Source organism: Salinilacihabitans rarus (assembly GCF_024296665.1).
In the GTDB taxonomy this organism is placed as follows: domain Archaea; phylum Halobacteriota; class Halobacteria; order Halobacteriales; family Natrialbaceae; genus Salinilacihabitans; species Salinilacihabitans rarus.
In genome coordinates, this window is the sequence record NZ_CP100762.1 from 1,879,525 (window position 1) to 1,935,403 (window position 55,879).

56 protein-coding genes and 1 tRNA gene (2 of these 57 running past the window's edge) are annotated in these 55,879 nt (G+C 69.8%); 39 read left to right on the forward strand and 18 right to left on the reverse strand.

Annotated features, from left to right (window positions below):
- Positions 1-304, reverse strand: the beginning of a protein-coding gene (locus NKG98_RS09875; RefSeq protein WP_254765755.1) for a glycosyltransferase family 4 protein. The gene continues 758 nt to the left of window position 1, outside the view; the window shows 304 of its 1,062 coding nt (coding positions 1-304); its start codon is at positions 302-304; its stop codon lies off the left edge, out of view.
- Positions 305-429: 125 nt separating this feature from the next.
- Positions 430-1,644 carry a hypothetical protein gene (locus NKG98_RS09880; RefSeq protein WP_254765756.1) on the reverse strand — a complete coding sequence of 405 codons (1,215 nt, stop codon included), beginning with the start codon at positions 1,642-1,644 and terminating at the stop codon, positions 430-432.
- A gap of 272 nt (positions 1,645-1,916) precedes the next feature.
- Between NKG98_RS09880 and NKG98_RS09885 the strand changes: the two genes are divergently transcribed.
- Positions 1,917-3,794 carry a S9 family peptidase gene (locus NKG98_RS09885; RefSeq protein ID WP_254765757.1) on the forward strand — a complete coding sequence of 626 codons (1,878 nt, stop codon included), beginning with the start codon at positions 1,917-1,919 and terminating at the stop codon, positions 3,792-3,794.
- Between the two features lie 22 nt (positions 3,795-3,816).
- On the opposite strand, the gene NKG98_RS09890 is transcribed toward NKG98_RS09885, so the two are convergent.
- Positions 3,817-4,878 carry an NAD(P)-dependent glycerol-1-phosphate dehydrogenase gene (locus tag NKG98_RS09890; protein WP_254765758.1) on the reverse strand — a complete coding sequence of 354 codons (1,062 nt, stop codon included), beginning with the start codon at positions 4,876-4,878 and terminating at the stop codon, positions 3,817-3,819.
- Between the two features lie 131 nt (positions 4,879-5,009).
- Positions 5,010-6,056, reverse strand: coding sequence for an NAD-dependent epimerase/dehydratase family protein (locus NKG98_RS09895; protein ID WP_254765759.1), 1,047 nt, complete (start codon positions 6,054-6,056; stop codon positions 5,010-5,012).
- Positions 6,057-6,164: 108 nt separating this feature from the next.
- Here NKG98_RS09895 and NKG98_RS09900 point away from each other — a divergent pair, with 108 nt between their 5' ends.
- The 3 genes from NKG98_RS09900 (at position 6,165) to NKG98_RS09910 (ending at position 8,867) form a co-directional block, all read left to right on the forward strand.
- Entirely contained in the window at positions 6,165-7,184 is a 1,020-nt protein-coding gene (locus NKG98_RS09900; RefSeq protein ID WP_254765760.1) for an RAD55 family ATPase, read from the forward strand.
- A 115-nt stretch (positions 7,185-7,299) separates the two neighbouring features.
- Positions 7,300-8,376 (forward strand): hypothetical protein, encoded by a 1,077-nt coding sequence (locus tag NKG98_RS09905; protein WP_254765761.1) that lies wholly within the window; start codon positions 7,300-7,302, stop codon positions 8,374-8,376.
- A gap of 56 nt (positions 8,377-8,432) precedes the next feature.
- On the forward strand, positions 8,433-8,867 hold the full coding sequence (locus NKG98_RS09910; protein WP_254765762.1) for a GIY-YIG nuclease family protein: 435 nt from the start codon (positions 8,433-8,435) through the stop codon (positions 8,865-8,867).
- Positions 8,868-8,880: 13 nt separating this feature from the next.
- On the opposite strand, the gene gltB is transcribed toward NKG98_RS09910, so the two are convergent.
- Entirely contained in the window at positions 8,881-13,533 is a 4,653-nt protein-coding gene (gltB, locus tag NKG98_RS09915) for a glutamate synthase large subunit (protein WP_254765763.1), read from the reverse strand.
- Between the two features lie 293 nt (positions 13,534-13,826).
- A complete protein-coding gene (gene proS / locus NKG98_RS09920) occupies positions 13,827-15,311 on the reverse strand; it encodes a proline--tRNA ligase (RefSeq protein WP_254765764.1) in 1,485 nt (494 codons plus the stop codon).
- Positions 15,312-15,532: 221 nt separating this feature from the next.
- On the opposite strand from proS, the gene phnD reads away from it, so the two are divergent.
- From phnD to NKG98_RS09950, 6 genes are all read left to right on the forward strand, one after another.
- Positions 15,533-16,639: a phosphate/phosphite/phosphonate ABC transporter substrate-binding protein gene (gene phnD / locus NKG98_RS09925; RefSeq protein ID WP_254765765.1), complete on the forward strand. Its 1,107-nt coding sequence runs from the start codon at positions 15,533-15,535 to the stop codon at positions 16,637-16,639.
- A 4-nt stretch (positions 16,640-16,643) separates the two neighbouring features.
- A complete protein-coding gene (phnC, locus tag NKG98_RS09930; RefSeq protein WP_254765766.1) occupies positions 16,644-17,471 on the forward strand; it encodes a phosphonate ABC transporter ATP-binding protein in 828 nt (275 codons plus the stop codon).
- Entirely contained in the window at positions 17,468-18,298 is an 831-nt protein-coding gene (gene phnE / locus NKG98_RS09935) for a phosphonate ABC transporter, permease protein PhnE (protein ID WP_254765767.1), read from the forward strand. The genes phnC and phnE (NKG98_RS09935) overlap by 4 nt, the downstream gene beginning before the upstream one ends.
- The gene (gene phnE, locus NKG98_RS09940; RefSeq protein WP_254765768.1) at positions 18,295-19,101 is read left to right on the forward strand and encodes a phosphonate ABC transporter, permease protein PhnE; all 807 of its coding nucleotides are present in this window, start codon (positions 18,295-18,297) and stop codon (positions 19,099-19,101) included. Before phnE (NKG98_RS09935) ends, phnE (NKG98_RS09940) begins: the two co-directional genes overlap by 4 nt.
- A 3-nt stretch (positions 19,102-19,104) precedes the next feature.
- Positions 19,105-19,890, forward strand: a complete 786-nt coding sequence (locus tag NKG98_RS09945; protein WP_254765769.1) for an HAD-IIA family hydrolase — start codon at positions 19,105-19,107, stop codon at positions 19,888-19,890.
- A 76-nt stretch (positions 19,891-19,966) separates the two neighbouring features.
- Positions 19,967-20,938 (forward strand): quinone oxidoreductase family protein, encoded by a 972-nt coding sequence (locus NKG98_RS09950; RefSeq protein WP_254765770.1) that lies wholly within the window; start codon positions 19,967-19,969, stop codon positions 20,936-20,938.
- A gap of 1 nt (position 20,939) precedes the next feature.
- On the opposite strand, the gene NKG98_RS09955 is transcribed toward NKG98_RS09950, so the two are convergent.
- Positions 20,940-21,416, reverse strand: coding sequence for an 8-oxo-dGTP diphosphatase (locus tag NKG98_RS09955; RefSeq protein WP_254765771.1), 477 nt, complete (start codon positions 21,414-21,416; stop codon positions 20,940-20,942).
- Between the two features lie 118 nt (positions 21,417-21,534).
- On the opposite strand from NKG98_RS09955, the gene NKG98_RS09960 reads away from it, so the two are divergent.
- Positions 21,535-21,942 carry a CBS domain-containing protein gene (locus tag NKG98_RS09960; RefSeq protein WP_254765772.1) on the forward strand — a complete coding sequence of 136 codons (408 nt, stop codon included), beginning with the start codon at positions 21,535-21,537 and terminating at the stop codon, positions 21,940-21,942.
- 1 nt (position 21,943) lies between these two features.
- On the opposite strand, the gene NKG98_RS09965 is transcribed toward NKG98_RS09960, so the two are convergent.
- Positions 21,944-23,167 (reverse strand): FAD-dependent oxidoreductase, encoded by a 1,224-nt coding sequence (locus NKG98_RS09965; RefSeq protein ID WP_254765773.1) that lies wholly within the window; start codon positions 23,165-23,167, stop codon positions 21,944-21,946.
- 45 nt (positions 23,168-23,212) lie between these two features.
- Positions 23,213-23,524: a hypothetical protein gene (locus tag NKG98_RS09970; RefSeq protein WP_254765774.1), complete on the reverse strand. Its 312-nt coding sequence runs from the start codon at positions 23,522-23,524 to the stop codon at positions 23,213-23,215.
- A 167-nt stretch (positions 23,525-23,691) separates the two neighbouring features.
- Between NKG98_RS09970 and NKG98_RS19000 the strand changes: the two genes are divergently transcribed.
- The 12 genes from NKG98_RS19000 (at position 23,692) to NKG98_RS10025 (ending at position 32,520) form a co-directional block, all read left to right on the forward strand.
- The gene (locus NKG98_RS19000; protein WP_256558411.1) at positions 23,692-23,814 is read left to right on the forward strand and encodes a hypothetical protein; all 123 of its coding nucleotides are present in this window, start codon (positions 23,692-23,694) and stop codon (positions 23,812-23,814) included.
- A gap of 109 nt (positions 23,815-23,923) precedes the next feature.
- On the forward strand, positions 23,924-24,907 hold the full coding sequence (locus NKG98_RS09975) for an ROK family protein (protein ID WP_254765775.1): 984 nt from the start codon (positions 23,924-23,926) through the stop codon (positions 24,905-24,907).
- A 72-nt stretch (positions 24,908-24,979) separates the two neighbouring features.
- A complete protein-coding gene (locus NKG98_RS09980; RefSeq protein ID WP_254765776.1) occupies positions 24,980-26,479 on the forward strand; it encodes an LVIVD repeat-containing protein in 1,500 nt (499 codons plus the stop codon).
- Between the two features lie 45 nt (positions 26,480-26,524).
- Positions 26,525-26,893, forward strand: a complete 369-nt coding sequence (locus tag NKG98_RS09985) for a NifU family protein (RefSeq protein WP_254765777.1) — start codon at positions 26,525-26,527, stop codon at positions 26,891-26,893.
- Positions 26,894-27,039: 146 nt separating this feature from the next.
- Positions 27,040-27,633, forward strand: coding sequence for an amino acid-binding protein (locus tag NKG98_RS09990; RefSeq protein ID WP_254765778.1), 594 nt, complete (start codon positions 27,040-27,042; stop codon positions 27,631-27,633).
- Positions 27,633-28,571 carry a homoserine dehydrogenase gene (locus tag NKG98_RS09995; RefSeq protein ID WP_254765779.1) on the forward strand — a complete coding sequence of 313 codons (939 nt, stop codon included), beginning with the start codon at positions 27,633-27,635 and terminating at the stop codon, positions 28,569-28,571. The genes NKG98_RS09990 and NKG98_RS09995 overlap by 1 nt, the downstream gene beginning before the upstream one ends.
- 157 nt (positions 28,572-28,728) lie before the next feature.
- Positions 28,729-29,997, forward strand: coding sequence for a translation elongation factor EF-1 subunit alpha (gene tuf, locus NKG98_RS10000; protein ID WP_254765780.1), 1,269 nt, complete (start codon positions 28,729-28,731; stop codon positions 29,995-29,997).
- Between the two features lie 4 nt (positions 29,998-30,001).
- Positions 30,002-30,310 carry a 30S ribosomal protein S10 gene (gene rpsJ, locus NKG98_RS10005; RefSeq protein WP_254765781.1) on the forward strand — a complete coding sequence of 103 codons (309 nt, stop codon included), beginning with the start codon at positions 30,002-30,004 and terminating at the stop codon, positions 30,308-30,310.
- Between the two features lie 100 nt (positions 30,311-30,410).
- A complete protein-coding gene (locus tag NKG98_RS10010; protein WP_254765782.1) occupies positions 30,411-31,043 on the forward strand; it encodes a rhomboid family intramembrane serine protease in 633 nt (210 codons plus the stop codon).
- A gap of 63 nt (positions 31,044-31,106) precedes the next feature.
- Positions 31,107-31,178 (forward strand) — tRNA-Ala (locus tag NKG98_RS10015).
- 537 nt (positions 31,179-31,715) lie between these two features.
- Complete coding sequence (locus tag NKG98_RS10020) at positions 31,716-31,913, forward strand: hypothetical protein (RefSeq protein ID WP_254765783.1); 198 nt, start codon at positions 31,716-31,718, stop codon at positions 31,911-31,913.
- Between the two features lie 166 nt (positions 31,914-32,079).
- A complete protein-coding gene (locus NKG98_RS10025; protein WP_254765784.1) occupies positions 32,080-32,520 on the forward strand; it encodes a hypothetical protein in 441 nt (146 codons plus the stop codon).
- A gap of 21 nt (positions 32,521-32,541) precedes the next feature.
- On the opposite strand, the gene NKG98_RS10030 is transcribed toward NKG98_RS10025, so the two are convergent.
- Together NKG98_RS10030 and NKG98_RS10035 are read right to left on the reverse strand one after the other, a co-directional pair.
- Positions 32,542-32,970: a universal stress protein gene (locus NKG98_RS10030; protein WP_254765785.1), complete on the reverse strand. Its 429-nt coding sequence runs from the start codon at positions 32,968-32,970 to the stop codon at positions 32,542-32,544.
- Between the two features lie 35 nt (positions 32,971-33,005).
- Positions 33,006-34,184, reverse strand: a complete 1,179-nt coding sequence (locus NKG98_RS10035) for an inorganic phosphate transporter (protein ID WP_254765786.1) — start codon at positions 34,182-34,184, stop codon at positions 33,006-33,008.
- Positions 34,185-34,560: 376 nt separating this feature from the next.
- Between NKG98_RS10035 and NKG98_RS10040 the strand changes: the two genes are divergently transcribed.
- The 3 genes from NKG98_RS10040 (at position 34,561) to NKG98_RS10050 (ending at position 38,435) form a co-directional block, all read left to right on the forward strand.
- Entirely contained in the window at positions 34,561-34,932 is a 372-nt protein-coding gene (locus tag NKG98_RS10040) for a hypothetical protein (RefSeq protein WP_254765787.1), read from the forward strand.
- A 466-nt stretch (positions 34,933-35,398) separates the two neighbouring features.
- Complete coding sequence (locus NKG98_RS10045) at positions 35,399-37,258, forward strand: C69 family dipeptidase (protein ID WP_254765788.1); 1,860 nt, start codon at positions 35,399-35,401, stop codon at positions 37,256-37,258.
- 334 nt (positions 37,259-37,592) lie between these two features.
- Positions 37,593-38,435, forward strand: a complete 843-nt coding sequence (locus NKG98_RS10050) for a hypothetical protein (protein ID WP_254765789.1) — start codon at positions 37,593-37,595, stop codon at positions 38,433-38,435.
- A 111-nt stretch (positions 38,436-38,546) separates the two neighbouring features.
- Here the strand turns inward: NKG98_RS10050 and NKG98_RS10055 are convergent, their stop codons facing one another.
- The gene (locus NKG98_RS10055; protein WP_254765790.1) at positions 38,547-38,999 is read right to left on the reverse strand and encodes a universal stress protein; all 453 of its coding nucleotides are present in this window, start codon (positions 38,997-38,999) and stop codon (positions 38,547-38,549) included.
- Between the two features lie 129 nt (positions 39,000-39,128).
- Here NKG98_RS10055 and NKG98_RS10060 point away from each other — a divergent pair, with 129 nt between their 5' ends.
- Both NKG98_RS10060 and NKG98_RS10065 read left to right on the forward strand, forming a co-directional pair.
- Positions 39,129-39,869: an SDR family NAD(P)-dependent oxidoreductase gene (locus NKG98_RS10060; protein WP_254765791.1), complete on the forward strand. Its 741-nt coding sequence runs from the start codon at positions 39,129-39,131 to the stop codon at positions 39,867-39,869.
- Between the two features lie 74 nt (positions 39,870-39,943).
- On the forward strand, positions 39,944-40,174 hold the full coding sequence (locus NKG98_RS10065) for a DUF5795 family protein (protein WP_254765792.1): 231 nt from the start codon (positions 39,944-39,946) through the stop codon (positions 40,172-40,174).
- Between the two features lie 10 nt (positions 40,175-40,184).
- Here NKG98_RS10065 and NKG98_RS10070 read toward each other — a convergent pair whose 3' ends face one another.
- Positions 40,185-41,417: a digeranylgeranylglycerophospholipid reductase gene (locus NKG98_RS10070; RefSeq protein WP_254765793.1), complete on the reverse strand. Its 1,233-nt coding sequence runs from the start codon at positions 41,415-41,417 to the stop codon at positions 40,185-40,187.
- A gap of 129 nt (positions 41,418-41,546) precedes the next feature.
- The gene (locus NKG98_RS10075; RefSeq protein WP_254765794.1) at positions 41,547-42,164 is read right to left on the reverse strand and encodes a metal-dependent hydrolase; all 618 of its coding nucleotides are present in this window, start codon (positions 42,162-42,164) and stop codon (positions 41,547-41,549) included.
- A gap of 133 nt (positions 42,165-42,297) precedes the next feature.
- On the opposite strand from NKG98_RS10075, the gene NKG98_RS10080 reads away from it, so the two are divergent.
- The 4 genes from NKG98_RS10080 to NKG98_RS10095 are packed head-to-tail and all read left to right on the forward strand — an operon-like array spanning position 42,298 to position 45,042.
- Positions 42,298-43,584 (forward strand): DUF2238 domain-containing protein, encoded by a 1,287-nt coding sequence (locus NKG98_RS10080; RefSeq protein ID WP_254765795.1) that lies wholly within the window; start codon positions 42,298-42,300, stop codon positions 43,582-43,584.
- Between the two features lie 42 nt (positions 43,585-43,626).
- Complete coding sequence (locus tag NKG98_RS10085) at positions 43,627-44,076, forward strand: universal stress protein (protein WP_254765796.1); 450 nt, start codon at positions 43,627-43,629, stop codon at positions 44,074-44,076.
- Positions 44,077-44,124: 48 nt separating this feature from the next.
- The gene (locus tag NKG98_RS10090; RefSeq protein WP_254765797.1) at positions 44,125-44,547 is read left to right on the forward strand and encodes a CBS domain-containing protein; all 423 of its coding nucleotides are present in this window, start codon (positions 44,125-44,127) and stop codon (positions 44,545-44,547) included.
- Between the two features lie 57 nt (positions 44,548-44,604).
- Positions 44,605-45,042 (forward strand): universal stress protein, encoded by a 438-nt coding sequence (locus tag NKG98_RS10095; protein WP_254765798.1) that lies wholly within the window; start codon positions 44,605-44,607, stop codon positions 45,040-45,042.
- Positions 45,043-45,048: 6 nt separating this feature from the next.
- Here NKG98_RS10095 and NKG98_RS10100 read toward each other — a convergent pair whose 3' ends face one another.
- Positions 45,049-45,801, reverse strand: coding sequence for an SDR family NAD(P)-dependent oxidoreductase (locus tag NKG98_RS10100; RefSeq protein ID WP_254765799.1), 753 nt, complete (start codon positions 45,799-45,801; stop codon positions 45,049-45,051).
- 138 nt (positions 45,802-45,939) lie between these two features.
- On the opposite strand from NKG98_RS10100, the gene NKG98_RS10105 reads away from it, so the two are divergent.
- A complete protein-coding gene (locus NKG98_RS10105) occupies positions 45,940-46,317 on the forward strand; it encodes a DUF7522 family protein (RefSeq protein WP_254765800.1) in 378 nt (125 codons plus the stop codon).
- 70 nt (positions 46,318-46,387) lie between these two features.
- Positions 46,388-46,795, forward strand: coding sequence for a hypothetical protein (locus tag NKG98_RS10110; RefSeq protein ID WP_254765801.1), 408 nt, complete (start codon positions 46,388-46,390; stop codon positions 46,793-46,795).
- Between the two features lie 3 nt (positions 46,796-46,798).
- Here the strand turns inward: NKG98_RS10110 and NKG98_RS10115 are convergent, their stop codons facing one another.
- Complete coding sequence (locus NKG98_RS10115; protein ID WP_254765802.1) at positions 46,799-47,230, reverse strand: universal stress protein; 432 nt, start codon at positions 47,228-47,230, stop codon at positions 46,799-46,801.
- 122 nt (positions 47,231-47,352) lie between these two features.
- Between NKG98_RS10115 and uvrA the strand changes: the two genes are divergently transcribed.
- The 3 genes from uvrA to NKG98_RS10130 all read left to right on the forward strand — a co-directional run bounded on the left by uvrA (position 47,353) and on the right by NKG98_RS10130 (position 51,826).
- Positions 47,353-50,313 (forward strand): excinuclease ABC subunit UvrA, encoded by a 2,961-nt coding sequence (gene uvrA / locus NKG98_RS10120; RefSeq protein WP_254765803.1) that lies wholly within the window; start codon positions 47,353-47,355, stop codon positions 50,311-50,313.
- Between the two features lie 50 nt (positions 50,314-50,363).
- Complete coding sequence (locus NKG98_RS10125) at positions 50,364-50,774, forward strand: DUF7994 family protein (RefSeq protein ID WP_254765804.1); 411 nt, start codon at positions 50,364-50,366, stop codon at positions 50,772-50,774.
- A gap of 77 nt (positions 50,775-50,851) precedes the next feature.
- Positions 50,852-51,826, forward strand: a complete 975-nt coding sequence (locus NKG98_RS10130) for an ABC transporter ATP-binding protein (RefSeq protein ID WP_254765805.1) — start codon at positions 50,852-50,854, stop codon at positions 51,824-51,826.
- A gap of 46 nt (positions 51,827-51,872) precedes the next feature.
- Here the strand turns inward: NKG98_RS10130 and NKG98_RS10135 are convergent, their stop codons facing one another.
- Positions 51,873-52,937: a COG1361 S-layer family protein gene (locus NKG98_RS10135; protein WP_254765806.1), complete on the reverse strand. Its 1,065-nt coding sequence runs from the start codon at positions 52,935-52,937 to the stop codon at positions 51,873-51,875.
- Positions 52,938-53,133: 196 nt separating this feature from the next.
- Between NKG98_RS10135 and NKG98_RS10140 the strand changes: the two genes are divergently transcribed.
- Entirely contained in the window at positions 53,134-53,934 is an 801-nt protein-coding gene (locus NKG98_RS10140) for an ABC transporter permease (protein ID WP_254765807.1), read from the forward strand.
- A gap of 41 nt (positions 53,935-53,975) precedes the next feature.
- A complete protein-coding gene (locus tag NKG98_RS10145; RefSeq protein WP_254765808.1) occupies positions 53,976-54,977 on the forward strand; it encodes a WD40/YVTN/BNR-like repeat-containing protein in 1,002 nt (333 codons plus the stop codon).
- 32 nt (positions 54,978-55,009) lie between these two features.
- On the opposite strand, the gene NKG98_RS10150 is transcribed toward NKG98_RS10145, so the two are convergent.
- A protein-coding gene (locus NKG98_RS10150; RefSeq protein WP_254765809.1) for a zinc metalloprotease crosses the window boundary here: on the reverse strand, positions 55,010-55,879 show its 3' portion. Its footprint extends 552 nt past the window's final position; only the last 870 of its 1,422 coding nucleotides appear in the window; the start codon falls outside the window, past its right edge; it ends in the stop codon at positions 55,010-55,012.

Consider the following 55,879-nt stretch of genomic DNA (forward strand, 5'->3'; position numbering starts at 1 on the left):
AGCGCGCCGCGAGCACCTGTCCCGGGGGATTCGCGCCCGCGTGGACGACGTCCGGGTTCGTCGCGCGCAGCGCGACCGGCAGGCGCAACAGGAACGACTCGCAGGCGTCGAGACCGACCGAGACGCCGTGGTAGGTGATCCCGTCGCGTTCGAGTCGCCCCGCCTCGTCGGCCCAGAACTGCGCGCAGAAGACGTGAACGTCGTGCCCGCGGTCCCGAAGGAGTTCCACGACGGACCGAAACCGTTCGTTCGTCTCGCTCGCGCGGTGGTGGACCGTCTCGAACGAGACGAACGCGATGCGCATATGCGGGCGAAACGTAGTCGCGGAATAAAAAGTCACTTCTTTCGTCGTCTCGCGGCGCCACGGGACCGTTCCCGGCCGTTCGCGACCGAATTTCGGACTCGCGGTCGCGGTCGCGGACGTCGCGGTCAGTCGGCTTCCTCGCCCGTCTCGACCGTCTGGGACTGTGCCACCTCGACGTTCTGGTGCTGTTTCACCTCGGCGTCCTCGGGCGCGTCGGCCTCGACGGTCTGTGTCTGGCTCACCTCGACGGTCTGGATCTGCTCGACTTCGAGTTTCCCGTCTTTCTTCTCGTCGTCCGTCCCGTCGTCGCCCTTCTTGTCGTCTTTCTTCGGCTGGTCTTTCTTCGGGGCCCGGTCTTTCTTTTTCTCCTCGACCTGTCGGTCCTTCTTCTCCTCGTCTTTCTTCTCCTCGACTTGCCGATCCTTCTTCTTCTCGTCCTTCTTCTCAGCCGTATCCTTCTTCTCGTCCTTGCGATCCTTCTGTTCGACTTGTCGGTCCTTCTTCTCAGCCGTATCCTTCTTCTCGTCCTTGCGATCCTTCTGTTCGACTTGCCGGTCTTCCTTCTCGTCTTTCCGCTCGACGGTCTTCTCGACCGCTTCGTCTTCTTTCTCGACTTTCCTGTCGCCGTCTTTCTTCTCCACTCGGTCGACCGTCTCTTTCGCGGGCTTCTCGGTCGTCTCGACGTCGATTTTCGTCTCCGTCACCACCTTCCGGTCGGGCTTCTCGACCTGCTTCGCGCCGTCGGCGGCGAAACACGCGCCGGCGAGCACGAGAACCTGCGCGTCCGCCTTCGTCGTCGCCGCTGACGTGACGACGGCCAGAGGAGCCGCGTCCGCGTCGGCCGCGCCGTCGATCGACCCCGACCACGCGTCGCCGCCGACGTCGAGGAACGTCACCGGGACGTCCGCGCCGCCGCCGTCGGCCGCTCCCGCGCCGCGGTCGAGCGACCGGGCGGTCGCGCCGTCGAAGACACACTGGACCCGCTCCCCGTCGGCCTCCGCGGCGACGACGAGGTCCTGCACGCCGTCGCCGTCGACGTCGGCGAGGAGCCAGCCGTCGCCGACCTCGCCGTCGAGAGTCAGGTCGGCCCGCGAGGCGTCGAGGTCGCCGGCGTCCGACGGGCCGGTGAACAGGTGTATCGAGTCGACCTGCGTCGGCTCGACGTGGTCGATCGGGACGTCGCGTTCGGCCGTCGAGTCGGCGTGGTCGGACGCCGCCGCGACGCCGGCGACGCCGACCGTCAGGCTGAGGGCCGTCAGTACGGTGACGAGGACGGTCAGCCACGGCCGTCCGCGGTTCGACGTTCGATTCCCGCTCGGAGAATTCGCCGGTCGTATCATAGCGTTCGTCGCTATTCGCGGCGGGAGTCGGGCTTTGTTATGCGCGCTGGACAGGGCGGCAATTATCCGTCGATTACCCTTCGTTTCCGTCCACACGCCACGAGCGGGAAGGGAGTTCGACCAAGTGACGGTTGATCGATCGTTCGAACGGTTCGAATCGGGGTTCGGACCGTTTCGAGGGCGGGACCGCGCCCGGAAATCGACCGCTACGGGAACCGGAGGTACGAGAGGTGCCAAAGCGATTTATGGTGTCGATTCGAGAGGGGTAGCGTATGAGAACGTACAGCATCGAGCGCTATCTCAACGTCCGCAGCGCCTACGGGGCCTCGTTCGGTCCCGAGGGCGAGCGGCTCTCGTTTCTGATGGACACCACGGGCGTCCCGCAGGTCTGGACGCTCGACGGGCCCCGCGCGTGGCCCGAGCAGCGCACCTTCTCCGACGAGCGGGTCACCTTCGCCTCCTGGTCGCCCGAGCGGCCCGAACTGGTCTTCGGGATGGACGAGGGCGGCAACGAGCGCGCCCAGTTGTTCCGCCTCGACGCGGAGACGGGCGTCATCGAGGACCTGACGGCGATGCCCGACGCGAAACACCGCTGGGGCGGGTGGAGCCACGACGGCGAGCGGTTCGCGTTCACCTCCAACCGGCGCGACGAGGCCGTCTTCGACGTCTACGTGCAGGGCCGGGACGAGACCGGCGACGCGGCCGAACTGATCCACGAGGGCGACGGCTGGCTCACCGTCGCCGGCTGGAGCCCCGACGACGGCCGGCTGCTCGTCTCGCAGGCGTACTCGAACTTCGATCAGGATCTCTACGTCCTCGACGTCGAGACCGGGGACCTCGACCACCTCACGCCCCACGAGGGCGACGTCCGCTACGGGAGCCCGTCGTGGGCACCCGACGGCGAGGGACTCTACCTCGTCACCGACGAGAGCACGGACACGCTCTCCCTCGCGTACCTCGACCTCGACACGCGCGAGATCGAGACGGTCGCCGACGGAGAGGGGTGGAACGTCGACGGAATCGCACTCGACGACGAGACCGGCCGGTTCGTCTACTCGCGCAACGTCGAGGGCTACACGGAACTCACGGTCGGCGCGTTCGACGACGACGAGCCGACGGCGTTCGAGACCTTCCCGAAGCCGGACCTCCCCGGCGGCGTCTCCGGCGGCGTGAGCTTCGGCCCCGATGCCGAACGGTTCGCGCTCTCGACGACCGGCGACACGGTCAACACGAACGTCTTCGTCGTCGACGTCGAGGAACTACGTTCCTCGGGCGGTGCGACGCAGTCACACGACGTCGAGACCGGCGCGGTCGAGCGGTGGACCGCCGCGCCGACGGCCGGCATCCCGCCCGAGACCTTCCGCGAGTCCGACCTCGTCCACGTCGAGAGCTTCGACGGGCTGGAGGTGCCGGGCTTTCTCGCGCTGCCCGAGGGAGACGAGGACGGCGGGGACGACACCGAGGGCGACGGCGCGCCCGTCGTCGTCGACATCCACGGCGGCCCCGAGAGCCAGCGCCGGCCGTCGTTCTCCAGCGTCAAGCAGTACTTCCTGGACCGCGGCTACGCCTACTTCGAGCCCAACGTCCGCGGCTCGTCGGGCTACGGGAGCGAGTACGCGAGCCTCGACGACGTCGAGAACCGGATGGACTCGGTCGCCGACGTCGCCGCCTGCGTCGAGTGGCTCGGCGACCACCCCGCGATCGATCCCGACCGCGTCGTCGCCATGGGCGGCTCCTACGGCGGGTTCATGGTGCTCGCCTCGCTCACCGAGTACCCCGAGCTGTGGGCCGCGGGCGTCGACGTCGTCGGCATCGCCAACTTCGTCACCTTCCTCGAGAACACGGGCGACTGGCGTCGCGCGCTCCGGGAGGCGGAGTACGGCTCGCTGGAGGACGACCGCGAGTTCCTCGAGTCCATCTCGCCGATCAACAACGTCGACCGCATCGAGGCACCGCTGTTCGTCCTCCACGGCGAGAACGACCCCCGCGTCCCCGTCGGCGAGGCCGAACAGATCGTCGAGGAGGCCCGCGAGCGGGGCGTACCGGTGCGCAAACTGCTCTTCGAGGACGAGGGCCACGGCTTCTCGAAGCTGGAGAACCGCATCGAGGCCTACTCCGAAATCGCCGCCTTCCTCGACGAACACGTCTGACCGGGTCCGGGACGGACCGCGCTCAGCCGATGACGCCCGTCTTCGTCGCCACCTCGCGGGCGGCGCGTTCGTTCATGCCGTCGCCGAGGATCGTGTAGCGGTCGCGGATCTCGTGGCAGGTCGAGAGCGACTCGACGACGGTCTCGTCGTCGATGCCGAGTTCCGCGGCGGTCGTCGGCGCGTCGAGGCTGGCGAGGGCGTCGCGGATGTCCCGCCAGATGCCGCGCTCGCCGCCGTGGAGGTAGGCGGTCATGATCGCGCCGACGCCGACCTGGTGGCCGTGTAGCGCCGCTCCCGGCGCCAGCCGGTCGAGTTGGTGCGAGAAGAGGTGCTCGGCGCCGCTGGCCGGCCGCGAGGAGTTGGCGATGCTCATCGCGACGCCCGAGGACATGAGCGCCTTCGTGACGACCCACGCGGACTCCTCGAGTCCCGGTCGGATGAGGTCGGCGTTGTCGACGAGAATCTCGGCGGTCATCTCCGAGAGCGCGGCGGCGTACTCGGAGTACTCGGCGTTTTTCAGCCGGCGGGCCAGCCGCCAGTCCATCACGGCGGTGTAGTTCGAGATGATGTCCGCACAGCCGGCGGTCGTCAGCTCCCAGGGGGCGTTCGCGAGGATTTCGGTGTCGGCGACGACCGCGAGCGGCGGCTCGGCCGCGACGCTGTGGCGGGTGTCGCCCTCGGGGACGGAGCCGCGGTTGCTGACGATGCCGTCGTGGCTCGCCGCGGTCGGCACCGAGAGAAAGCCCATATCGAGGTGGTCGCTCGCCATCTTCGCGATGTCGATGGCCTTCCCGCCGCCGATGCCGACGAGGTAGGAGGCCCCCTCGGCCTCGGCCGTCTCGATGACCTCCTCGACGGCGCCGAACGTCGCCTCCTCGACGGTGACCAGCGTGGGGTCGAGCCCCGCGGCCTCGAAGTCGGCGGCGATCGGGTCGGCGGCGACCTCCCGTGGCGTCGGACTCGTGACGAACAGCGGTCGTCCCTGCAGGTGGAGGTCGTCGACCACGTCGACGGTTTGCGAGCGGACGCCGTGGCCGACGACGACGTTTCGCGGCAGACGGATCCACGTCGACTTCTCGAACATATCGTCACCCAGGCGGACGGGATATAAAGCCGTTCCCGTACCCGGTGGCCGACGCCCGCGACCGCCGGTTCCGGGCGACCGGACCGTCACGACGCGGGAATCGGGTCGCGTCTTCGGACGTGAACCCGCGGTCAGACCGTGTCGAGGATTCCGAGCACCCGTTCTTCGGCCTCGCGGCCGGGGTCGTGCTCGCTCCCGTCGCGGTCGCTCTCGACGTGTTCCTCGACGGTCGCTTCCATCGCCTCGTCGAGCGGCGTCGACTCCCAGCCGAGGGCGGCGAGTTTCGCCGTCGAGAGGACGTGCGGGTAGTCCCGGTAGAGGACGTAGTCGTCGGGCGAGAGGGCGCCGGCCCCGAGTTCGCGCGGGCCGGCGTGGACGACCTCGACGTCGGTCGCTCCCGGTTCGCTCCGCTCACCGCTCTCGTTCTCCGTGGCGCGTGGCGTCACGCGGTCGAGCGCGTCCGCGATCAGTTCGACCATCTCGTCGAGGGTGACGAGTCGTCGGTCGCCGACGTTGTAGGCCTCGCCGGGGTCGCCCCGTTCGGCGACGACCCGGAGCGCGCTGGCGACGTCCGCGACGTAGGCGCGGTGCCAGACGTTGGTGCCGTCCCCGGGGACGATCACGCGGTCGTAGTTGCGGACGCGGTCGATCCAGAAGTCGAGGCGTTCGGTGTAGTCGTACGGGCCGTAGACGATACAGGGGCGGACGGCCATCGCGTTCACGCCGCGGTCGGCGGCCGCGAAGACCGCGCGGTCGCCCTCCGCCTTCCGGTTGCCGTAGGTCGCCCCGGAGTCGTCGGTCGCCTGCTCCGTGCTGCAGGGGCGCAGCGGCGTCTCGCCCTCGCGTTTGGGGATCTCCTCGCGGCCGTAGGCGTCGCCGCTCGAAACGTAGACGTACGCCTCGCAGTCGGCGAATATCTCGGTCGCGGCGCGGACGTCCTTCGGGTAGTAGGCGACGCAGTCGAAGACGGCGTCGGGGTCGACCGCCTCGGCGGCGGCTTCCAGCGCCGAGTCGTTCGTCCGGTCGCCCTCGTGGCGGTCGACGCGGTCGTCGTCCGCGAACGGATCGTCGTGGTTTCCGCGGTTGAAGATCGTCACGTCGTAGTCGTGGTCGAGGAGTTCGGAGACCAGGTGGCGGCCGATGAATCGGGTGCCGCCGACGACGAGTGCGCTGTCCATACTCGCACCTCGCCCGTCCACCCCAAAACGGTGACGAACACGGCGAGGGAAACGGGCCGACGGCGGGGTGGGGGTTCTTTTTCGTCGCCCGTGGTAGGGCGCCCCGCCATGACGCGACCAGCCCGGGCCGATCGCGGCGCCGGACGGTACCGACGCTGTGACTACTGCGGCTACACGCTCCCGACCGAACCCCACCGGGGCGAGCGGGGGCTGTTCTGCTCGACGCACTGTCTCGAAGCCGGCGAACCGAACGAAGACGAGGGAAGCGACGAGGCCCCGGAGAGCGTCCTCGAACACGACGCCTACAAGCGCTTCGCCACCGGCGTCGAGCCGCTCGACGCGCTCGCGCCGAACGGCCTCCCGGCGGACGCGCTGGTCTTGCTCTCCGGCGAGGAGGGGACCCGCCGGGCGGAGCTATCGACCGAACTCGTCTGGCGCGCCCTCGAACGCGGGGAACGGGCCGTCCTCGTCGCCGCCGCCGACCCGCCGGTGGCCGCCCTCGAACGGTTCTTCGCGGCCGACTGGAACGTCCTGCCGGCGCTGGAGGACGACCGGCTTCGCGTCCTCGACTGCTTCACCGGTCGACTCGACGACCGCGAGGGCTACCTCGCGAGCCGAAACGAGTGGGGGCAGTTCGTGGCCGACGTCGCGGGCGACGGGATCGTCGAGGTGAGCGACCCCGACGACGGCCGCGAGGTGGCGGACGCGCTCGTCCGGACCCTCGACGACCTCGAGATGACCGAGACGGGGCTGGTCGCGGTCGACTCGCTCGACGCGCTGCTCCGCGACGGGTCGGTTCGCGACGTCCTCGCGGAGGTCCGCGCGACGGTCTGCAAGGCGCGGTACGTCCCGGTCGCCGCGGGCGCGACCGCCGGCGGCGACGCGGCGGCCCGCGTCGGCGAGTACGCGTTCGACGCGGTCGTCGACCTGCGGCTGACCGACCGCCTCGCGCCGGAGGCGCGGCTCAAACGCCTCGGGATCAGGAAGCTGACCGGCGCGAGCCACCGGCCCCGCTGGCTCGCCTACGAGTACGCGCCCGAGCGGGGGCTGTTCTCGTTCGACCCGGAGACGGAGACCGAGCGCGTCTACGACATCGTCGGCCCCGGCCGGCCCGTCGACGCCCGCTGACCGCCCGCCGGCGACCATGCAGGCCCACGCTCCGGTTTTATTCCCGCGTCGGGCGTAGCCGTGACGCTGTAGCGGCGCCGAGCGACTGCTCCGACGTCGACCACCACACACCACCATGAACGACCGACACGACAGCGACCGACGGGACCGAGACCGTCGGCACCGACGGGAGGCGGAGGGCGGAACGAACGACCGCCACCGGGGCGGCCGCGACCGGCCCGAGGGCAAGCGCGGCTGGCTACACGGCCTGTTCGACCGCGGCGAGGACCGCGACGAGGGTCGCTCCGGCCGGCGGCGACGGGGCGGCGGCGAGTTCCACCGCGAGGAGACGCCCTACGGCCAGCCCGGCTGGAGCGAGCCACCGGACGAGCGCTACGAGCGAGAGCGGTGGCCGGAGGAGCAGCGAGGGGGCGAAGGCCCGTACGAGCGAGGCGGGTGGGAAAGCCACCGAGAGGAGCGAGCGGAGCGAGGCGGCGGAGGCGGCGACCACCGCGGCCGACGGGAGTACGAGGGTCGCGAGCGGGGGCGTGGCCAGCGGTCCCAGCAGGACCTCCGCTACGGCGGCGAGAGCCGGCGACGGGCGTCCGAGCGCGAGTCCGGGGGCCGCCGCGAGCGGGGCGGCGGCCGGTCGGGCCGACGCGAGGGGAGTCGCCGCGGCCGCCACGAGGACCGCGGCGAGGAGCGCCACGAGGGCCGTGACCGTGACCGCCGCGAGCGGCGGGCCGCCCGCGAGTTCGGCCAGGGGAGCCAGCAGCGACGCGCCGGCCGGCGGGCGGGCGGCGAGTTCGGTCAGGGCAGCCAGCAGCGGCGAGGCGACCGGCGCACCGACGAGCGCCGCGGCCGGGGCACCGACGAGTGGGGTCGCCGCGGCGACCGCGAGTTCGGCGAGGACCGCGGCCGGACCGAGCGGCGGCCGGACCGCGACGTCGACGAGGGGCGCGGCCGGCGACGCGAGGGCGGACACGACATGCAGGGCGGCGGCTTCGACCGCTCGCGGTCGGCCCGCACCGGCCTCCAGTCCGAACGTCCGCGCGACGAGGGCGGCGACTGGGCCGAGGGCGAAAGCGAGAGCGAGGGCGGCCGCGCCGGACGCGGCGTCGGCGAGGGGCGCTCGCGCGACCGGGACCGGAACCGCGACGAGGACGTGAGCAACCGGCGCCACGTCCACGACCGGGACGAGGACCGGCAGTAGCGCCCGCCGACCCCGAACCGCCGCCGTTTTTGCGCCGCGGGCTTCGACACGTCGTCATGAGCGACGGCGGCACCTACGTGCTCGCGATCGAACTCGCCGAAGACGCGACCGTCGAGGTCGGCGCGCTGGGCGAGCGCGCGTTCGCCCGCGGGACGTACGCCTACGTGGGGTCGGCGTTCGGCCCCGGCGGCTTCTCGCGCGTCGACAGGCACCGCGAACTCGCCCGCGGCGAGCGCGACGCGCGCCACTGGCACGTCGACTACCTGCTCGGCGCGCCCGAGGCGACGCTCGCGCACGCCGTCCTGTTCCCCGACGAGGACCGCGAGTGCGACCTCGCGGCGACGCTGCCCGGCGATCCAGTTCCGGACTTCGGCGCCTCCGACTGCGACTGCGAGGCGCACCTGCTCGCCGCGCCCGGGACCGCGGCGCTGCTCGCGGCGCTGGAGGAGGTCGGCGGCCGGGTCGACGACTCGGTCGATCCGGTCGGCTAGAAGGAGCGGCCGGTCAGTCGTCGCCGGCGACGTAGCCCGCGGACTCCCCGCCGGCGACCGGTTCGGGCGTCCCCGGCAGTTCCGCGCGGACGTCCCGCCGGCCGTCCTCGGTGATCGCGCGGCGGTAGGCGTCGGGCATCACCTTCACGAACGAGTCGAGGGCGGCCTCCCAGTTTTCCAGCAGCGCGCGGCCGCGCTCGCTGCCGGTGTAGGCGACGTGGTTCTCGACGAGGCGACGCAGCATCGTCTCGTCGGCCTCGTCGAGGTCCTCGTAGAGGGTGACCATCCCGGTGTTGGCCTTCCGTTCGAACTCGCCCTCCGCGACGACGGCTGTGCCGTCTTCGTCGCGTCGTTCCGGCGGAACGACGCGGCCATCGAACACGTAGGCGACGCCGCCGGACATCCCGGCCGCGAAGTTCTTCCCGGTGTCGCCGAGGACGGCGACGACGCCCCCGGTCATGTACTCGCAGCCGTGGTCGCCGACGCCCTCGACGACGGCCTTCGCACCCGAGTTGCGGACGGCGAAGCGCTCGCCGGCGACGCCGTTGACGTACAACTGGCCGCCGGTCGCGCCGTAGAGAGCGACGTTGCCGATGGCGACGTTCTCGGTCGGGTCGTAGGCGGCCGTCTCGGGGGTGCGGATCGTCACCTTGCCGCCCGAGAGTCCCTTGCCGACGTAGTCGTTGGCCACGCCCTCCAGGTGCAACGAGACGCCGCCCGCGAGGAACGCGCCGAAACTCTGGCCGGCGGTTCCCTCCAGATCGACGGTGATCGCGTCCTCGGGGAGGCCGGACTCGCCGTAGCGGCGCGTCACCCGGTTCGAGAGCATCGCGCCGACCGCGCGGTCGACGTTGGAGACGTCGGCGGCCAGCGAGACGGGCCGTCCCTCCTCGATCGCCTCGCGCGCGGCGTCGATCAGGTCGCGGTCGAGTTGCGAGTCGAGTTCGTGGTCCTGCTCGCGGACCTTGTAGCGGACGTCGCCGTCGGGTTCTGCGAGGACCGCCGAGAGGTCGACCCGGCGAGCCTTCGGGTGGTCGACGGCCTCGCGCTGGGAGAGGACGTCGACGCGGCCGATCATCTCCTCGACCGTGCGGAATCCGAGGTCGGCCATGATCTCGCGCAGTTCCTGCGCGATGAACGTCATGTAGTTGATGACGTGCTCGGGTTCGCCGGGGAACCGCTTGCGGAGGTCCTCGCGCTGGGTGGCGACGCCGACGGGGCAGGTGTTCTTGTGACACTGCCGGGCCATCACGCAGCCCTCGGCGACCAGCGAGGCGGTGCCGAAGACGTACTCCTCGGCGCCCAGCAGGGCGGCGACCGCGACGTCGCGGCCGGTCTTCATCCCGCCGTCGGCGGAGACGCGGATGCGGTCGCGCAGGCCGGTCGCACAGAGCATCTGGTTGGCCTCCGCGAGGCCGAGTTCCCACGGGAGGCCGGCGCTCTTGATCGACGTGCGCGGCGAGGCGCCGGTGCCGCCGTCGTGGCCGGAGATGTGGACCACGTCGGCGTTTGCCTTCGCGACGCCGGCGGCGATGGTGCCGATGCCGGCCTCGGAGACCAGTTTGACGTTGATGTCGGCCTCCTCGTTGGCGGCCTTGAGGTCGAAGATCAGCTGTTTCAGGTCCTCGATCGAGTAGATGTCGTGCAGCGGCGGCGGCGAGATGAGGCCGACGCCGGGGGTGGACTTGCGGACGTGGGCGATCATCTCGTTGACCTTCTCGCCGGGGAGGTGGCCGCCCTCGCCGGGCTTCGAGCCCTGTGCCATCTTGATCTGCAACTCGTCGGCGTTCGAGAGGTAGGTGCTCGTGACGCCGAACCGGCCCGAGGCGACCTGCTTGACGTTGCACTCCCGCTCGGTGCCGAAGCGCTCGGGCGGTTCGCCGCCCTCGCCCGAATTGCTCTTGCCGCCGATGCGGTTCATCGCGATCGAGTTGTTCTCGTGGGCCTCCGGCGAGAGCGAGCCCAGCGACATCGCCGCCGTCGAGAACCGCCGGACGATCTCGGAGACGGGTTCGACCTCCTCGATCGGGACGGGGTCGCGGTCGGAGTCGAACTCGAGGAGGCCACGCAGGGTCTGCAGGGTCGTCCCCTGTTCGTTGATCTGTGCGGCGAACTCCTCGTAGCGCTCGTAGTCGCCCGAGCGGACGGCCTGCTGGAGCGTCCCCACGGTCTGGGGGTTCCACTGGTGGTGGATGCCGCCCGACCGGTGCTCGAACTCGCCTTGCCGGTCGAGGCTCGCCTCGTCGTCGCCGAACGCGGCGTCGTGGCGCTCCCGGACGTCGGCCTCGATCTCCGCGAGGCCGATCCCCTCGGTGCGGTTCTCGGTCCCCTCGAAGTACTCGTCGACCACGTCGGAGTCGAGCCCCACGGCCTCGAAGATCTGGGCGCCGCGGTAGCTCTCGACCGTCGAGATGCCCATCTTCGCCATCGTCTTCAGCAGGCCGTCCTCGACGGCGTCGACGTAGGCGTCGATGGCGGCCTCGACGTCGGCCCCGTCGGGACCGGCCGTGAGGTCCTCGATCGTCCGGTAGGCGAGGTACGGGTTGACCGCGCCCGCGCCGTAGCCGATCAGCGTCGCGAAGTGGTGGACCGTCCGCGGGTCGGCGGACTCGACGACGAGGCCGGCGTGGTTGCGAAGCCCGTTGCGCACGAGGTGGTGGTGGACCGCGCCGGTCGCGAGCAGGCTCGGGATCGCCAGTCGGCCGGCGTCGACGCCGCGGTCCGAGAGGAGCACGACGTCGTGGCCGGCCTCGATCGCCGCGACGGCGTCCGCGCGGACGCGTTCGATCGCGGCTTCGAGGTCCTCGCCGGCGGGCGCGTCCGTCGGCTCGTAGGTGATATCGACGGTCGCGGCCGTGACGCCGTTGGCGTCGCACTCGCGGATCGCTTCGAGTTCGGCGTCGGTGAGGATCGGCGAGTCGAGAACCATCTGGCGGGCGTGTTCGGGCGACTCGTCGAGCAAGTTGCGCTGGAAGCCCAGCCGGGATTCGAGGGAGGTCACGAGGTCCTCGCGGATGTAGTCGAGCGGCGGGTTGGTGACCTGTGCGAACAGTTGCTTGAAATACGAGAACAGCGGCCGGTTGAACTCGGTGAGCACGGAGAGGGGCGTGTCGTCGCCCATCGAGCCGACCGGGTCCTTGCCCTTCCGGGCCATCGGCTCGATCAGGTTCTCGAGTTCGTCGTAGGTGTAGCCGAAGGCGGCCTGCTGGTCGCGCAGGGCCGACGCCGGGTGCCGGGGCGCGACGTCGTCGGTCGGCGCGATATCGGCCAGCCGGACCTGTTCGCGGGCGACCCACTCACCGTAGCGGTCGTCGACGAGGTCGGCGAAGACCTCCTCGTCGGGGACGACCCGGCCCTCGGTCGGGTCGGCGAGGAAGAGCTGTCCCGGCTGGAGGCGGCCGCGCTCCTCGACCTCCTCCGGCGGGGTTTCGAGCGCGCCGGCCTCGCTGGCCACGATCAGGCGGTCGTCCGTCGTGACCTCGTACCGGCACGGGCGCAGGCCGTTGCGGTCGAGGACGGCGCCGACGCGCTCGCCGTCGGTCGCGGCGACGAGCGCGGGGCCGTCCCACGGCTCGACGAGCGAGGCGTGGAAGTCGTAGAAGTCGCGACGCTCCGGGGGCATCTCCTCGTCGCTGCGCCACGCCTCGGGGACGAGCATCCGCAGGGCGTGGGCGAGGTCGCGGCCGTCCTGCAGGAGGAGTTCGAGCGCGTTGTCGACGCTCGCGGTGTCGGACTGGTCGGGGTCGTCGATGATCGGCTTGACCGCCTCGATCGCTCGCGGGCGCTGCCCGCTCGCGTCGTCCGTGGAACGTGGTTCCACGCAGTCCTCCAAGACCTCGCTCTCGATGTCCGTCTCGCGGGCGCGCATCCAGTTGACGTTCCCCCGGATGGTGTTGAACTCGCCGTTGTGGACGACGTTGCGGTAGGGGTGGGCGAGGTGCCACGCGCCGAGCGTGTTCGTCGAGAACCGCTCGTGGACCATCACGAACGTCGACTCGACCCGCTCGTCGGTCAGGTCGGGGTAGTAGGCGGGGAGCTGTTCGCCCTTGAGCAGCCCCTTGTAGACCACGGTCTTCGAGGACAGCGAGCAGACGTAGAAGCGGTCGGCGCCGTCGATATCGCCGTCGTCGACGGCGTTCTCGAGGGCGCGGCGCGCGACGTAGAGCGCGCGGTCGAAGGCGTCGCCGGAGCGGTCGTCCGCGGGGGCGACGAAGACCTGCCACACGTCGGGTTCGGAGTCGAGCGCCGTCTCGCCGAGGTCGTCGCCGTCCGTCGGGACGTCACGCCACGCGACGACGTCGAGGTCGTAGTCGGCGAGCGTCTCCTCCGTGAGGTCCATCAGGGCCGCCCGCGTCTCGTCGTCGTGCGGGAAGAAGACCGTGCCGGCGGCGTACGTCTCCGGCAGCGCGACGTCGAGGACGTCACGGAAGAAGGCGTCGGGCGTCCGGAGGACGATGCCGGCGCCGTCGCCGGTGTTCGTCTCCGCACCGGTCGTGCCGCGGTGTTCGAGGTTGACGAGCAGTTCGAGGCCGTCGGCGACGACGTCGTGGCCGCCCTCGCCGCCGAGGTCCATGACGACGCCGACGCCGCAGTTCGACCGCGCGTCCGCCGGGTCGGCGAGCCCCCGCTGAGGCTCGGCGGAGCCGACGATACGTGGCTGTGTCATACCACGACGATGCACAAACGGAGATAAGAGGCTACCCCATAATGGCTAAGTGTATTATATACACATATAATTCACCTTAAGGTGCGTGCGCGGCGACGCGGACGCTCGTCGACGAACGGTTCGGCGCGAAAGGTGTCAGAGGCACGTAGTGTTCATCGGGAAATGAACACCACGGATATAGAGGGACACTCCAGAAGTATGCTCTGTGTGGCTAAACGATTAGGTTCGGTACGGGAGGACGTGACGAGGTTGCCCGGCCGGCGACGCGAGCGGGCCGGGGCGAGGCCGTCGCCTCAGTAGGACTTCGCGAAGTAGGCGATCTCGTCGGCGGGGTCGCCACAGACGCCACACTCGGCGTCGTCCTCGGGAGTCGTCGGCTCCCCGGCGGTGGTCCCGCCCTGATCCTCGAGCGGTTGCATGACGATCTCGGCGGCGATCTTCTCCTTGATGGCCTCCTCGCAGGCCTCGTCGCCACACCACGGCGTCTTCACGTAGCCGCCGTGCTTGCCGATCGTCCCGAGGATCTCCTCGGGGCTGTGGGCCTCCCGGACGTTCTCCTCGAGGTTCTCCTTCGCCGCGTCGTAGAGTTCGTCGTAGATCGTCTCGAGGTGCTCGTCGACCGTCCCGACGATGTCCGCGCGGTCCGCGACGGCCCGCTCGCCGTCCGGGCGGTGGACGAGGGTGGCCTCCCCGTCGTCGACCTCGTTGGGACCGATCTCGATCCGGAGAGGGACGCCGTGGAGTTCGTGTTCGTTGAACTTGAAGCCGGGGTTGCGCTCGTCGCGGTCGTCGAGTTCGACGCGGACGCCGGCGTCTTCGAGGTCGGCGGCGATCCCCTCGGCGTACTCGAGGACCGTCTCCTTGGTGTCCTCCTGCCAGATGGGGACGACGGCGACCTGCGTGGGCGCGATCGTCGGGGGGAGCACGAGACCCTGATCGTCCGAGTGGGTCATGATGAGCGCCCCGAGCGCGCGCCAGGAGAGCCCCCACGAGGTGGTGTAGGCGGTGCGCTCCGCCTCGTCCTCGTCGACGAAGGTGATGTCGAACGCCTCCGCGAACGACTGGCCGAGATTGTGGCTGGTGCCGCCTTGCACCGACTTGCCGTCGGGCATCAGACACTCGACGGTCGTCGTCGTGTCCGCCCCGGGGAACTTGTCGTGTTCGGGCTTCTTCCCGCGCAGGACCGGGATGGCGAGTACCTCCTCGTAGACGCGCTCGTACTGGCCGAGGCGGGTCCAGACCTCCTCCCACGCCCCCTCGTCGGTCGCGTGGGCGGTGTGACCCTCCTGCCAGAGGAACTCCTTGGTCCGGAAGAACGGCTTCGTCTCCGTCGCCTCCCAGCGGACGACCGAACACCACTGGTTCAACCGGAGGGGGAGGTCGCGGTGGCTGCGGACCCACTGGGCCATGAAGGGGGCGATGATCGACTCGCTGGTCGGGCGCACCGCGAGGCGTTCCTCCAGTTCGTCGTGACCGCCCTTCGTGACCCACGCCACCTCGGGGTCGAAGCCCTCGACGATGTCCTTCTCCCGTTCGAGGTAGCTCTCGGGGATGAACATCGGGAAGTAGGCGTTCGTGACGCCGGTGTCCTTGAACCAGCCGTCCAGGGCGTCCTGTATCGCCTCCCACAGCGCGTAGCCGCGGGGCTTCGTGACGATGAACCCGCCCATGGGCGCGTAGTCGGCCAGTCCCGCCTTCCGGACGACCTCGGCGTACCACTCGCCGGGCCGGTGCGATTTGGACTCGGTGATGCCGAGTTCCTGACTCTCGTCGCTCATACCTCGAACGACAGCCACGGCGGTCTTAAACGATGCGAAGGTGGGACGGCGTGTGGCACACCGGCGCGGCCGGCGGGAAGGCCGGAAGCGTCCGGCCGCCTCGGCGCGACGGCCAGCGGCCGAGGCGGCTATATAGCGGCCCGAGAGCTACCTATCACCACGGAAAAATAGTTAGATTTCATCAACCACGTTTATTGTACTTCACTATAATTGGTGTGAGCATGGTTGGCACGAACGGTTCGAGACGAGACGTCCTGAAAGCGACGGCGTGTGCCTGCTGTGGCGCGGCGCTCGCCGGCTGTCTGACCGGAAACGACGGTGACGACGGGGGGAGCGGTCCGAGCGAGGACGACTTCCCCGAGTTCAACCCGCTCGACCCCGAGTTCCCGCAACTCACTTCGACGCTGCTCGACCACGGCTTCGAGACCGGTTCGATCGAGGAACTCGACACCTTCGAGGAGCGCGACGAACCCCACTACGGCGACCCGCCGCGGGAGACGCCGGACGACGAGAGCGAGTGGCTCGACCCCGACACGCTCGACTTCGCGATGGTGCCGACCGAAGACCCCGCCGTCTTCGAGGGGGTGCTCGACCCGCTGCTCGAGAACATCGAAAAGGAGACCGGCAAGAACGTCGAGAACAATCCGCTGCAGTCGTACGCGGCCCAGATCGAGGCGATGCGCAACGAGCGCCTGCACGTCGCCGGCTTCTCGACCGGGTCGACGCCGTTCGCGGTCAACAACTCCGGGGCCGTCCCGTTCGGCATTCAGGTCGGCGAGGAGGAGTTCGGCTACCGGCTGTGGGTCATCACGCAGGCCGACAACGACGAGATCACCGAACTCGGGGACATGGCCGGCAAGAACGTCGCCCACACCGACCAGTCGTCGAACTCCGGGCACCTCGCGCCGAACGCGCTGTTCACCGACGCCGGCGTCACCCCGGGCGAGGACTACGAGATCGAGTTCTCCGGCAGCCACGAGAACAGCGCCGCGGGCATCTTCCACGGCGACTACGACGTCGCGCCGATCTGTAGCACCTGCTACGCGCGAGTCGCCGACCGCGGCGACGTCGACCCCACGCAGATCAAGTGCATCTGGGCCAGCGCGCCGTTCCCGACCACCTCGTTCTGTTACCGCTACAACCTCCACCCCGACGTTCAGGAGGGCGTCAGGCGCGCGTTCCTCGACTACGACTACCAGGACACCCAGATCGCCGAGGAGTTCGAGGGCCGCGGGACGTGGGTCGAGATCGACTACGCCACCCACTACCACGATATCCTCGTCAACCACGAGGTCAACGGGGTCGACTACGAGGACGACGACGTCTGACTCGATGCTCAGGATAGTCGACCTCGACAAGACCTACCAGACCGGCGACCGCGCGCTCAAGGGGGCTTCCATGGAGGTTTCGGGCAACGAGGTCGTCGCGATCATCGGCCCGAGCGGCGCCGGCAAGAGCACGCTCGTCCGGTGTATCAACCGCCTCACGGAACCGACCGACGGCGAGGTGTGGCTCGACGACACCGAACTCACGGCGCTGTCGAAGCGACAGCTCCGGAAGACCCGCCGGGACGTCGGGATGATCTTCCAGGAGTACGGTCTCGTCGAGCGCCTGACCGTGATGGAGAACGTCCTCTCGGGACGGCTCGGCTACCTCAGCAACTGGAACGCGTTCCGCCGGAACTTCCCGGCGGAGGACGTCGAGTACGCCTACGAGACGCTCGACCGCGTGGGGCTGGCCGACATGGAGAACAAGCGGGCCGACGAACTCTCGGGCGGCCAGCGCCAGCGCGTCGGCATCGCGCGGGCGGTCGTCCAGCGGCCGAAGATCCTGCTCGCCGACGAGCCGACGTCGAGCCTCGACCCCGACACCTCCCGGGCCGTGATGGACCTCCTGACCGAGATCGCCCGCGAGGAGTCGATCCCGGTGCTCATCAACATCCACGAGGTGGAACTCGCGCTGGAGTACGCAGACCGGGTCGTCGGCCTCCACGACGGCGAGATCGTCTTCGAGGGCGGCCCCGAGGACGTCGACGAGGGCGCGCGGGACGTGATCTACCGTGGCGCCGACGAGGGGGTCGCCCCCGGCGCCGGCGCGGCGGCGAGCGACCCCGACGACGAGGGAGTCGCCCCCGCCGACGGCTCGACCCGGGAGCTATGAGTTCGGGGACCGAGGCCGACCGCGGGCGCGCCGACCACCCCCGCGAGTGGGAGCGGCCGACGGTGTTCTACAACGCCGCGGTGAAGTACGTCGTCTACGCGGCCATCGCGGCGTTCGTCCTGTGGAGCCTCTGGGAGATCCGGATCGGCGTCGACCGGATCCTCTCCGGCGCGGCGGCCGCACTCGACCTGCTCCGCGAGATGTATCCGCCGAACTTCGGGCCGCGCAAGCGCGAACTCATCCTCCGGGGGATGGTCGAGAGCATCGCGATGTCGATCGTCGCGACGGTCGTCGGCGTCGTGGTCAGCATCCCGATCGCCGTGATGGCGGCGGAGAACCTCGTCCCCCGGCCGGTCTACCTCGTGGGCCGGGCGATCGTCTCGGTCTCGCGCGCGCTGCACGAACTCGTGCTGGGGATCCTCGCCGTCGTCGCCGTCGGCATCGGCCCCCTCGCGGGCGTGATCGCGCTCGTGTTCGCCACGCCCGGCTTCTACTCGAAGCTGCTCGCCGAGGACCTGGAGGACATCGACGAGAACCAGCGCGACGCCGTCCGCGCGGTCGGCGGTTCGCCCCTGCAGGTGCTCCTCTACGGCGTCTACCCGCAGGTCGTGCCGCGGATCGCCGGCCTGGCGATCTACCGCTGGGACATCAACATCCGCGCGAGCACGATCATCGGCATCGTCGGCGCCGGCGGCATCGGCATCACGCTGATCAACGCCTTCGACCGTTACGAGTTCGACTTCGCGGTGGCGATCGTCATGGTCATCATCGCCGTCGTCCTGCTCGGCGAGGGCGTAAGCGCCTACACGCGGAGGTGGATACAGTGAGCACCGAATCCGCCGGGGGCGTCCGCGACTGGAGCGCCAGAGGGCGCCGACGACGGCTCGTCCGCTACCTCGCCGGGCTCCTGACGCTCGTCGCGGTCGCCGTCTCGTGGCGCGCACTCGGCGTCCGCTACGAGTACGTCCGGTCCGCCCCCGAATCGGTTCGGGACCTGCTCAACCGGATGTACCCGCCGGACGCCGCCTACGCGAACGAGATCGTCGGCCCGCTGCTGGAGACCGTCAACATCGCGGTCCTCGGGACCGGACTCGCCATCCTGCTGGCGCTGCCGGTCGCGTTCATCGGCGCCGAGAACACCACGCCGAACCGCGCGACGTACGCGCTGGGGAAGTTCCTCATCGTCGCCACGCGGTCGGTGAACGTCATCATCTGGGCGATCCTCTTCGTGATCCTGTTCGGGGCGGGCGCGCTCGCGGGCGTGCTCGCGGTGGGGTTCCGGTCGATCGGCTTCGTCGCCAAACTCGTCTCCGAGGAGATCGAGGAGATCAGCCCGACGCAGGTCGAGGCCGTCCGCGCGACCGGCGCCAGCAGGACCCAGACGCTGCTGTACGGGATCGTCCCACAGGTGAAGCCGGCGTTCGTCGGCGTCTCGGTCTACCGCTGGGACATCAACGTCCGGTCGAGCACGATCATCGGCTTCGTCGGCGCCGGCGGCATCGGCGTCGAACTCCAGAACAGCATCAACTTCCTCGACTGGCACCGCGTGCTGACGATCCTGCTTGCCATCCTCGCGGTCGTCATCGTCAGTGAATTGCTCTCGGCGTACCTACGTTCGAAGGTACGCTAGGCTATGAACTACGACGGCATCCTTCTGGACCTCGACGGAACCATCTACCGGGGTGACGGCCTCGTCCCGGGCGCCACAGCGGCGGTCGAACGCGCCCGCGAGGCCGCGCCCGTCCTGTTCCTGTCGAACAACGCGACGAAGCGACCGGCCGACTACGCGAGCACGCTGACCGACCTCGGGATCCCGGCCGCCCCCGAGGACGTGCTCACGTCCGCGGCCATCGCCGGCGAGTGGCTCGCGGGAACCCACCCCGACAGGCCGGCGCTGGTCGTCGGGGAGGCGGCGCTGGTCGCCGAACTCGAAGCGGCCGGCGTGACCGTGACCGACGACCCCGACCGGGCGGGGGTCGTCGTCGCGTCGATGGACCGCTCGTTCGACTACGCGACGCTCCGGCGGGCGTTCGACGCCCTCGACGAGGGGACGCCGTTCGTCGCGACCAACCCCGACCGCACCTGTCCGGTAGCCGACGGCGAGGTGCCCGACGCGGCCGGGATGATCGGCGCCATCGAGGGCGTCACCGGCCGGTCGCTCGATCGCGTCCTCGGGAAACCGTCGGCCACGGCCGCCGAGGTCGCGATCGCGACCCTCGACTGCCCGCCCGAGCGGTGTCTGCTCGTCGGCGACCGCCTCGAGACCGACGTCGAGATGGGCGCGCGCTCGGGGATGACGACCGTGCTCGTCCTCACCGGGGCGAGCGACCGGGCGGACCTGACGGCCGCCGCCCACGACCCGGACTACGTGCTCGACTCGATCGCGGACCTGCCGGCGCTTCTCGACGACGCCGGGTAGCCGCCGAACCGAAACTGCCGGCACGTTGCTTCCGGTTCGCCCGCATTTTTGAGGGACGGCCGCGATTCTCCGTTCCATGCAAGCGATCGAAGTCACCGAGTTCGGCGACAGCGACGCGCTCGAAACCGTAGAGCGCGAGCGACCGGAGCCCGGCCCGGGCGAGGTCCGCGTCGACGTCGAGGCGGCGGGGATCAACTTCGCGGACATCCAGCAGCGCAAGGGTCAGTACCCCGGCGGGCCGGAGCCGCCGTACGTCCCCGGCATGGAGGCCGCCGGAACGATCGACGCGACCGGCGAGGGCGTCGACCTCGACGAGGGCGACCGCGTCGTCGCCATGCTGAACGGCGGCGGTTACGCCGAGTACGTCACGGCCGACGCCCAGCTACTGTTCCCGATCCCCGAGGGGATGAGCTTCGCGGAGGCCGCGGGCTTTCCCGTCCAGTACCTCACCGCGCACAACTGCCTGTTCGCGTGGGGCGGCCTCGAGGAGGGCGAGCGCGTGCTGATCCAGGCCGCCGCCGGCGGCGTCGGCACCGCGGCCGTCCAGCTCGCCTCCCGGGCCGGCGCGGAGGTGTTCGGCACCGCGAGCAGCGACGAGAAACTCGACCTCGCCGCCGACCTCGGCTGTGACCACCCCATCAAGTACACCGAGACGGACTTCCGCGAGGTGATCGACGAGGAGACCGACGGCGAGGGCGTCGACCTCGTCTTAGAGAGCGTCGGCGGCGACGTCTTCGAGCGCAGCCTCGACGCCCTCTCGCACTTCGGTCGGCTGGTCACCTTCGGCGTCGCCGGCGGCGAACCCGCGAGCGCCGACACCCGCCGGCTGCTGTTCGAGAACAAGCGCGTGATCGGCTTCCACCTCGGGCAGGCCTCCCAGCGGGACCCCGAGCGGATCATGGGCGCGGTGCCCGACCTCACCGAGGCGCTGTCGAGCGGCGACCTCGAAGTGGTCGTCGGCGAGGAGTTCCCGCTCGCGGACGCCGCCGAGGCCCACCAGTTCATCGAGGACCGCAAGAGTTCGGGGAAGGTCGTGCTGCGGCCCTGACTCACTCGAACGAGACGTCCCACTCCAGATCGTGGTCGACGAACGCCGCTTCGTCCAGCGGTTCGCCGCCCTCGAAGCGGAACTCGCCGGCGACGGTCCGCCCGTCGAGGACGCCCGGCAGCCAGAGGCGGTCGTCGTCCCACATCCGGTCGTAGGGCACGTCCTCGACCGGCACCCACTCGGGACGGGCCTCGGGCGAGGCCCGGGGCTCGCCCTCGAACGTCGACGTCCGGTAGACGTGACAGAACGTGTGGGCCGCGCCGTCGAGGGTGAACCGCAGTTCGCCCGCCTTCTCCACGTCCGCGACGTCGAGGCCGACCTCCTCGCGGACCTCGCGGACCGCGCACTCGCGGGGCGTCTCGCCGTCCTCGACCTTGCCGCCGGGACCGTTGTACCACCCCTCGCCGAGTCCACGGCGCTTCTCGATCAACAGGACCTCGCCGTCGCGAACGACGAAACAGAGCGTCGCCTCCTGCATGGCCGGCCGTTGTGAGCGGACGGCCAAAATCCCTCGCGGTTCGACCCGACGCGGGTGCGGCCGCTCGCGGATCGCCGTGTCGGCAACCCTTTTGAATCACCGGTGAGACGAGGTACCCATGGACGACATCTTCGTCGCACGGCTGATGTCCACCGACCTCCGGACGGCGTCGCCGGACACGCTCGTCGAGGACGCCGCGGAGACGATGCTCGAACACGAGATCGGTTCGCTGGTCGTCGTCGACGACGACGGCCACCTCGAAGGGATCCTGACGCGGACGGACTTCGTCGGCATCGTCTCGCAGAGCCACCCGAAGGCCCAGACGGCGGTCTCGCGGTACATGACGACCGACGTGGTGACGACGACGGCCCAGACGCCGATCCGCGAGGTAGCGGACGCGATGATCGAGCACGGCTTCCACCACATGCCGGTCGTCGACGAGGAGGAGGTCGTCATCGGGATGATCTCGACGACCGACCTGACCGGCTACATCTCCAGCGTCCGGACGCCGAGTCCGAGCGACTGACTCAGCCGCCGGCGACGACGTCCGCGTCGGTCGGGCCGCTGGCGTCGAACGCCGCGACGAACTCGTCCAGGCGGGCCGGATCGTCCGCGCCCGGCAGGTCGCGTTCGTCGGTGACGCAGTCGGCCGCGACGCCGAGGCGGTCGCAGACGAGGTCGGCGGCGGCCTCTGCCATCGCACGGTAGGTCGTCAGCTTCCCGCCGACGATCGTCGCGAAGTTCTCGGCACCGTCGTCGGCGTGGTCGAGCAGGACGAAGTCCCGGGAGATGCCCCGGCCGCCGCGCTCGGCCTCGTCCGGTCCGTACAGCGGGCGGATCCCCCACCACGTCCGCAGCGGGTCGGCGTCGGCGACCGCGGGGAGCATCGCCGAACACTCCTCGACCGTCCGCTCGACCTCCCACTCGGGTTTCGGGTACTCGTCCGGGTCGTCGACGTCGACGCTCGTCGTCCCGAGGACGACCTCGCCCTCGTGGGGGACGACGATGTCGCCGTCCGACGGCACCCGACAGCGGTTGAGCACCGGGCCGAGGTCGTCGTAGGGCACCGAGACCATCACGCCGCGGTTGGGGTGCATCGTCACGTCGGCCCCCGCCATGCCGGCGATCCGGCCGGCCCACGCGCCGGCGGCGTTGACGACGTAGTCGGCCACGACCGTCTCCCCGACCGCGCCGCCGACGCGGACCCCGGTCACCCGGTCGCCGTCCGTCTCGATCCCCTCGACCGGCGCGTGCGTGTGGATCGTCGCGCCGTGCTCGCGGGCGTCGGCCGCGTTCGCGGCGACCAGCCGCGAGGGGTAGACGACGCCGTCGGGGACCCGCATCGCCCGCTCGACGGCCGGCGAGAGCCCCGGCACCGCCGCCCGGGCCTCGTCGCCGTCGATCACCTCGGTCGGGATGCCGACTTCCTCGCAGGCCGTCAGTTTCTCCTCGAAGTACGCCGGGTCGTCGGCCGGGAGCGAGACGAACAGCCCGCCCGTGTCGCGGACGCACGCGCCCGCGATCTCGCCGAGTACGCGCCGCTCCTCGATGCACTCCGCGGCGCCGGCGCGGTCGGCCTCGGCGTAGCGCGCGCCGCTGTGTAACAGCCCGTGGGAGCGACTCGACGTGCCCGAGGAGAGGCCGTCGCGCTCGACGAGGACCGCGTCGAGGCCCCGGAGGGCGAGGTCGCGTGCGATGCCCGCGCCGGTCGCGCCGCCGCCGACGACGAGGACGTCCGTTTCGATCGTCACGGACGGTCTAGGCCCCCGAGGAGTATAGACCCGTTGCGAGAGGCATCAGGGTCGGCGGAAGGTGTACGTCGACCGGTCGCCGTCGGCCGTCGCGACCGTCAGTTCGCCGCGGTCGTGGTCGAACGCGAGCGCGTCGACCCCGTCCCGCGCGAACGCGTGCAGCGGCATCCCGGTCTCGACCGTCCCGTCCCGCGAGACGGCCAGCCGCGCGTTCGCGAACCGGCAGACTGCGCGGCCGTCGTCGACCTCGAACTCCCCGCCCGCACAGAACCGTTCGAGGTGTTCGACGACGGCATCCCAGTCGGACAGCGGCACGCGTCGCGCGCCCTCGCGGCGCTCGTCGGTCGGATCGGTCACGGTTCCGCGTCGACGCGCCGCCTCCGTGTACCCGGCGACCGTTTCGAGGGGAAGTCGCGGTTTTCCACCTCGCCGAACCGAACGTCCATCGCTCCCGAGAGGTCCGAAAACGGTACCGGAAGCCGAGTTAACCAAATTATATAAACCAGTGTATGGAACGCAGTAGTATGTCCGTGAGCGCGTGTCCGAAGTGCGGATCGAGCGACGTCGGGTTCGACAACTGTTCCTACGGCATCGGCTGCAACCACTGCGACTGGGTCGGGACCGCCGACAGCCTCCACGCGGAGTGAGTGGCCCCCGTTCTCGCGGCGACGCCCCCGCTTGAGTGGCATTCTCACGCCTTCTGGCGGCGAAGGATGTGTGTAGTTAAGTGCCACGACGCCGGTCGGCTAGGTACGAATGGTCTACTACGCGGGCGTCGACCTGGGGGCGACGAACGTGCGCGCCGTCGTCGCCGAGGACGACGGGGCGACCGTCGGCGCGAGCAACAACGGAACGCCGCGCGGCCCGACCGGCATCGACGTGACGGAGAAGGTCCTCGCGACCCTGCGGGAAGCCTGCACCGAGGCTGGGATCGACCCCGAGCGAATCGAGGCGGTCGGCATCGGCTCGATCGGCCCGTTCGACCTCGCGGAGGGGGCGGTGATCGACCCCGCGAACCTGCCGGACACGATCGACCGCATTCCCCTGACGGGTCCGATCGGCAACCTCGCCGACACCGACGAGGTCTACCTGCACAACGACACGAACGCGGGCGTCATCGGCGAGCGCTTTCACTCCGAGCGCAACCCCGACGACATGGTCTACGTCACCATCTCCTCGGGGATCGGTGCGGGCGTCTGCTGTGACGGCGATATTCTCGACGGCTGGGACGGCAACGCCGGCGAGGTCGGCCACTGCATCGTCGACCCGGCCGGCCGAATGACCTGCGGGTGCGGCCACGACGGCCACTGGGAGGCCTACTGCTCGGGCAACAACATCCCCGAGTACGCCCGCCTGCTCGCCGAGGACGACCCCTCGACCGAGACCGCACTGCCGCTCGAAGACCCCGAGTTCACCGCCAGGGACGTCTTCGACCTCGCCGGCGAGGACGAGTTGGCCGACCACACGATCGAGCAACTCGCCCACTGGAACGCCGTCGGCGTGGCGAACGTCGTCCACTCGTTCGCGCCGATCGTGATCTCCTTCGGCGGCGCGGTCGCGCTCAACAACGAGGAACTCGTCGTCGACCCCATCCGCGAGCGCGTCTCGGACATGGTGATGAGCAACGTCCCCGAGATACAGGTCACCAGACTGGGCGACGACGTCGTCGTCGAGGGGGCGCTCGCGAGCGCCATGACCGAGGGGACCGGCGACCGCCGTCGACTCCGCGACCGTCGGTGAGCGAGACCCGCGACTGGCCCCGCACCCGTTCGCAACCCAAACCGATTTACCCGGAGACACGTTCGTGAGCGTATGCACCGCAGAGCCCTCCTCCGGGCCGGCGCGGCCCTCGGCGCCGGCGTCTTCGGTTCGGCGGCGGCCCCGGCGGTCGGCGCGGCGCAGACCGACGAGGGGTACGAACCCCTCGGGCGGGTCCCCGTCGAGGGCGCCGCCGAGGCGGTCGTCGGCGACGACGGCGAGACGGCCTACCTCGCCGCCGTCGACGGCTTCGCGGTCGTCGACGTGAGCGACCCCGCCGAGCCGACGGTCCTCGCCGATCGACGGGCCCTCCTCGACGACGAGGACGAGCGCCCGCCGCTCGTCGACGTCCTCGACGCCAAAGTCGACGGCGACCGACTCGCGGTCGTCGGGCCGGCGAACCCCGCGACCGGGAACGCCTTTCAGGGCGTCCTGCTGTACGACGTGAGCGACCCCGCCGACCCCGTCCGGGTCGGCGAGCCATACGCGACCGACTTCCACATCCACAACTGTCACTTCGCGGACGGGACGCTCTACCTCGCGGGCAACGACGGCGAGGCCAACCCGCTGGTGATCGTCGACGCGAGCGACGACGACCCCGAGGAGGTCGGCCGGTGGTCGCCCCTCGAAGTCGACCCGGCGTGGCGCGAGGTCGACCAGTTGCTCCGCTACCTCCACGACGTCACCGTCCGCGACGGGGTGGCCGCCCTGCCCTACTGGGACGCCGGCACCTACCTGGTCGACGTAGGCGACCCGACCGATCCCGAGTTGCGCTCGCACGTCCCGGCGGTCGACCCCGAGGCGGTCACCGACCTCGACGGCCCCGAGGTGACCGAGGCCCAGCAGGCGCTGCCCGGCAACGACCACTACGCCGCGTTCGACGAGGCCGGCGAGGTGCTGGCGGTCGGCAGGGAGGCCTGGTCGACGCGGGCGGGCGACCCCGACGGCGCGGGCGGGATCGACCTCTTCGACGCGAGCGAGTCCGGCGAACCGACCCCCCTGACGACGATCAGCGCGCCGGAGACGTACGACGCCTCCTACCGCACCGGGGCGTGGACGACGTCGCACAACTTCGAACTCCGGGACGGCCTGCTGTTCTCCTCGTGGTACCGCGGGGGCGTGGCGATCCACGACGTCTCCGATCCCGCCGACCCCGAGGAGGTCGCCCGGTGGCGCGACCCCGAGACGGCGGCGTTCTGGACGGCCCGCGTCGCGACCGACGACGTCTTCGTCGCGAGCAGCACGTCGCTGCTGCCGAACGCGCCGACCGAGGGCGCCCTCTACGCGTTCCCGATCGAGGCGGGCCGGCAGGTCGACCCGCCGGCGCTGGTCGACCCCGACGAGGAGGGGGCGTCGAACGAGACGAACGGGACGAACGAGACGGACGACGCCGCGACTCCCGACCCCTCGGACGACGGGAACGCGTCCGGGAGCGGGGAGGAGGCTGCGGCGAACCCGGTTCCGGGATTTACGGCGGCCGGCGCCGTCGCCGGCGGGGCGGTCGCGCTCGCGGCCGCGCTCGCGGCCGCGCGACGCCGGGCGCGCCGGCGGTGAGGGGCGATCCGAAACTATTCCCCGCTCGACTCCCTAGGAGGGGCGATGACCGACTCAGACGGCGGCGACGCGAGCCTGAAAGAGCGCGTCGAGCGCTGGCTGGCCCGAGAGATGCCGATCATTCAGATGCACGGCGGCACCAGCGCCGTCCGCGAGGCCGACCCCGAGACGGGCGAGGTCGTCGTCGAACTCGGCGGCGGCTGTTCGGGGTGTTCGATCAGCGACGTCACGACGGGCAACATCGAGGCCGCGCTGTTGCAGTGGCCCGAAATCGACGACGTCACCGTCCGCGTCCCCGACCCCCGCGAGAGCCTCGGCGGCCCCGAGCAGGCCGAGTCCATCATGGGCATCGACCGCACCGAGGGCGGCCGCGGCGACTGGGGCTCGTCGAACCCCGGCGAGGACCACTTCTGACCGGCCGCGTCGGCCCGCCTTCCGCCACCCCGTGTGCGCCGCGTTCGCACGGTCGGCCAGTTTTGGAGACGTCTATACGCTTTTACGCGACCGCTCCCCAGAGGGAGCCATGACGGCGCGTGAACGCCCACCGGGAGGTGTCGTCGATGAGTGACGAAGCCGAACCCGCGGGCGGATCGACACCGACGGCGGACGCCGAGACCGACGGCGGCGAGCGGACCGACGGCGGCGTTCGCGCGTACACGGTCCGTCTCGAACTCGTCGACGAACCCGGCGAGTTGCTCCGGGCGCTGGCGCCCATCGCCGACAACGGGGGGAACCTGCTTTCGATCCACCACGAGCGCGGCAACATCACGCCGCGGGGGCACATCCCCGTCGAGGTCGACTTCGAGTGCCCGCCGGAGCGCTTCGATGTCGTCGTCGACGCGCTGCGCGAGGCAGGGGTCAACGTCATCCAGGCCGGCGCCGACCGCTACGGCGAGGAGATCACCGTCGTCCTCGTCGGCCACCTCGTCGAGACCGAACTCTCGGAGACGCTCTCGGCGATCGAGACCGACGCGAACGCCGCGGTGATCGACCTCTCGCTCGCGGCCCCGGACGGGATGGACGCCGTCTCGAGCGTCCGCCTGCGCCTCGCGATCGACTCCGGGCGCGCCGAGCGCGCGCTGGAGGCGCTGCGCGGGGTCGCCGCCGAGAAGGACCTCCGCCTCGTCGAGCCGCTGCTCGGGGGTGATGCCTGATGCGGCTGGCGATCCTCGGCGCCGGCGCCGTCGGCGGTTCGGTCGCCGACCTCGCCGGCGAGTACGGCCACGAGGTGGTCGCGCTCGCGGACTCGACGAGCGCGGCCGTCGCCGACGGCGGGATCGACGTGACCGGCGCGCTGGAGCGCAAGGCGGGCGGCGAACCCGTCGGCTCCGCCGACCCGGAGGCGGTCTTCGAGAGCGACTACGACGTCCTCGTCGAGACGACGCCGACGACGCTCGGCGACGCCGAACCCGGCTTCACACACGCGAAACGCGCACTGGAGGCCGACCGGCACGTCGTGCTGGCGAACAAGGGTCCCGTCGCCGAGCGCTACGAGGACCTCCGCGCGCTCGAACGCGAGAGCGCGGGCGCGATCCGGTTCGAGGCCACCGTCGGCGGCGCCATCCCGGTGCTGTCGACGATCGAGGACTGCACGCCCGGGGCCGTCACCGCGGTCCGGGGCGTGCTCAACGGGACGGCCAACTTCATCCTCACGCGGATGGCCGCCGAGGGCCTCGGCTACGAGCACGTCCTCGCGGAGGCCCAGGACCTCGGGGTCGCGGAGGCCGACCCCACCTTCGACGTCGACGGCACCGACGCCGCGCTGAAGTGTGTCATCCTCGCGAACGTGCTGGCCGACGGCGGCTTCTCGCTCGACGACGCGGCGGTCGACGGCATCCGGGACGTCCCGCCGAGCGCGCTCGACGTCGCCCGCGAGGACGGCCGGACGATCAGGCTGGTCGGCGAGGCCACCCGCGAGGGGGTCCGCGTCGGCCCGCGGCTGGTCCCCGAGAACGGCGCGCTCGCCGTGTCGGGCACGCAAAACATCGTCCAGATCGAGACGCGCCACGCCGGCGACCTCTACTCCAGCGGCCACGGCGCGGGCGGGCCGGAGACGGCGACGGCGGTGCTGTCGGACGTCGGTCGGCTCTGACGGCCGGCTTTCGGCGCCGCGACACCCCCGTGAACCGTGCGCACTAGACACAAACCGCAAGACGGCGCCGTGGCCGCCGAAATACGGTTTCGAAATGGTTTTAACCGCAACGGGCAAAAGGGACCGATATAAGCGCCTCTGCGCGTGAGCTACAACCATGAGCGAAGACAAACCCCACCAGAACCTGGCCATCATCGGCCACGTCGACCACGGGAAGAGTACGCTGGTCGGGCGACTCCTCTACGAGACGGGGAGCGTACCCGAGCACGTCATCGAGCAGCACCGAGAGGAAGCCGAGGAGAAGGGCAAGGGCGGCTTCGAGTTCGCCTACGTGATGGACAACCTCGCCGAGGAGCGCGAGCGCGGGGTCACCATCGACATCGCCCACCAGGAGTTCGACACCGACGAGTACTACTTCACCATCGTCGACTGTCCGGGCCACCGTGACTTCGTGAAGAACATGATCACGGGCGCCTCGCAGGCCGACAACGCGGTGCTCGTCGTCGCCGCCGACGACGGCGTCGCGCCCCAGACCCAGGAACACGTCTTCCTCGCGCGCACGCTCGGTATCAACGAACTCATCATCGGCGTCAACAAGATGGACGTCGTCGACTACAGCGAGGACACCTTCGAGGAGGTCGTCGGCGAAGTCGAACAGCTGCTCAAGCAGGTGCAGTTCCAGACCGACGACGCCTCGTTCGTCCCGATCTCGGCCTTCGAGGGCGACAACATCGCCGAGGCCTCCGACAACACGCCGTGGTACGACGGCCGTACCCTGCTCGAGTCCCTGAACGACCTGCCGGAGCCGCAGCCGCCGACGGACGCGCCGCTGCGCCTGCCGATCCAGGACGTCTACACCATCTCCGGCATCGGTACCGTCCCCGTCGGCCGCGTCGAGACCGGGGTCATGGAGACCGGCGACGACGTCTCCTTCCAGCCCAGCGACGTCGGCGGCGAGGTCAAGACGATCGAGATGCACCACGAGGAAGTCCCGCGCGCCGAGCCCGGTGACAACGTCGGGTTCAACGTCCGCGGCATCGGCAAGGACGACATCCGCCGCGGTGACGTCTGTGGCCCCGCCGATGACCCGCCGAGCGTCGCCGAGACGTTCCAGGCCCAGATCGTCGTCATGCAACACCCCTCGGTCATCACGGCCGGGTACACGCCGGTCTTCCACGCCCACACGGCGCAGGTCGCCTGTACGATCGAGTCCATCGACAAGAAGATGGATCCCGCGAGCGGCGAAGTCGCCGAGGAGAACCCCGACTACATCCAGTCGGGCGACGCCGCCGTCGTGACGATCCGTCCGCAGAAGCCGCTGTCGATCGAACCGTCGAGCGAGATCCCCGAACTCGGGAGCTTCGCCATCCGCGACATGGGCCAGACCATCGCGGCCGGCAAGGTCCTCGAAGTCAACGAGAAGTAGATCGATGCAACAGGCACGCGTTCGACTCGCGGGCACGAGTCCGGAAGACCTCGACGAGATCTGTGCGGACGTCCGCGAGATCGCGAACAACACCGGCGTCAACCTGAGCGGGCCGATCCCGCTCCCGACGAAGACGCTCGAGGTGCCGACCCGCAAGTCGCCCGACGGCGAGGGCACCGCTACGTGGGAGCACTGGGAGATGCGCGTCCACAAGCGCCTGATCGACCTGGACGCCGACGAACGCGCACTCCGCCAGCTCATGCGCATTCAGGTGCCAAACGACGTCTCGATCGAGATCGTCCTCGAAGACTGATCGAGGTCGCGATCGCGATTCTCCCGCTCGCAACCGCCCAGCCGTAGCTGTCGCCGACGGGGCGCCGAGCGCTTTTGTGTCGGTCCGTCGTAGAACGTACATGACCGTCGCCGGCGGCAACGGGACCGGGACCGAGAGCCCGGTCGTCGAGACGCTCGCGCTGTTCGTCGTCGTCTTCGCCCTCCAGGGGGTCGCCTACGCCGTCGGCCGGACGGCGCTGGTGGTCGGCCTGTTTGCCCTCTCGCCGCCGCTCGAAGCGAACCCGTGGACGATCGTCACGAGCGTCTACGCCCACGACGGTCTCGCGCACCTCCTCTCGAACGGCGTCGCGCTCGTGCTGTTCGGCTGGCCGATCGCCCGCGCGACGACCCGGCTACGGTTTCACGCCTTTTTCGTCGCGACGGGGGCGTTCGCAGGCGTCGCTCAGGTCTGGGTCAGCGGTGCAGTCTTCGGCGTCGACAACCCCGAGGTCCTCGGCGCCAGCGGCGCCGTCTTCGCGCTGATGGGGTACCTGCTGGCCGGCAACCGCCTCGCGGACGGGCTGGCCGCCCGGGTCGAGGTCCCCCGCTGGGCGACGCTCGCTGCGTTCGTCGCCCTCGCGGCGATCATCACCGTCGCGACCGCCGCGCCCCAGGTGGCGCTGATCGCCCACTTCGCCGGCTTCCTGCTGGGGCTCGTGGCGGGCAGGGCGGGCGTACTGGAGCCGAGGACCCGGCGGGCACTCGCTACGTGAGTCCCACCCACGGCACCGCCGAAACACAAGGTACAAATAGAAACCGCGGATAGAAACGTGCGAGGGCTCGTAGATCAGCGGCAGATCGCTTCCTTCGCAAGGAAGAGGCCCCGGGTTCAAATCCCGGCGAGTCCACTTCTGCACGTCGCTACGCTCGTTCAGTCGTGACTCGCCGACCATCGCAAACGCGAAGCGTGCGCTCAGGCCCGGCACGTCCACTCCGATTCTGCCGTCTTTCGGAGCCGGCCGTATCGATAGCGACTGACGCTGCAACGTCTGTCGACGAAGTCTTCGCTCACCCCGTCGAGCGGGCCGTGGCCGACGGCCCGCTGGCTCCCGACCGACGTGCGGTACGATGTCGCGACCGGACACTGGCCGGGAAAGCCGGTTACACGGCGTGAGATGCGTCTGTAGCACTCACGGCAGAAGGGCTATCAGAGAAGCAGCGACTACTGTCACCCGATGTTCTCTCGACGAGGGGTCCTCACGGCTGGAACGGGCATCGCTCTCGCAGGCTGTTCGGCGCTCGACGGCGCAAGCGCACGGATCGCGCGTCTCCGACTGGAAAACGACGACGCGAGCGCTCACGAGTTCTCGGTAGCTGTGAGCATCGATGGCGAGACGAGATACGACGAACCGCATCGGATCGCCGCCGACGGGGACGAGTCGGCCGTGGAACTGACCGACGAACTTCCGGACGAACGGGGGGTGATAACTATCGAAACGGCGATCGACGAGGCCGGGATCACGGAGTCGACGACCGTTGACGATGCCAGATGTTACGACGTTATCGCCGAGTACACCGGCGACAACCTGATCCACTGGCAAAGCGGGAGTAGCGAGGGGTGTGACGCGTTTATCGAGGAATGAAACTGGGGAACACCGCCCTCCGAGACGGCCGGAGCCGTGCCAAAGGATTTCAGTCAGTCGGGAGAACATAGACGGAAGTGATGAACTTGGACCGGAAGCTACGGTGGCGGGAAGCACGGCATCGAACTGGTTCAGCGTCGCAGGTAGACGTGAGTAGTGATCGGAAATGGTGAACCCGGCCCGTGTCGACGCGGTCGTCGACCTCGCTTACGGGGCGTTGATCATCCTCGCGATCGGGCTGATCGCGACGGTCGAATTCAGCGTCGGGATCGCCTTCGGACTCGGCGTCTTCTCCGCGTACATCCTTCACGTGGTCTGGAAGATGGCCCGGTTCGATCCCGACTGGATGACCCGGACCGTCGAGGAGACGGTCGGTGAAACCGTCGAACAGAAAGTCGAGGAGACGGTCGGCGAAACCGTCGAACAATCGGTCGAAAAGACGGTCGGTGAAACCGTCGAACAATCGGTCGAAAAGACGGTCGGTGAACAGATCGAGACGGTGCAGGCGCAGGTCGAGGCCGTCGACGAACGCGTCGATCGACGGCCGCGCCAGGAGCAGGTCGAAGAACTCATCGACGAGTCGGCCGAGGACGACTCCGACACGTAGCGGTTCGGACGCGGGCGGGCGTCAGCGCACGAGCGTTACCGGCACCGGTGCCCGTTTGGACACCGTCTCGGCGACGTTGCCGACGAGAAAGCGGCGCGTCGCGCGCCGCCAGTCTTCGCCGTGACTGCCGAGTACAACCGTGTCGTAGTCGCCGGCACGATCGATCACGTTCCGGGCCGGGTGGCCCACGCCGACGGCCGTGTCGATCTCTCGATCACGCTCGTCGGCGATCGCGCGAGCGCGTTCGAAAACCGGTTCGGCGCGGTCGGCGGCGGCCTCGTCGATGTCGTCTTCGAGCGCGAGACCGACTGCGTCGCCCATCATCATCGACGGGACGCCGACGACGTGTAAGACGGTCACCTCGGCATCGGGGTGGTTGTCGAGTGCGTACTCTAGAGCGTGTTCAGCGTGGTCGGAGTCGTCCATCGGAACGAGAACGCGCGAGAGCATGGTGTCGTATTCACCGTCCAGCCGTAAATACTCGGTCAGGCAACTCCGGGCACGACGATGAAGAACCCGTAGGCGAGGATCGTCGACATCGACGGACCGATGACCCACATCGAGACGTACTTGACGATCGCCCGTGGGTTAAAGAGGTTGGCCGCGTCGATCACCTCGTCGGGTTCTTGCTCGCCGATCGCCGGTGTCGGCGTCGCTTCCTGTTCCTCAGCGACGATGGCGCCCAGTTCGATATCGCGGTTTTCGACGTCACCGGTGACCGCCTCGCGAACGGTGACCGGACGGGTCGCTCGGCCCCACCCGATGCCAACGATCGTCATCACCGTCGCCATCACGAGGCTGATCGGGATCCCGAGCCACGAGAGGGTGGTCGTAATCGTCGATGCCGTTATCATGACGAACAGCGCGGCGAGCAGTGGAATGTCGCTCAGTTCGCCGCCGACCGACTCCATCGTTCGGCGGGCGATCGTAAACCCGCCGAATCCGATCGCGAGCGTGGCGAGGACGATCGCGGTGTCCGTGCCGAGTCCACCGACACCGCCGACCAGTGGTGCGGCGGCGTTCGGAACGTTACTCGCACCGGCGCTGAACGCCATGTAACAGCCGATAACGAAGACGACCAGCGTCGTGGTAAACTCCGACCACGTGGTGTTCGGGCCGAACGCCGGCGTCGGAAGTCGTCCCCCCCGATCGAGGACCAGTAACGGCCCGTCGGACTTTTCGATTCGAACCCGACGGTTGACCGCCGGATAGACGTAACGACCGATGATGACGCCGATCCACAGCCCAAGAACCGGGGTGACGATCCACCACGAGAGGATCTCCGCGATCGTCGCGTAGTTCAGCGTATCCGTCGCGAGTCCGAGTCCGGCGATGGCGCCGACGGTCGTCATCGACGTCGGGACGGGGACGCCGAAGAGATTGGCGACGAGGATCCCAAGCCCGATGAAAAAGAGGACGGCGACGCCCGCCGTCAGCGTGAGATCGGTCGTGATGATGCCCTCGCTGAGCGTCTTCATGACGTTCCGGCCGACGGTCCACCCGCCGAAGAAAACGAAGAACGTCATGACTGCCGCGGCCGTCGTCTTCGTCACGATTCCGGCACCGACCGAGGGCCCCCACGTGATGCCCGTCGACGAGCCGCCGATGTTGAACCCGACGAATATTGACGCGACGACCCCGACTAATAAAACGGTCTCGACCATCGTCGGATACTACAGGGGTGCGGGTGAAATAAGTAGTGTAGCGGGACCGTCGTCTCGCCCGGTACGTCCTCCTCCGGCAGAGCGATCACCGCCCTCGCGGCTACCGTCGGACCCCGCGATAGGTGCGGTCCTCGGCCGGCCGCCGCCGCGCTCGAACGTCGTCGACGTGGTTTCGACAGCCGTGATCGCCGGCGCGGGCCTGCCTTCCGGCCGTACGGCTTCCGTTGGCCGAGCAGGGGCAAGCGCTAACATCCACCGTGGTGTTCGTCCACACAGGTGAGTCGGGAATGGATCGTCCGGGTACGGAGGCGGGGGGACACGGAGCGACGGGCGCCGGCCGACCGACGGGGCCGGGACGCCGTCGGCACCCGCGGCCATGACCTTCCCCGACCTCGCGGTGAACCTCGTCTACACCGTCCTGTGTCTGGTACCGGGGTTCGTCAGCCTGCAGGTCGTGACCCACACGACGGACCTCGACCCGGAGCTAAGCGAGTTCGAGAAGTCGACGTGGAGCCTCCTCGGGAGCGGCGTCTCGTTGTCGGTGACCTACTTCCTGTACGTCGCCTGGCGCGGGCTCACGACGGGCGAGTTCGCGCTCGTCCGTCCGCTCGACATCGGCTGGGTCGAACTCGTCGCGGCCTACCCGCTCCTGCTCGTCGTGGCGGTCCTTGTCGGGTACGTCAGCGCGAAGCTACTCGGTCGCGCCCAGGGGTCGCTCGCGAGCACCCGTCCGGAGACGAGCCGGTAACGGCGACGAACCCGTGGCGACCGGCGTCGGTAGACGTCCGCGAGGAACTCGCGGAGCGCCTCGTTGACGGGCTCTGGCCGCTCCAGCACACATGGAAGTATCCCGTGAACGCGTTTCAGGGGGCGCCGGTCGAAGACGCACCCGGTAGGGAGAACGGACCTCGCGTCGGGAGCCACACACGTCTAAGAGAGCTCGGTTTTCGCACATTACCAATATTGATCTCACGTGACTATTTGCAGATGTTGTCAAGATGAGATAGTACGAGGCGAACGAAATATCGCACACAGATCGCGGACCAGTCGAGTTCACGGGAGCGGACGACGGTGCTGTGAACTGGTACCGTGTGAAGAGTCAACAGAAGGGCGACATAATTAAAAGACAAACAGTTTGATGGAACGGCTTTGTCCGTTCCGACCGCTTAGTGTCGGATGTGAAGTCTAAACCAGTAGCAACGATCGTCGCAGCGATGATGGTACTGTCGGTACTCACGCCGGTTGCTGCGGCCGCACCCGCCGCCGACGGCGACGCGTCGGCGGCCCCGGCCGCGGAGACGGAGTCGCCGACGCCGGACGGCGTACAGACCGAGACCGACGCGGAGTACCGTGGCTGTACGATGGTGATCGTCGGAAAGAACGCCAGCGCTGACGGCTCGGTCGTGCTGGCCAGAACCGAAGACTACAGCGGGAACTGGGCGAAACACTTCCGCCACGTTCCCGCCGAGACGCACCCGGAGGGTGCGACGTTCGAGGCGGCCAACGGCCTCGAATGGCCGCTTCCCAACGAGACGTACGCGTACAACGCCGCGCAGGACTGGACCACAGAGTGGGGCCGATTCCACGAGTTCGCGATCAACTCCGAGGGGGTCGGCGTGACCGCGACGACGACGACGAGCATCAACGAGGACGTCGAGGAGGTCGACCCGCTCGTCGAGGGGGGCCTCGCCGAGGCGAGCGTGACGACGCTCGTGGCCCAGCGGGCCGACACGCCCCGCGAGGGCGTCGAACTCGTCGGCGAGATCGTCGAACAGGAGGGCGCGAGCGAGCCGTTCGCGATGGCCGTCGCGAACGGCACCGAGGCGTGGCTCATCGAGACCGCCAGCGGCCACCACTGGGCCGCCCACCGGATCCCCGACGACGAGTACTTCGTCGGCGCCAACGCGATGCGACTCGGGGAGGTCGACCTCGACAGCCCCGACTACATGGGCTCCGACGGCCTGATCGACTTCGCCGCCGAACACGACCTCTACGACCCGGAAACCGAGGACTTCCACTTCGCGAAAGCCTACGGGACGGCCGACGACTACGCCGCCTACAACTACCAGCGCGTCTGGGGCGGCCTCGAGTACTTCGGCACCGAGAACGCGCCGTGGGACGGCGACGAGGTGCCCGGTCCCGACGCGAGACCCTATCCGGTCACCGTCGAACCGGACGAAGAGATCTCCGTAAAGGACGTGATGGACTTCACGCGGTACCGCTACCAGGACACCGAATACGACGCGCGCGAGACGGACGAGCCACTGCCCCGCACGGTCGGGACCACGTCGACGATCGAATCGCACATACTACAGCTTCGCGAGGACGGCCCGACGCCGATCAGCGACGTCGCGTGGGCCGCGATGGGGACGCCGCTGGCCAGCCCGTACGTCCCCTACTACCCCGCGCTCGAAGAGTTCCCCGAGCCGTACAGGCAGGGGAACGACACCTACGACGAGGACTCCGCGTTCTGGCAGTTCAGGTCGCTCAGTAACCTGCGGTTCCTCAGTTACGACTACTTCGGGCCGAAGGTGATCGAGGAGATCGAGACGTTCGAAGAGGCGGAGCTAGAGCAGCAGGCGGAGAAAGAGCGGAAAGCCGCCGAACTGTGGGAAGAAAACGAGACGAAAGCAAGGGAGTACCTCGCGAACTACTCGGAAGAGCAAGCCTGGGAGGCGCTGGACCTCGCGGACGACCTCGAGACCGAGATCCACACGACGGTCGCCCAGATAGAGGGCTGGAAACTCGCGAACCCGTCGGTAGACGCCCAGCCGGAAGAGTGGGACCTGCCCGCACCCGACGCCGACGCCGACGCCGACGAACCGGAGCCCGACGACGACAACGCCGACACGGACGATCCGGGGACCGACGACGGTGACGACACCAGTGACGCCGACGATGGCAGCACCGACGACGCCGACGATGGCAGCACCGACGACGCCGACGATGGCAGCACCGACGACGCCGACGGCGAAACCGACGCCGACGACTCCACGCCCGGCTTCGGCGTCGCCGCGGCCGCCGTCGCTATCGCCGCACTGATCGCCGTCGGCGCCGCGACGAGACGCCGCTGAACGCGGAGGGGGGCGGCCGACCCCACCGTCGACGGCCGTTTCTCGCTTTTCTCGGCCGAACGTGTGCGTAGTTCGACCCGTCTCTCCGGAACCGCCGAGCGCGCGACGAGAGGCGCCGACCGGCCGACGCGACCCGTAACGGACCCCCGACCGTTTACATCAGCCACATTATACGACGGGCACACACAGTTATAATCTTTGAGTGTAGTGCGTAAATTGAACGGCCGACCGACGCGACACCGCCCGCGCGACCGCGGCGGTCCGGATTCGCCGGGGCCCGGAGACCCGCTCCGGGGAGGCGGATCCCCCAACTCGGTACCTGCCACCAAAACCCATGCCAGCGCACAACGATCGAACGCCACCCCCCAACGAATCGACCGATCGATCGGCGACCGACGCCCTCGACGAACTGCTCGCGGCGCTCAGATCCGACCAGGGCGGCGCGCGGACGACCGCGCTCCGCCGCGCGCTCGCCGACGAGACCGACCCTCCGGCGGAGCGGCTGGCCGACGTCGAGTCGACGCTCGACTCGCTGGCGGCGGACGTCGAGGCGCTCGAAGAGGCAATCGAGGACCTCGAATCGAACGACCGAGCGCTGGCGGTCGAGACCAGCGACCTCGGCGCCGACGTCGAGCGCGTCGCCGACCGGGTCGAGCGCGTCGAGGAGAAGACGGACGCCCTCCGGGACGAACTCGTCGCCACGCGCGACGCCGTCGGGGAGACGTCCGCGGCCGGGGCCGGGAACGACGAGGAACCGTCGGCGGACCCCGAGGAGTACAGCGACGACGTCCTCCGGCGGATGAAACACGTCGAGCGGAAACTGGATCGGCGGACCTCCTCGCTTGCGTCGGAGCTGTCGTCCGTCGAGGACCTCGAGGCGCGCATCGACGAACTCGAACGGGAACTGGACCAGCGGACCGACGCGCTGGTGGCGGGGCTCGAAGACGTCGACGGGACGCTGGAGGAGGCGGTCCGGTACGTCCACGAGGACCTCTCCGACGAGATCGAGCGCCGCTCGCACACGCTCGAAGCCGCCGTCGAGGACCTCGAGGAGGAGCTGGGGTCGTCGATCGACGACCTGCGGGACGACGTCGACACGCTCGAGATGCACGCGGTCGACTTCACCATGTGGCGCCGCTCCGTCGAGGAGACGCTGGAGGAGTCCGAGGACGGGTGAGCGGCCGCGTCGCGTCCCCACCCGGCCCTGTCCCGTGGGCCCACGCGCTGGGTGCGTTCGTCGCCTCGGGGCCGGACGCCCGTGTGGACGAGAAGCCGGGAGACGGAGTCGTCAGTCCTCGCCGCGGACGAACGTCACCGGACAGGGCGCCGACAGCAGCACCTCCTGGGCGGTCGAGCCGAACACCGCCTTGCCGGTCGGCGAGCGCCGGCGGCCGCCGACGACGACGCGCTCGGCCCCGACCGACTCCGCGAGGTCGACGATCGTCGTCCCGTGGTCGCCGACGGCGCCGCGGACCTCGTAGTCGACGCCGTGTTCCTCGAGGACCGCCCGGATGTCCCGGATCGTCGCGTGGCGGGTCGCGACGTCGTCGGGATCGACCTCGCCGTCGGGATCGAAGTCCAGCCGGTCGAGGACCTGATCGTACTCCTCGCGGGTGAACACGTGGCCGAGGACGACCGTCGCCGCGGCCGGCCTCGCGACCTCGACGACGGTCGCGGCCAGTTCGTCGGCGCGGTCGGCGTCCCCCGGGCCGACCGCGAGCAGAATCGTCTCGAGCGTCATACCCCTGACTACCCCGGGCCACTACCTTAAACGTTCACACGGTCGAGCCGGCGCGAACGGCCCGAGGACGCCCGTCGGCGCCGCTCGCGCGACCGGGCGACTTTTGGACGGCCGGGTCGACGGACCGGCATGGACGGACCGGACCTCTCCGATCGGACCGTGCTCGTCACGGGCAGCGGCCGCGGCCTCGGGCGCGAACTCCTGCTGGCGACCGCCGACCGCGGCGCGGACGTCGCCGTCCACTACCACACGAGCGCCGACGCCGCCCGCGAGGTCGCCGCCGAGGCCCGCGAGCGCGGCGCCGGCGCGGCGACGACCGTTCAGGGCGACGTCACCGACCCCGACAGCGTCGACGGACTGTTCTCGGCGGTCGAGACCGACCTCGGCCCCGTCGACTGTCTCGTCAACAACGTCGGCGACTTCGCGCCGCGCCACTGGGAGGCCCTCGACGTCGAGACCTGGCGGCGGGTGTTCGCGACGAACCTCGACGGCACTTACCTCTGTTCGAAGCGCGCGCTGCCGGCGATGCGCGAGAGCGGCTACGGCCGCATCGTCAACGTCGGCTACGCCTCGGCCGAGAAAGGGCTCGTGAGCCCGAAGAACTTCCCGTACTTCGCCGCGAAGGCGGGCGTGTTGATGTTCACCCGGATGCTCGCCGCCGACACGCAAGACGACGGAATCACGGTCAACGCCGTCTCCCCCTACGTCGTCGAGAACTCCGACGAGTTCCCCGACGACCTCCCGCGGGGCCGGCCCGCCTCCTTCGAGGACGTCGCCCGGCCCGTCCTCTTCTTCCTCGACCCCGAGAACGGGTACGTCAGCGGCGAGAACGTCGAGGTCGACGGGGGCTGGTTGCCGGAGTCGGTGTGAGAGCGACGGTGGCGGGACGAAGAACCGACCTCGACGCCCGCCAGACGTTTACGGCGGGTCGCCGTAGCGCGAGTATGGCCGAGAATCGCGTGGTTCAGGGGCGGATGGTCACCCCCGAGTCGCTCGCGGAACTCGTCGAGGGGGAGTCGGTGATGGAGGCGGACGCGATCGAGGACGCCGACCGGGACTGTCCGGCGTGTGGCGGCGACGTGCTTCGCGTCGGCTACATGCCCTCGGTGACCGAGTTCGTCACCGGCTGGAAGTGCACCGACTGCGACTGGCACGAGACCGACCGGGCCGAGTGAGCGCGGGACGCTACGACCGGAGGCGCTGGCCGGCGAACCGCGCCAGCAGCGGCAGGTCGCCGAGGTCGAGGAGCTTCGTGATCGCCCGCTTGTTCCCGTCGTTCGCCTTCGCGAGCGTCTCGTCGTCGAGGCGGTTCAGGTCGGCCATCAGTTTGTCGTACCGTTCGTTCGGCGCGAGGTAGAGCAGTTGGGTCATCAGCAGCCGCGAGCGCACGTTCGGCGCGACGTCGCGGTGCCAGAGGGTGTCGTACACCTCGAGGTTCTCCGCCGTCGGCGGCACGTCGGCGTGTTTGAGGCAGCTGTCGGCCGCGGCGGCGGCCGCGCGCCCGGACTGCATGCACTTGTTGATCCCCTCGCCCCACAGCGGGTCGACCGTCGGGACGGTGTCGCCGACGGCCATGAACCGGTCGGTGTAGAGCGTCCCGGGGAGCTGAATGTGCGCGGAGCCGCGGTGGTGGCGCCCCTCGATGCGCTCGGCGCCCTCGAACCGGGGGTCGGTCTCCATCCAGTGGGTGAGGTAGTCGTCGATGGCGAAGTCGCTCTTGGCGTACTTCCGGTGGCTGTCGTTCTGGATGTAACAGACGCCGACCTTGGCGGTGTCCTCGCCGGTGTGGAAGATCCACGAGTAGCCGCCGGGAGCGATCTCGTGGTCCAGTCGGAGCATCATCGCGTCGGTCAGGTCCGCGAAGCCGGGGTGGTCGACGTCGACGCCTTCGAGTTCGTACTCGACGCCGATCGCGTGGTTCTCGCGTTCGAGGTTGCTGACGCCGAGTTTCTTCGCCAGCGGCGCGGCCGGTCCCGTCGCGTCGACGACGATCTCGCCGTAGACCTCCTCGTCGCCGTTGTACGTGACGCCGACGACCTCGCCACCCTCGACGATCGGCGCGGTGGCGCGCGCGTCGAAGCGGTACTCGGCGCCGTCGGCGCGACTGTCCTCGACGAGGTATCGCTTGAACGCGGCGAAGTCGAGCACGGCGCCGGGCTGGTCCTGAACGTAGTAGTCGCTGGGCGACTCCAGGACGACGCTGTCGGTGTAGTGCTGGACGACGTCGTCCGGGACGCCGAACGACGCCATCATCGACGGGAACGTGCCGGCGGTCGACTTGTTGCTCTGTTTCGGGAACTCGGCCTCCGATTCCGTCTCGAGGACGACAACGTCGTAGCCTCTCGCGGCAAGGTCGCGCGCACACTGGCCACCAGCGGGTCCCGCACCGGCGATCACTACGTCGTAATCCTCGTTCATGGAATACGGACTGTACTGGGTCGTTATTAGTGTGTCCAGTCACGTCGGGGCGACTGCCCCGCCGGACGACCGCCTCCCCCGTCGGTGTGAGCACGGTCGCATCGGTGAAAAACGGTTCGGGGAGCGGCCTCACCGGCCGCCCGCGGCCTCGCGGTACCGGTTCGGCACGTACGACAGCGCGCTCGACGGGAGCGCGGCGACGAGCGCGGCCGCGACCGCCGCGAGGGTCCGCCGGAGCGCGACGTAGACGCCGGCGACGACGACGGCGGCGGCGACGACGACCCGGAGCGGCCCGTCGAGGGCGGCCAGCAGCGGCGCCGCGAACGCCGCCGTCAGCAGGAAGTCCTCGGGCGACCCGTCGTAACGGATCGCGCGCCGCGGCGGGATCCACCGCCCCCGGTAGTGGTCGTACACCGCCCGGTCGGAGGTGCCCTCCCACGGGCGCAGTTCGAGGCCGCCGCCGAAGACGTCCGCGACGCAGTGGGCGGCCGCGCCGAGCAGGAGAAACGCCGCGACGACCGTCGGCGGCGACGGCGCGAGCGCCGCGAGGGGGACGGCGACGGCCGCGAGCGCGGGGTAGTACACGGGGTAGTGCAGCGTTTTGCGGTGGCCGACGTACATGTCGAGGTCCGGGAGGACGCCGCCGACCAGTCCCGCGAGGAGGCCGACGGTGGCGAACTCCGGCGCGACCGCGAGCAGCGGCGCCGCGAGAAGCATCCCCCCGAGAGCGTGGGTCGGGAGCATCATCGTGTCCCACACGAGGCAACACGAACACATCAACGTGTCGCCGTGCGAGAGAGTCGGTGACACGCGACCCTCGCGGGTCCCGACGGGTCAGACCGGGACCACTTAGGCGCTCGCGTCCCCACCGATCACGTAGATGACCTACGGAGACGGGCTGGCTGACCTGCTGCTGGATGATCGGCAAAACGCGGCCCTCTCGTGGGCGTTCGTCGGCGTCCTCGGGATCGCTACCGTCGAGCGCGCCGTCACCGAGGGGGACGTCCGGACGGCCGCGTTCGCGGCGGCCCTCGTCCTCGTCGCGGTCGTCCCGCCGCTTGCGTTCCGCGACCCGACGGTCACCCTCCCGTGGGACCTGCTCGGCGTCGCCTGTTCCCCCGTCCTCTGGAAGACCTTCGTCGGCGTCCCCTTCAGGACCGAGGTGGTGCCGTACGTCTCCGTCGCGGTGATCGCCCTGATGGTCGCCGTCGAACTCCACGCGTTCACCGCGGTCCGCATGGACCACACGTTCGCGGTCGTCTTCGTGACGCTGACGACGATGGCCGCCGCGGCCGTCTACAACGTCCTCAAGTGGCTCGTCGACGTCGCCCTCGGGGCCGGCCTGCTGCTCGACGGCCGGAGCCAGCACGCGCTCAACGCCGTCGTGATGGTCGAGTTCGCCTACGCGACCGGCGCCGGGATGCTCGCGGGCGTCGCGTTCACCTACTACTTCCGGCGGCGGCTCCCGTCGCCGGGCCGACGGCCGTCCGACCGGCCGCGATCGCACCCCGAGTGCGCCGACGGGCACGCGTCGCTGGCCGAACGGCTCCGCCTCTCGGCGACCGTCCAGCGGCGGCTCACCCGCTCGATGCAGGGCGTCCTCGGCGCCGTCCTCCTCTACGGGCTGGTCACGGTCACCCTGCCGACGATCGTCAACGCCACCGTCGCGCTCGGGCTCACGTTCGTCCCCGCGATCCTCGAACGCGACCTCGAACTCCCGATGGACCCCGGCCTCGTGCTGTGGATCACGGCCGCCGTGTTCCTCCACTCGCTGGGTTCGGCCGGGCTGTACGGCACGGTCACCCACTGGGACCACCTCACACACGCGCTGTCGGCGTCGGTCGTCGCGGCCACCGGCTACGCGTTCTTCCGGGCGGTCGACCTCCACAGCGTCGACGTCTACATTCCCCGGCAGTTCATGTTCGCGCTCATCCTGATCTTCGTCCTCGCGGCGGGCGTCGCCTGGGAGTTGCTCGAGTTCGCGATCGACCAGTTCGCCATCGTCGTCGGCCTCCCCGCCGTGCTCGCCCAGCACGGCCTCGACGACACGATCCTCGACCTCGTGTTCAACGCCGCCGGCGCGGTCGTCGTCGCGACGTGGGGAGCCGTCTACCTCACCGACCTCTCGGAGGCGCTGTCGAACCGCCTCGAGGAGTGGTCCGCCTGAGAGTCCCAAACTGTCAAGCCCGTACGTGGCCTACTACCGGTCATGGAGTTGCTCGTCGCAGTCGACCGATCGGAGGAGAGCCGGAACGCCCTCGAGTACGCGCTCGACCTCGCGGCGGCCTTCGAAGCGAACCTGACCGTCGTCCACTCGGTCGACCCGGCGGTATACGACCGGGGCGGATCGGCGCCGGTCGCGGACGTCCCGGACGCCGACGAGCGCCTCGTCCTCGAAAACGTCGCCGACGCCGAGGAGCGCGGCGAACGCCTCCTCGAGGAGGCGGCCGAGGAGGCGGCCGACCGCGGCGTCGAGGCCGGGACCGAGTTGCTGTACGGCGATCCGGTCGAGACGATCTCGGGGTACGCCGATGAGGGGGCCGTCGACGGCATCGTCGTCGGCCACCGGGGCCACTCCGGGCGCGCCCGCGAGTTGCTCGGGAGCGTCGCCCGGGGGCTGGTCGAGGAGGCGACGGTTCCGGTGACCGTCGTCCGCTGACCGCGGGCACCACCGGGTTCTATTGCCCCGGCCGTGGGACGGGGCCGTATGGCAGTCGAACGCTTCGCACGGAGCGACGTCGTCACGGCCGCCCCGGACGCGCCGATCCACGAACTGGCGACGACGATGCGCGAGTCGAAGGTCGGCAGCGTGGTGATCGTCGACGACGACGAACCGGTCGGCATCGTCACCGACCGCGACCTGACGATGCGGGTCCTCGCCGAGCACGCCGACCCCGACGGCCTCGCCGCCGAGGACGTGATGTCCCCGGAGTTGCGGACGGTCGACCGCGACGCCGGCTTCTACCGCGCCACCGAACTGATGAACAACCACAGCATCCGCCGCCTCCCGATCGTCGACGGGGACGGCGCGCTCGTCGGCATCATCACGGCCGACGACCTGAGCGAACTCGTCGCCGACGAGCACGGGGAACTGGTGGGCGTCCTCCGGGAGCAGCGCCCGCCGTACTGATCCCGGGAGCGCGACTCGGCTGCGGGTATTTTGTCGCTCGGCGGTCAAGTCTCGCGTATGGCGTCCGGAGACCACATCCTCGTCCCGTACGACGGATCGGCGCCCGCGAAGGACGCGGTGCGATACGCCCTCGAAACGTACCCCGACGCGACGTTCACGCTGTTTCACGTCGTCCCGGTCCCGGAAGGCTACTGGGCGGCGTTCGAGGACAGCCAGACGCCCACGCCCGGCTACGACCGCGCCCGCGAGCGCGGCGAGGAGTTGCTGGCGGAGGCCGCCGAGATCGCCGCCGAGGGCGACGCCGACGCGACCGTCGAGACCGAGATCGCGACCGGCCGGCCGAAACACGCCATCGCCGAGCGCGCCGAGAGCGGCGAGTTCGACGCCGTCGTGATGGGCAGCCACGGCCGCGAGGGGGCCGAGCGCATCCTCCTCGGGAGCGTCGCCGAGAACGTGGTGCGCCGCTCGCCGATCCCCGTCGTCACCGTCCCGTGAGGCCGGTCAGACCAGCGTGATCCCGCCGTCGACGACGAGCGAGGCGCCGGTGACGAACGCGGCCGGCTCCGAACTCAGGTAGACGACCGCGCTCGCCAGTTCCTCGGGTTCGCCCTGGCGGCCGACGGGCGTGGCGGCGACCGCGGCCTCGATCTCCTCGGGCGAGGAGACCTCCTCGGCCGCGCCCGTGTCGATCATGCCGGGGACGACGGCGTTGATCGTGATCCCGTCCGGCGCGAGGTCGATGGCCGCGCTCCGCGTGAAGCCGACGACCCCCGCCTTGCTCGCGGCGTAGTGCGAGAGCGACCCCGCCCAGCCGACGCGCCCGCCGGCGGCCGACGAGACGTTGACGATGCGCCCGTAACCCCGGTCGCGCATCCCCGGGACGACGGCGCTCGTGCAGTTGAACGTCCCCGTCAGGTTGACGTCGATCACGCGCTGCCAGTCCTCGTGGTCGATCTCGTCGAGCGACTGCGCCGGGAAGATGCCGGCGTTGTTCACCAGCACGTCGACGCCCCCGAGTTCCGCCTCGGCGTCGTCGGCGACCGCCCGCGCCTGCGCCGGGTCGGTCACGTCCAGTTCGCGAACGAGCGCGGTCGCGCCCCGGTCTTCGACCGCGTCGCCGACGTCCTCGCGCTCGGGGACGACGTCGGTCACGACGACGTCCGCGCCCTGTTCCGCGAGCAACAGCGCGGTCGCCTTGCCGATTCCACGTCCCGCCCCGGTAACCATCGCCACGCGGTCGGTGAGGTCTATCATCGTCGTGGTATCGAGGCGCGCAGGGGGCAAAAATGGCGTTCGGCGGCCGCGTGAGTGTCACGGACACGGGACGGTCACGCGGACGGATGCGACGCGGGCGGCGGCACACTATTGTGTCCGTTCGTCGTGACATCGACCATGGCGACCGACACCGACGACATCGAGACGGAACTGCTCAGCGTCTGCCGGACGGCCATCGGCGACGACCTCCGGAGCGCGACCTACTTCACGCCCGAGGAGTACGACCAGTTCTACCTCCGGAGCGACCTCGAACACGGCGCCGACGTCGAACGGTTCGTCGAGAACGAGCGGCTGGGGTTCACCTCCCAGCGGACGTACGGCGACACCGAACTCGGCGAGTACGAGTTCACGATCCGCGTCTTCGAGTGGGGGTACGTCACCCGCGTCGTCGTCGGCGACCGCGGCGTCTTCGTGACGACCGACCCGCTGAACATGAGCGAGTTCAAGGAGGTCGCGACGGCGATCAAGCGGGTTCTCGAAGGGGGCGCGGAGTGAGTCGGCCGCCGACCGCCGCGCCCGGGGCAGCCGAAGTTTTATCCGTCGATCGTTCCCTCTTTCGGTACCGATGTCGTCTCACCGGGGTGCGCTGTACCTGTTGCTCGTCGTCGCGGCGCTCGCGACGGGGCTGTTACACGTCGCGTTCGTCCCGCGGTACTTCCCCGAGGACGCCCTGCGCGCGTCCGTCGTCCTCCTCGCCGGCTGGTTCACGTTCGCGCTCGCGTTCTACGTCGCGGGTCGGCTCTTCTCCCACCCCGGCGAACTGCCGAGCATGCGCGGTGCGGACCTCGGGATCGGGCTGTTCCTCGTCTCGGCGCTCGTCGCCCTGTTCCTCGACTCGCTGGGGTTTCCCCCCGAGGCGGTCCTCGGGGCGTACGCCCTGCCGGCGGTCGGCATCTACGCCGGCCTCGCGCTGATCGGCTGGGCGATCGGCAAGCGGACCGCGGCGATAAACCGGATCGCCGGCGCCGACTGACCGTCACTCCGCCGTGTCGACGAGCACCCGGACGTCGCCAAAGCGGATCACGTGGTCGGTGACGCTCCCGACCGCCATCCGGTGGATGCCGCCCCGACCCCGCGTACCCATCACGATCAGGTCGGCGTCGACCTCGTCGGCGTAGTCGAGGATGGCCGTCCCGGCCGGCCCCGACAGCACCGCCGTCGTCACGTCGAGGTCGGCCGCCTCGGACCGGTCGGCGATGCGCGAGACGAACTCCTCGGCGCGCCCCCGGATCGCCTCCTCGGCGCTCGCGGCGTCGCCCGGCAGCCGCAGGTTCGACAGCGGGCCGGTCTCGGCGACCGAGACGACGTGGACGACCGCGTCGTGCTCGTGGGCGAGGTCGAGCGCCGTGTCGGCGGCCGTCTCGGCGTGTTCGCTGCCGTCGGTCGGAACGAGTACCGAATCGAACATGACGGAGTCTCCGTCGGCGACGACCGTGAACGTTCGCCCGCGCGGCGGACCAGTTTCACTTTCGCTCCGCCCGATTCCGCAACCGACAGCCCTTCATTTGTGGGCCCGCTGACCACGGGTAGATGAGCAAGGAGTACATCGAGGTTCGGGGTGCGGAAGAGCACAATCTGAAGGACCTCGACGTCTCGATCCCACGGGAGTCGTTCACCGTAGTCACGGGACTCTCCGGGTCGGGCAAGTCCTCGCTCGCGTTCGAGACGATCTACGCCGAGGGACAACGGCGCTACATCGAGAGCCTCTCGGCGTACGCGCGGAACTTCCTCGGCCAGATGGACAAGCCCCATGTCGAGACGGTCGAGGGGCTCTCGCCCGCCATCTCGATCGACCAGAAAAACGCCGCGAACAACCCCCGCTCGACGGTGGGGACGGTCACCGAACTCCACGACTACCTGCGGCTGCTGTACGCCCGCGTCGGCACGCCCCACTGCCCCGAGTGCGGCCGCGAGGTCGGCGAGCAGTCGGCCCAGAACATGGTCGAGCGCATCCTCGAACTCCCCGAGGGGACGAAGGCGAAACTCGCCGCGCCCGTCGTTCGCGACCAGAAGGGCGCCTTCGAGGACCTCTTCGACGAGTTGGTGTCGGAGGGGTACACCCGCGTCGAGGTCGACGGCGAGGGACACGACCTCACCCTCGAGACGCCCGACCTCGACGAGAACTTCGATCACACCGTCGACGTGATCGTCGACCGGATCGCGGTCTCCGCCGAAGGCCGCCCGCGGATCGTCGACGGCGTCGAGACGGCCCTCGAAGAGGCCGACGGCCTCCTCAAGGTGATCCTCCCCGACCCACCCGAGGACGTCGACCTCGGCGAGGAGGCCCGCTCGACCGGCGCGCTCGGCGAGGAGGGCGAGGACGACGACCGCGTCGTCGTCGAGTTCTCGAAGGACCTCGCCTGCACCCACTGCGGCATCGACGTCCCCGAGATCGAGACCCGCAGTTTCTCCTTTAACTCGCCCCACGGCGCCTGTCCCGAGTGCGAGGGGCTGGGCGAGACGAAGGAGGTCGACGAGGACCTCGTGATCCAGGACCCCTCGAAGCCGCTCAAGCACGTCTTCGAGCCGTGGAGCTACAACCGCTCGTACTACCGCACGCGGCTCGACGCCGTCGCCGCCCACTTCGACGTCTCGCTGTCGACGCCGTTCGAGGACGTAGACGAGGCGATCCGGCGACAGTTCCTCTACGGCACCGACGACGAGGTGCTGTTCAAGCGCCACACGAAAAACGGCGTCCGCCGGAAGACCAAGCGCTTCGAGGGGGTCGTCCCCAACCTCGAACGCCGGTACGTCGAGACGGACTCCAGTGGCACCCGCGAGCACATCGAGGACTACATGTCCGTCACCGAGTGTCCGGCCTGTGACGGCACCCGCCTCAAACCCGCGAGCCGCGCGGTGCTGATCGACGACACCTCGATCACCGAGGTCAACCGGATGAGCATCGGCGACGCCCTGGAACACTTCGAGTCGCTGGAGGCCGACCTCAGCGAGCGCGAGAAGGTGATCGCCGAGGAGATCCTGAAAGAGATCCGCGCTCGGCTGAGCTTCATGTGCGAGGTCGGACTGGAGTACCTCACGCTCGACCGGGAGGCCTCGACGCTCTCGGGCGGCGAGAGCCAGCGCATCCGGCTGGCCACGCAGATCGGCTCCGGGCTGGTCGGCGTCCTCTACGTGCTCGACGAGCCCTCGATCGGGCTCCACCAGCGGGACAACGACCGCCTGCTGAACACCCTCGAAGAACTGCGCGACCTCGGGAACACCCTGCTCGTGGTCGAACACGACGAGGAGACGATGCGACGGGCGGACACCATCGTCGACATGGGCCCCGGCCCCGGCAAGCGCGGCGGCGAGGTCGTCGTCAACGGACCGTTCGAGGAGGTCGTCGACAGCGAGGAGTCAGTTACGGGCGACTACCTCTCCGGGCGCAAACAGATTCCGGTTCCCGAGGAGCGACGCGACCCCGACGGCGCGCTGACGGTCCTCGGCGCCCGCCAGCACAACCTCGACGACGTCGACGTGGACGTCCCGCTTGGCTGTTTCACGGCGATCACCGGGGTGTCGGGCTCCGGGAAGTCGACGCTGATGCACGAGGTGCTGTACAAGGGGCTCGCCCGCGAGATGAACGACAACACCTCCGTCATCCCGGGCGACCACGAGGCCATCGAGGGAATCGAGGAAATCGAGACCGTCCGCCTGATCGACCAGTCGCCCATCGGTCGCACGCCGCGATCGAACCCGGCCACGTACACGAACGTCTTCGACTACATCCGGGAACTGTTCGCGAAGACCAAGCTCTCGAAACAGCGCGGCTACGAGAAGGGGCGGTTCTCCTTTAACGTGAAGGGGGGCCGCTGCGAGGAGTGTGGCGGGCAGGGCACCGTCAAGATCGAGATGAACTTCCTCTCGGACGTCTACGTCCCCTGTGAGGAGTGCGACGGCGCTCGCTACAACGACGCCACGCTCGACGTCACCTACAGGGGGAAGACGATCGCCGACGTCCTCGAGATGAGCGTCGAGGAGGCCTACGAGTTCTTCGAGTCCTCGAGCCAGATCCGTCGCCGCCTCAAACTGCTGAAGGACGTCGGCCTCGACTACATGCGCCTCGGCCAGCCCTCGACGACGCTGTCGGGCGGCGAGGCCCAGCGAGTCAAACTCGCCGAGGAACTCGGCAAGCGCGACACCGGCGACACGCTCTACCTGCTCGACGAGCCAACCACGGGCCTGCACAGCGAGGACGAGCGCAAACTGATCGACGTCCTCCACCGACTGGTCGACAACGGCAACACCGTCGTCGTCATCGAGCACGAACTCGACCTCGTGAAAAACGCCGATCACGTCATCGACCTCGGTCCCGAGGGCGGCGAGAACGGCGGCGAGGTGATCGCCACCGGGACTCCCGAGGAGATCGCCCACCTCGACGACTCCTACACGGGCCGGTACCTCCGGGACCTGCTTCCCGGCGTCGACCTCGAAGGGCCGCGCGGCCAGCGCGTCGAACCCGTGACGGCGCCGGTGTCGGACGACGACTGATCGACCCACCGAAACGATTATTCCGACCGTTTCTGTTCTCTCACCTACAGATGAGCGACGCACGGGAGACGTTCCGCCACGGCCTCGCCGCCGGCGGCTTCGCGATGCTGGCCGGACTGGGACTGCTCCTGCTCGTCTTCGGCGCCCCGGACGGGGGCGACCCGGAGTCGGTCGCGACGGTCGTCGCGCTCGCGCTCGTCGGCCTCGCGCTGCTGCTCGCCGGCCTCCGCGAGCGGACCGCGCTGGGCGTCGTGACGGTGCCGTGGAACCGGCTGGCGGCGCTCGGACTCGGCTTCGCGGCGTTATACCTCGGCGCCGGCGGCGCCGTCGCGGTCGTCGAGGGCTCCGCGACGGTCTGGAGTCTCACCCTGCTCGTCGTGGTGCCGTACTTCGCGTGGCTCGCATTCGAGTGCTGGGTCGGCGGGCGGTACATGGACCGCGAGACGTTCGCCGTCGAGTGAACTCGCCCGGGCGAACCGCCACGGTCTCGACCCCGACCACGATCAGGTATAAGCGTCTCAGGGCCGTCCCTCGGGACGTGACCGACGCGAGCGCGCCGCCGATCGAGGTCCGGGAACTGACGAAGTACTACGGCGACGTGCGCGGGATCGAGGACCTCACGTTCGCCGTCGACTCGGGCGAGGTGTTCGGCTTCCTCGGCCCGAACGGCGCGGGCAAGTCGACGATGATCCGCGTCCTGCTGGGGCTGTTGAAGCCGACCGACGGCGAGGCCCGGGTGCTCGGCCACGACGTGACCGACCGCGAGGAACTGCTCGCGGCCAAGCGTCGGCTGGGCTACCTCCCGAGCGACGTCGCCTTCTACGACCGCGTCACCGGCACGGAGATCCTCGACTACTTCGGACGGATCCGCGGCGACGAGCGTCGCGAGGAACTGCTCGACCGGTTTCCCGTCCCGCTCGACCGGCCGGTGAAGGCCTACTCCAGCGGCAACCGCCAGAAACTGGCCATCGTGGCGACGTTCATGCACGACCCGGAACTGACGGTCATGGACGAACCCACGTCGGGGCTCGACCCGCTCGTCCAGAACGAGTTCTACGCGCTGCTCGACGAGCAACGCGAGCGCGGCCGGACGACGTTTTTCTCCTCGCACATCCTGAGCGAGGTGCGCCGGGTCTGTGACCGCGTCGGGATCGTCCGCGACGGCCGGTTGATCGAACTCGACACCGTCGCGGGCATCATCGCCGAGAGCGGCACCGTCGTCCGGGTCCGCCTCGCGGAGGCGCCGCCCGCCGAGGAACTGACGTTCCCCGGCGTCGCGAACGTCGAGCGCGTCGACGGCGGGGACGGTGACGGGAGCGCCGCCTACACCCTCGTGCTCTCCCGGGAGTTCGACGCCCTGATCGACGCGCTGGCCCGGTACACGGTCGAGGATCTCGAAGTCCGCGAGGCGGCACTGGAGGACGTCTTCATGCACTTCTACGGCGGCGAGGACGAGGAGGGCGCGGAGCCGACCCCGGAGGGCGAGCGGATCGCCTCGGGAGGCGAGGCCTGACGCGCCGTCACCGTCGACGGTCGCCGCTACCGCGGCAGAGTGCGGGTCACCGCCGGCGCCACCACCAGACGGCGACGAGGGCGAGCACCGCCGCGGCGGCGGCGAACGGGGCGACCGACTCGACGTCCGTCTCGTCCTCTTCCTCGACGATCCGCACGGGCACCTGGATCGGGTCGGAACTCGTGCGCTCGCCGGCCTCGTCGTCGTAGGCGAGGGTTACCGCGACGCTGTCGGTCGTCTCGATCGCGTCCTCGGAGGATTCGAGGCCGAAGCGGACCGTCTCTGACTCGCCGGGGCCGAGCGTCCCGACGTAGGCCGTCGGCGACGGCGCGGACAGCGGCGGGCCGACGTCGACCGCGGCCACCACGTCGGTCGCCGTCTCGTTGCCCTCGTTCGTGACCCGGACCTCGTAGGTCGCCTCGGCGTCGACCGGGACGCTCGCGGTGACGTTCGTCGCGCCGAACCGCCGGTCCTCGGCCACGTCGACGCCGATCACGGCGGGCCCGACGGTGCGGACCTCCCGCTCGTCCGGATCCGCCGCCTCGATCTCGACGGCGTACTGGACCGAGGCGTACAGCGGGTAGGTTCCGGGCTCCGTCCGCGTCGATCCGACCTCGACCGCGACCGTCTCGGAGTCGGCGGTCAGTAACTCGTCGAGGTAAAACGAGTGTGCCCCCTGCGGGCGCGACGGCGGGCCGAAAAACAGCGCCGGATCGTACGACCGCAGCGTGACGACGACGTCCGTCACCGTCTCGCCGGCCTCGTTGTCCACCTCGAACGTCAGCGTCCCGACGCCCTCGGCCGGGACGGTCCCCTCTTCGAGGTCGACCTCGATCTCGGGGTCGTCCTCGGGGTCGTAGAGCGGGGGTTCGGTCGCCTCCCGGCCGTCGAACCCGTCGGGGGCGGGGCCGTCGGCCGGCACGTCCGGGGTCCCGTTCGCGGCCGTCTCGTTCTCCGGTCGGTCGTCCTGCCGGGCCGTCGCGGACGGGATCGCCGCGGGCGTCGCGAGCGCGAGGACGAGGACGAGGACGAGCGAGAGGGCGACGACCGTCGCGCGTCGTCGCGGTCGCCCTCGGCCGCGACGCGAGTCGGCGCCCGCCGGAAGCCACATACGACCCCCGGAGACGACCCGCCGGCCGATAAGGGAGCGGGGCCGTTCAGGCGCGTAGGCGCCGGCTACCCCGATTTCGAGCGGCCAACGGGCGGTTGTCCGCGTCGCGTTCCCCCGTCTCGGCGGCCGTCGGGCGGCCTCGCGCCGACTCGGCTCCACCTATATGTGGCCCGCTCGCGTCGGTTCCACCACCCGGATGCTCGAGATCACCTCCTTCGAGGCCACCCGACGGCTGCGCGGCACGCTGTTGCTGTCGGCCGCCCTGCTCGCGCTGATCGGCCTCACCGTCGCGCTGTTCCCGTCGATCAGCGACGCGGGCGTCGACCTCGACGCCTACCTCGAGACGCTCCCGGAGGAGGCGCGACGGGCGTTCGTCGGCAACGTGACGACGATCACGACGATCGAGGGCTACCTCGTCTCGCAACTCTACCAGTTCGCGTGGGTGTTGTTGCTCGCGATCTACTACGCCTACGCCGCGGCGTCGACGATCGCGGGCGAGGTCGAGCGCGGGACCGCCGACGTGATGCTCTCGCTGCCGGTCTCGCGCACGCGCTTCGTCGTCGGGAAGTTCCTCGCGCTCGTGCCGAGCGTCCTCGTCGTCAACGCGGTCACGTTCCTCGGGGTGTACGTCGCCGTCCGTCTGGTCGACGAGTCGATCGACGCGGCCGACCTGTTCGCGGTCCACGCCCACTCGGTCCCCTACCTGCTCGCGTGTGCCGCCGTCGGCCTGCTGGCGTCCGTGGTCGCGTCGTCGGCCCGCCGGGCCCAGACCGTCGCCATCGGCGCCGTCTTCGGGATGTTCCTGCTCGATACGCTCACGTTCGACACCGACTACGAGACGCTGGGCGACCTCGCGTTCTCGCGGTACTTCGACCCGGGCGCGATCCTCGTCGACGGCGACCTCGCGTGGGGCGACCTCGCGGTCCTCGCGGTCGCCGCCGCCGTCCTCGTCGTCGTCAGCGCGGAGTACTTCGAGCGCCGCGACCTCTCGGGGTAGGCCGGGACACCGCTTTCACGCCCGGGATCGTAGTTCGAGGCATGACGACCCTGCACGCCGCGATGCGGGATCGGCTGCTGGTCTGCGAGCGCGACCCCGACGGCGACCGGGCGGCGACCGAGCGCCTCGCCGGCTACGACATCGAGTGCGTCGCCTGCTCGCCAGACGCGCCCGACCGCGTCTTCGTCGGCACCTTCGAGGACGGCCTCCACCGCTCGACCGACGGCGGCGACTCCTTCGAGCGCGTCGACGAAGGGGTCGCCGGCGACGCCGTCACGTCGGTCGCGGTCGACCCGCACGACCCCGACGTCGTCTACGCGGGCACCGAACCCAGCCGCGTCTACCGCTCGACCGACGGCGGCGCCGCGTGGACGCACCTCGACGGCCTCGTCGACCTCCCCTCGGAGCCGGAGTGGTACTTCCCGCCGCGGCCGGACACCCACCACGTCCGCTGGCTCGAAGTCGACCCGTTCGACCCCGACCGCCTCTACGTCGGCATCGAGGCCGGCGCGCTCGTCCTGAGCGACGACGGCGGCGAGACCTGGCGCGAGCGCCCGCCCGGTTCCCGGCGGGACAACCACAGCCTCGCGACCCACCCCGACCGCGAGGGGCGAGTCTACGCCGCGGCGGGCGACGGCTACGCCGTCTCGGACGACGGCGGCGAGTCGTGGAACCATCCACAGGAGGGACTCCGGCACCGCTACTGCTGGTCGGTCGTCCCCGATCCGGGCGACCCCGACCGGGTGCTCGTCTCGGCCGCGAGCGGCGCGCGGACGGCCCACGCCGCGAGCCGAGCCGAGTCGTACGTCTACCGGCGGGCGGGCGACGGGCCGTGGGAGCGCCTCGACGGCCGGGGGCTGCCGACCGGCGAGGGCGTCGTCCGGGCCGTCCTCGCGACGACCGGCGAGCCCGGGACCGTCTACGCCGCGACGAACCGGGGGCTCTTCCGCTCGCGGGACTTCGGCGACGCCTGGACCCGGCTGGGCGTCGCGTGGGACGAAGAGCTGGAGCGGCTGACCCCGCGCGGACTCGCGGCCGTCTAGCGACGAGCGGACGCGAGCGACCGCGGGCGCCGCTACCGCGGACGCGCTCGCGGGTCGTCGGTCGCTTCGTCCACCGCCTCGACAGCGGCGGCGATCCGTCGGGCGACCGTCTCGTTCGAACTCGCGGCGTACGGTTCCAGATCGTCTCGATACGGTTCGAGGACCGCCGGGTCGCGCTCGGCGAGTTTCAGTATCGGGAGCGAGAGGTTCGACCTGTCCCCGTCGGCCACCTCGTCGTCGGTCAGCGCCTCCACCAGCACGTCCGCGTCGTCTCGAAAGACGCCGGGGTCGTTCAGCGAGAGGTGGGCCGCTAGCTGCACTCCGACGGACCGAACGTCAGACGAGGCGTCGGCGAACGCCTCGAGCGCGACGTCCCGAAACGCCCGCGGATCGTCGGTGTGTTCGGCGCGTCTGGCGAGGACGGCGAGCAGGTGATAGCGAGCGAGCGAGTCCGGTTCCTCGCGCCACCGCTCGACGACGGTCCCGTCCCAGCGGGCCAGCCGTTCCGGGTCCGCCGTAGCGACCACGTGAAGGGCGTGCGCACACGTTCGTCGGACGTGGTCGTACTGATCCCCGAGGTGTCGAACGAGGGAGGCGATCGCCTCGTCGTCGAGCGGTTCGTCGCCGCGGGCGCGACGTCCGAGCAGGTGAACGCGACGGTAGACGACCGGCGTCAGTTCGACGAACGGGCGGTTCGGGCGTCGGAGGCGGGCGAGCGAGACGGAGACGAATCCCGTCCCCCGCTCGAACGGCCCGAGGAACAGTCCGACGGCGGCGTACGCGAGGTACGTCGGGTACAGGGCGACCGCCAGGTCGACGCCGTGCAGTCCCACCGCCGTGATCACGACGCCGTAGAGGAGCCCGAAGCCGAGCGCGCTGCTCGACAGGAGAAAGAGGACGAC

Coding starts and splice junctions, on each gene's coding strand:
- NKG98_RS09905 (WP_254765761.1), top strand. CDS start 7,300: ATGAACGACCGACACGACAGCGACCGACGGGACCGAGACCGTCGGCAC.
- NKG98_RS10095 (WP_254765798.1), top strand. CDS start 44,605: ATGGCGTCCGGAGACCACATCCTCGTCCCGTACGACGGATCGGCGCCC.
- proS (WP_254765764.1), bottom strand. CDS start 15,311: ATGAGCGACGAGAGTCAGGAACTCGGCATCACCGAGTCCAAATCGCAC.
- uvrA (WP_254765803.1), top strand. CDS start 47,353: ATGAGCAAGGAGTACATCGAGGTTCGGGGTGCGGAAGAGCACAATCTG.
- NKG98_RS10025 (WP_254765784.1), top strand. CDS start 32,080: ATGGTGAACCCGGCCCGTGTCGACGCGGTCGTCGACCTCGCTTACGGG.
- NKG98_RS10070 (WP_254765793.1), bottom strand. CDS start 41,417: ATGAACGAGGATTACGACGTAGTGATCGCCGGTGCGGGACCCGCTGGT.
- rpsJ (WP_254765781.1), top strand. CDS start 30,002: ATGCAACAGGCACGCGTTCGACTCGCGGGCACGAGTCCGGAAGACCTC.
- NKG98_RS09990 (WP_254765778.1), top strand. CDS start 27,040: ATGAGTGACGAAGCCGAACCCGCGGGCGGATCGACACCGACGGCGGAC.
- tuf (WP_254765780.1), top strand. CDS start 28,729: ATGAGCGAAGACAAACCCCACCAGAACCTGGCCATCATCGGCCACGTC.
- NKG98_RS10105 (WP_254765800.1), top strand. CDS start 45,940: ATGGCGACCGACACCGACGACATCGAGACGGAACTGCTCAGCGTCTGC.
- NKG98_RS10110 (WP_254765801.1), top strand. CDS start 46,388: ATGTCGTCTCACCGGGGTGCGCTGTACCTGTTGCTCGTCGTCGCGGCG.
- phnD (WP_254765765.1), top strand. CDS start 15,533: ATGGTTGGCACGAACGGTTCGAGACGAGACGTCCTGAAAGCGACGGCG.
- NKG98_RS09995 (WP_254765779.1), top strand. CDS start 27,633: ATGCGGCTGGCGATCCTCGGCGCCGGCGCCGTCGGCGGTTCGGTCGCC.
- NKG98_RS10075 (WP_254765794.1), bottom strand. CDS start 42,164: ATGATGCTCCCGACCCACGCTCTCGGGGGGATGCTTCTCGCGGCGCCG.
- NKG98_RS10010 (WP_254765782.1), top strand. CDS start 30,411: ATGACCGTCGCCGGCGGCAACGGGACCGGGACCGAGAGCCCGGTCGTC.
- NKG98_RS09890 (WP_254765758.1), bottom strand. CDS start 4,878: ATGTTCGAGAAGTCGACGTGGATCCGTCTGCCGCGAAACGTCGTCGTC.
- NKG98_RS09910 (WP_254765762.1), top strand. CDS start 8,433: ATGAGCGACGGCGGCACCTACGTGCTCGCGATCGAACTCGCCGAAGAC.
- NKG98_RS09950 (WP_254765770.1), top strand. CDS start 19,967: ATGCAAGCGATCGAAGTCACCGAGTTCGGCGACAGCGACGCGCTCGAA.
- NKG98_RS10060 (WP_254765791.1), top strand. CDS start 39,129: ATGGACGGACCGGACCTCTCCGATCGGACCGTGCTCGTCACGGGCAGC.
- NKG98_RS10125 (WP_254765804.1), top strand. CDS start 50,364: ATGAGCGACGCACGGGAGACGTTCCGCCACGGCCTCGCCGCCGGCGGC.
- NKG98_RS10045 (WP_254765788.1), top strand. CDS start 35,399: ATGATGGTACTGTCGGTACTCACGCCGGTTGCTGCGGCCGCACCCGCC.
- gltB (WP_254765763.1), bottom strand. CDS start 13,533: ATGACACAGCCACGTATCGTCGGCTCCGCCGAGCCTCAGCGGGGGCTC.
- phnE (WP_254765767.1), top strand. CDS start 17,468: ATGAGTTCGGGGACCGAGGCCGACCGCGGGCGCGCCGACCACCCCCGC.
- NKG98_RS09885 (WP_254765757.1), top strand. CDS start 1,917: ATGAGAACGTACAGCATCGAGCGCTATCTCAACGTCCGCAGCGCCTAC.
- NKG98_RS10145 (WP_254765808.1), top strand. CDS start 53,976: ATGACGACCCTGCACGCCGCGATGCGGGATCGGCTGCTGGTCTGCGAG.
- NKG98_RS10050 (WP_254765789.1), top strand. CDS start 37,593: ATGCCAGCGCACAACGATCGAACGCCACCCCCCAACGAATCGACCGAT.
- NKG98_RS10030 (WP_254765785.1), bottom strand. CDS start 32,970: ATGCTCTCGCGCGTTCTCGTTCCGATGGACGACTCCGACCACGCTGAA.
- NKG98_RS10055 (WP_254765790.1), bottom strand. CDS start 38,999: ATGACGCTCGAGACGATTCTGCTCGCGGTCGGCCCGGGGGACGCCGAC.
- NKG98_RS09955 (WP_254765771.1), bottom strand. CDS start 21,416: ATGCAGGAGGCGACGCTCTGTTTCGTCGTTCGCGACGGCGAGGTCCTG.
- NKG98_RS10115 (WP_254765802.1), bottom strand. CDS start 47,230: ATGTTCGATTCGGTACTCGTTCCGACCGACGGCAGCGAACACGCCGAG.
- NKG98_RS10065 (WP_254765792.1), top strand. CDS start 39,944: ATGGCCGAGAATCGCGTGGTTCAGGGGCGGATGGTCACCCCCGAGTCG.
- phnC (WP_254765766.1), top strand. CDS start 16,644: ATGCTCAGGATAGTCGACCTCGACAAGACCTACCAGACCGGCGACCGC.
- NKG98_RS09895 (WP_254765759.1), bottom strand. CDS start 6,056: ATGGACAGCGCACTCGTCGTCGGCGGCACCCGATTCATCGGCCGCCAC.
- NKG98_RS09960 (WP_254765772.1), top strand. CDS start 21,535: ATGGACGACATCTTCGTCGCACGGCTGATGTCCACCGACCTCCGGACG.
- NKG98_RS10085 (WP_254765796.1), top strand. CDS start 43,627: ATGGAGTTGCTCGTCGCAGTCGACCGATCGGAGGAGAGCCGGAACGCC.
- NKG98_RS19000 (WP_256558411.1), top strand. CDS start 23,692: ATGTCCGTGAGCGCGTGTCCGAAGTGCGGATCGAGCGACGTCGGGTTC.
- NKG98_RS10100 (WP_254765799.1), bottom strand. CDS start 45,801: ATGATAGACCTCACCGACCGCGTGGCGATGGTTACCGGGGCGGGACGT.
- NKG98_RS09900 (WP_254765760.1), top strand. CDS start 6,165: ATGACGCGACCAGCCCGGGCCGATCGCGGCGCCGGACGGTACCGACGC.
- NKG98_RS10080 (WP_254765795.1), top strand. CDS start 42,298: ATGACCTACGGAGACGGGCTGGCTGACCTGCTGCTGGATGATCGGCAA.
- NKG98_RS09880 (WP_254765756.1), bottom strand. CDS start 1,644: ATGATACGACCGGCGAATTCTCCGAGCGGGAATCGAACGTCGAACCGC.
- NKG98_RS10090 (WP_254765797.1), top strand. CDS start 44,125: ATGGCAGTCGAACGCTTCGCACGGAGCGACGTCGTCACGGCCGCCCCG.
- NKG98_RS09980 (WP_254765776.1), top strand. CDS start 24,980: ATGCACCGCAGAGCCCTCCTCCGGGCCGGCGCGGCCCTCGGCGCCGGC.
- NKG98_RS10140 (WP_254765807.1), top strand. CDS start 53,134: ATGCTCGAGATCACCTCCTTCGAGGCCACCCGACGGCTGCGCGGCACG.
- NKG98_RS09985 (WP_254765777.1), top strand. CDS start 26,525: ATGACCGACTCAGACGGCGGCGACGCGAGCCTGAAAGAGCGCGTCGAG.
- NKG98_RS10035 (WP_254765786.1), bottom strand. CDS start 34,184: ATGGTCGAGACCGTTTTATTAGTCGGGGTCGTCGCGTCAATATTCGTC.
- NKG98_RS09945 (WP_254765769.1), top strand. CDS start 19,105: ATGAACTACGACGGCATCCTTCTGGACCTCGACGGAACCATCTACCGG.
- NKG98_RS09975 (WP_254765775.1), top strand. CDS start 23,924: ATGGTCTACTACGCGGGCGTCGACCTGGGGGCGACGAACGTGCGCGCC.
- NKG98_RS10040 (WP_254765787.1), top strand. CDS start 34,561: ATGACCTTCCCCGACCTCGCGGTGAACCTCGTCTACACCGTCCTGTGT.
- NKG98_RS10135 (WP_254765806.1), bottom strand. CDS start 52,937: ATGTGGCTTCCGGCGGGCGCCGACTCGCGTCGCGGCCGAGGGCGACCG.